At 72.5% G+C, this 57,333-nt stretch carries 49 protein-coding genes (1 of these 49 only partly in view); 20 read left to right on the top strand and 29 right to left on the bottom strand.

Annotated features, from left to right (window positions below):
* The 5 genes from ACFOVU_RS03390 to ACFOVU_RS03370 all read right to left on the bottom strand — a co-directional run.
* Window positions 1-4,804, bottom strand: partial view of an NAD-glutamate dehydrogenase gene (locus ACFOVU_RS03390; RefSeq protein WP_378529783.1) — the 5' portion only. It extends 110 nt beyond the left edge of the window; the window shows 4,804 of its 4,914 coding nt (coding positions 1-4,804); the start codon lies at window positions 4,802-4,804; the stop codon falls past the left edge of the window.
* 423 nt (window positions 4,805-5,227) lie between these two features.
* Window positions 5,228-5,932: an HAD family hydrolase gene (locus ACFOVU_RS03385; protein WP_378529965.1), complete on the bottom strand. Its 705-nt coding sequence runs from the start codon at window positions 5,930-5,932 to the stop codon at window positions 5,228-5,230.
* Between the two features lie 85 nt (window positions 5,933-6,017).
* Window positions 6,018-7,646: an L-glutamate gamma-semialdehyde dehydrogenase gene (gene pruA, locus ACFOVU_RS03380; protein ID WP_378529782.1), complete on the bottom strand. Its 1,629-nt coding sequence runs from the start codon at window positions 7,644-7,646 to the stop codon at window positions 6,018-6,020.
* A gap of 244 nt (window positions 7,647-7,890) precedes the next feature.
* Window positions 7,891-8,358 (bottom strand): DUF6912 family protein, encoded by a 468-nt coding sequence (locus ACFOVU_RS03375; protein WP_378529781.1) that lies wholly within the window; start codon window positions 8,356-8,358, stop codon window positions 7,891-7,893.
* An 83-nt stretch (window positions 8,359-8,441) separates the two neighbouring features.
* Window positions 8,442-9,110, bottom strand: coding sequence for an HAD family hydrolase (locus ACFOVU_RS03370; protein WP_378529780.1), 669 nt, complete (start codon window positions 9,108-9,110; stop codon window positions 8,442-8,444).
* Window positions 9,111-9,296: 186 nt separating this feature from the next.
* On the opposite strand from ACFOVU_RS03370, the gene ACFOVU_RS03365 reads away from it, so the two are divergent.
* On the top strand, window positions 9,297-10,496 hold the full coding sequence (locus ACFOVU_RS03365; protein ID WP_378529779.1) for an acyl-CoA dehydrogenase family protein: 1,200 nt from the start codon (window positions 9,297-9,299) through the stop codon (window positions 10,494-10,496).
* Between the two features lie 34 nt (window positions 10,497-10,530).
* The gene (locus tag ACFOVU_RS03360; protein WP_378529778.1) at window positions 10,531-10,923 is read left to right on the top strand and encodes an NUDIX hydrolase; all 393 of its coding nucleotides are present in this window, start codon (window positions 10,531-10,533) and stop codon (window positions 10,921-10,923) included.
* Between the two features lie 18 nt (window positions 10,924-10,941).
* On the opposite strand, the gene ACFOVU_RS03355 is transcribed toward ACFOVU_RS03360, so the two are convergent.
* From ACFOVU_RS03355 to ACFOVU_RS03325, 7 genes are all read right to left on the bottom strand, one after another.
* A complete protein-coding gene (locus ACFOVU_RS03355) occupies window positions 10,942-12,600 on the bottom strand; it encodes a glycoside hydrolase family 3 protein (protein WP_378529777.1) in 1,659 nt (552 codons plus the stop codon).
* A gap of 121 nt (window positions 12,601-12,721) precedes the next feature.
* Entirely contained in the window at window positions 12,722-14,404 is a 1,683-nt protein-coding gene (gene ptsP / locus ACFOVU_RS03350; protein WP_378529776.1) for a phosphoenolpyruvate--protein phosphotransferase, read from the bottom strand.
* Window positions 14,405-14,445: 41 nt separating this feature from the next.
* Entirely contained in the window at window positions 14,446-14,703 is a 258-nt protein-coding gene (locus ACFOVU_RS03345) for an HPr family phosphocarrier protein (protein ID WP_378529775.1), read from the bottom strand.
* 54 nt (window positions 14,704-14,757) lie between these two features.
* Window positions 14,758-15,420 (bottom strand): HAD family hydrolase, encoded by a 663-nt coding sequence (locus ACFOVU_RS03340; protein ID WP_378529774.1) that lies wholly within the window; start codon window positions 15,418-15,420, stop codon window positions 14,758-14,760.
* Window positions 15,417-15,872, bottom strand: coding sequence for a PTS sugar transporter subunit IIA (locus ACFOVU_RS03335; RefSeq protein WP_378529773.1), 456 nt, complete (start codon window positions 15,870-15,872; stop codon window positions 15,417-15,419). The genes ACFOVU_RS03340 and ACFOVU_RS03335 overlap by 4 nt, the downstream gene beginning before the upstream one ends.
* A 26-nt stretch (window positions 15,873-15,898) precedes the next feature.
* Window positions 15,899-16,141 carry a glucose PTS transporter subunit EIIB gene (locus ACFOVU_RS03330; protein ID WP_378529772.1) on the bottom strand — a complete coding sequence of 81 codons (243 nt, stop codon included), beginning with the start codon at window positions 16,139-16,141 and terminating at the stop codon, window positions 15,899-15,901.
* A gap of 59 nt (window positions 16,142-16,200) precedes the next feature.
* Complete coding sequence (locus ACFOVU_RS03325) at window positions 16,201-17,244, bottom strand: SIS domain-containing protein (protein WP_378529771.1); 1,044 nt, start codon at window positions 17,242-17,244, stop codon at window positions 16,201-16,203.
* Window positions 17,245-17,436: 192 nt separating this feature from the next.
* On the opposite strand from ACFOVU_RS03325, the gene ACFOVU_RS03320 reads away from it, so the two are divergent.
* Together ACFOVU_RS03320 and ACFOVU_RS03315 are read left to right on the top strand one after the other, a co-directional pair.
* Window positions 17,437-18,177: a GntR family transcriptional regulator gene (locus ACFOVU_RS03320; RefSeq protein ID WP_378529964.1), complete on the top strand. Its 741-nt coding sequence runs from the start codon at window positions 17,437-17,439 to the stop codon at window positions 18,175-18,177.
* A gap of 92 nt (window positions 18,178-18,269) precedes the next feature.
* Window positions 18,270-19,685 (top strand): PTS transporter subunit EIIC, encoded by a 1,416-nt coding sequence (locus tag ACFOVU_RS03315; protein ID WP_378529770.1) that lies wholly within the window; start codon window positions 18,270-18,272, stop codon window positions 19,683-19,685.
* A 525-nt stretch (window positions 19,686-20,210) separates the two neighbouring features.
* On the opposite strand, the gene secA is transcribed toward ACFOVU_RS03315, so the two are convergent.
* Window positions 20,211-23,120: a preprotein translocase subunit SecA gene (gene secA / locus ACFOVU_RS03310; RefSeq protein WP_378529769.1), complete on the bottom strand. Its 2,910-nt coding sequence runs from the start codon at window positions 23,118-23,120 to the stop codon at window positions 20,211-20,213.
* Window positions 23,121-23,347: 227 nt separating this feature from the next.
* Here secA and ACFOVU_RS03305 point away from each other — a divergent pair, with 227 nt between their 5' ends.
* Window positions 23,348-23,761, top strand: coding sequence for a hypothetical protein (locus tag ACFOVU_RS03305; protein ID WP_378529768.1), 414 nt, complete (start codon window positions 23,348-23,350; stop codon window positions 23,759-23,761).
* A gap of 39 nt (window positions 23,762-23,800) precedes the next feature.
* On the opposite strand, the gene hpf is transcribed toward ACFOVU_RS03305, so the two are convergent.
* The 5 genes from hpf to mtrA form a co-directional block, all read right to left on the bottom strand.
* Window positions 23,801-24,472 (bottom strand): ribosome hibernation-promoting factor, HPF/YfiA family, encoded by a 672-nt coding sequence (gene hpf / locus ACFOVU_RS03300; protein WP_378529767.1) that lies wholly within the window; start codon window positions 24,470-24,472, stop codon window positions 23,801-23,803.
* Between the two features lie 679 nt (window positions 24,473-25,151).
* Window positions 25,152-25,658 carry a ComF family protein gene (locus ACFOVU_RS03295; protein ID WP_378529766.1) on the bottom strand — a complete coding sequence of 169 codons (507 nt, stop codon included), beginning with the start codon at window positions 25,656-25,658 and terminating at the stop codon, window positions 25,152-25,154.
* A gap of 378 nt (window positions 25,659-26,036) precedes the next feature.
* Window positions 26,037-27,911, bottom strand: a complete 1,875-nt coding sequence (locus ACFOVU_RS03290; protein ID WP_378529963.1) for an LpqB family beta-propeller domain-containing protein — start codon at window positions 27,909-27,911, stop codon at window positions 26,037-26,039.
* Window positions 27,912-27,913: 2 nt separating this feature from the next.
* Window positions 27,914-29,659, bottom strand: a complete 1,746-nt coding sequence (mtrB, locus tag ACFOVU_RS03285; protein ID WP_378529962.1) for an MtrAB system histidine kinase MtrB — start codon at window positions 29,657-29,659, stop codon at window positions 27,914-27,916.
* Window positions 29,659-30,336 carry an MtrAB system response regulator MtrA gene (gene mtrA, locus ACFOVU_RS03280; protein ID WP_378529765.1) on the bottom strand — a complete coding sequence of 226 codons (678 nt, stop codon included), beginning with the start codon at window positions 30,334-30,336 and terminating at the stop codon, window positions 29,659-29,661. The genes mtrB and mtrA overlap by 1 nt, the downstream gene beginning before the upstream one ends.
* A gap of 459 nt (window positions 30,337-30,795) precedes the next feature.
* Between mtrA and ACFOVU_RS03275 the strand changes: the two genes are divergently transcribed.
* The 7 genes from ACFOVU_RS03275 (at window position 30,796) to ACFOVU_RS03245 (ending at window position 39,317) form a co-directional block, all read left to right on the top strand.
* On the top strand, window positions 30,796-32,304 hold the full coding sequence (locus ACFOVU_RS03275; protein WP_378529764.1) for a hypothetical protein: 1,509 nt from the start codon (window positions 30,796-30,798) through the stop codon (window positions 32,302-32,304).
* Entirely contained in the window at window positions 32,301-32,912 is a 612-nt protein-coding gene (locus ACFOVU_RS03270) for a DUF4129 domain-containing protein (protein WP_378529763.1), read from the top strand. The genes ACFOVU_RS03275 and ACFOVU_RS03270 overlap by 4 nt, the downstream gene beginning before the upstream one ends.
* Window positions 32,912-34,135, top strand: coding sequence for a DUF4350 domain-containing protein (locus tag ACFOVU_RS03265; protein ID WP_378529762.1), 1,224 nt, complete (start codon window positions 32,912-32,914; stop codon window positions 34,133-34,135). Before ACFOVU_RS03270 ends, ACFOVU_RS03265 begins: the two co-directional genes overlap by 1 nt.
* A gap of 103 nt (window positions 34,136-34,238) precedes the next feature.
* A complete protein-coding gene (locus ACFOVU_RS03260; RefSeq protein WP_378529761.1) occupies window positions 34,239-35,219 on the top strand; it encodes an AAA family ATPase in 981 nt (326 codons plus the stop codon).
* 79 nt (window positions 35,220-35,298) lie between these two features.
* Window positions 35,299-36,600: a DUF58 domain-containing protein gene (locus ACFOVU_RS03255; RefSeq protein ID WP_378529760.1), complete on the top strand. Its 1,302-nt coding sequence runs from the start codon at window positions 35,299-35,301 to the stop codon at window positions 36,598-36,600.
* Window positions 36,601-36,866: 266 nt separating this feature from the next.
* On the top strand, window positions 36,867-38,021 hold the full coding sequence (locus ACFOVU_RS03250; RefSeq protein ID WP_378529759.1) for an SPFH domain-containing protein: 1,155 nt from the start codon (window positions 36,867-36,869) through the stop codon (window positions 38,019-38,021).
* 201 nt (window positions 38,022-38,222) lie between these two features.
* Complete coding sequence (locus ACFOVU_RS03245) at window positions 38,223-39,317, top strand: hypothetical protein (RefSeq protein WP_378529758.1); 1,095 nt, start codon at window positions 38,223-38,225, stop codon at window positions 39,315-39,317.
* Between the two features lie 47 nt (window positions 39,318-39,364).
* Here ACFOVU_RS03245 and ACFOVU_RS03240 read toward each other — a convergent pair whose 3' ends face one another.
* Both ACFOVU_RS03240 and ACFOVU_RS03235 read right to left on the bottom strand, forming a co-directional pair.
* The gene (locus tag ACFOVU_RS03240) at window positions 39,365-39,544 is read right to left on the bottom strand and encodes a DUF397 domain-containing protein (RefSeq protein ID WP_378529757.1); all 180 of its coding nucleotides are present in this window, start codon (window positions 39,542-39,544) and stop codon (window positions 39,365-39,367) included.
* Complete coding sequence (locus tag ACFOVU_RS03235) at window positions 39,541-40,356, bottom strand: helix-turn-helix domain-containing protein (protein WP_378529756.1); 816 nt, start codon at window positions 40,354-40,356, stop codon at window positions 39,541-39,543. The genes ACFOVU_RS03240 and ACFOVU_RS03235 overlap by 4 nt, the downstream gene beginning before the upstream one ends.
* Before the next feature lie 414 nt (window positions 40,357-40,770).
* Between ACFOVU_RS03235 and ACFOVU_RS03230 the strand changes: the two genes are divergently transcribed.
* The 4 genes from ACFOVU_RS03230 to ACFOVU_RS03215 all read left to right on the top strand — a co-directional run bounded on the left by ACFOVU_RS03230 (window position 40,771) and on the right by ACFOVU_RS03215 (window position 44,679).
* Window positions 40,771-41,199, top strand: coding sequence for an ATP-binding protein (locus ACFOVU_RS03230; RefSeq protein WP_378529755.1), 429 nt, complete (start codon window positions 40,771-40,773; stop codon window positions 41,197-41,199).
* A gap of 489 nt (window positions 41,200-41,688) precedes the next feature.
* Window positions 41,689-43,071: a hypothetical protein gene (locus ACFOVU_RS03225; RefSeq protein WP_378529754.1), complete on the top strand. Its 1,383-nt coding sequence runs from the start codon at window positions 41,689-41,691 to the stop codon at window positions 43,069-43,071.
* A 58-nt stretch (window positions 43,072-43,129) separates the two neighbouring features.
* Complete coding sequence (locus ACFOVU_RS03220; RefSeq protein WP_378529753.1) at window positions 43,130-43,540, top strand: hypothetical protein; 411 nt, start codon at window positions 43,130-43,132, stop codon at window positions 43,538-43,540.
* Window positions 43,541-43,629: 89 nt separating this feature from the next.
* Complete coding sequence (locus ACFOVU_RS03215) at window positions 43,630-44,679, top strand: methyltransferase (RefSeq protein ID WP_378529752.1); 1,050 nt, start codon at window positions 43,630-43,632, stop codon at window positions 44,677-44,679.
* Window positions 44,680-44,759: 80 nt separating this feature from the next.
* On the opposite strand, the gene ACFOVU_RS03210 is transcribed toward ACFOVU_RS03215, so the two are convergent.
* From ACFOVU_RS03210 to ACFOVU_RS03200, 3 genes are read right to left on the bottom strand one after another with little or no spacing between them, the layout of a single operon-like run.
* Entirely contained in the window at window positions 44,760-45,380 is a 621-nt protein-coding gene (locus tag ACFOVU_RS03210; RefSeq protein WP_378529751.1) for a GyrI-like domain-containing protein, read from the bottom strand.
* Window positions 45,377-45,748 carry a hypothetical protein gene (locus ACFOVU_RS03205; protein WP_378529750.1) on the bottom strand — a complete coding sequence of 124 codons (372 nt, stop codon included), beginning with the start codon at window positions 45,746-45,748 and terminating at the stop codon, window positions 45,377-45,379. Before ACFOVU_RS03205 ends, ACFOVU_RS03210 begins: the two co-directional genes overlap by 4 nt.
* A 32-nt stretch (window positions 45,749-45,780) precedes the next feature.
* Window positions 45,781-46,002, bottom strand: coding sequence for a hypothetical protein (locus ACFOVU_RS03200; protein ID WP_378529749.1), 222 nt, complete (start codon window positions 46,000-46,002; stop codon window positions 45,781-45,783).
* A 23-nt stretch (window positions 46,003-46,025) separates the two neighbouring features.
* Here ACFOVU_RS03200 and ACFOVU_RS03195 point away from each other — a divergent pair, with 23 nt between their 5' ends.
* A complete protein-coding gene (locus tag ACFOVU_RS03195; protein WP_378529748.1) occupies window positions 46,026-46,886 on the top strand; it encodes an alpha/beta fold hydrolase in 861 nt (286 codons plus the stop codon).
* A 12-nt stretch (window positions 46,887-46,898) separates the two neighbouring features.
* On the opposite strand, the gene ACFOVU_RS03190 is transcribed toward ACFOVU_RS03195, so the two are convergent.
* Entirely contained in the window at window positions 46,899-47,894 is a 996-nt protein-coding gene (locus tag ACFOVU_RS03190) for a stage II sporulation protein M (protein WP_378529747.1), read from the bottom strand.
* Between the two features lie 78 nt (window positions 47,895-47,972).
* Between ACFOVU_RS03190 and ACFOVU_RS03185 the strand changes: the two genes are divergently transcribed.
* Window positions 47,973-48,788: an RDD family protein gene (locus ACFOVU_RS03185; RefSeq protein WP_378529746.1), complete on the top strand. Its 816-nt coding sequence runs from the start codon at window positions 47,973-47,975 to the stop codon at window positions 48,786-48,788.
* 42 nt (window positions 48,789-48,830) lie between these two features.
* On the opposite strand, the gene ahcY (ACFOVU_RS03180) is transcribed toward ACFOVU_RS03185, so the two are convergent.
* Together ahcY (ACFOVU_RS03180) and ahcY (ACFOVU_RS03175) are read right to left on the bottom strand one after the other, a co-directional pair.
* A complete protein-coding gene (gene ahcY / locus ACFOVU_RS03180; RefSeq protein ID WP_378529745.1) occupies window positions 48,831-50,093 on the bottom strand; it encodes an adenosylhomocysteinase in 1,263 nt (420 codons plus the stop codon).
* A gap of 19 nt (window positions 50,094-50,112) precedes the next feature.
* Window positions 50,113-51,549: an adenosylhomocysteinase gene (gene ahcY / locus ACFOVU_RS03175; protein WP_378529744.1), complete on the bottom strand. Its 1,437-nt coding sequence runs from the start codon at window positions 51,547-51,549 to the stop codon at window positions 50,113-50,115.
* A gap of 137 nt (window positions 51,550-51,686) precedes the next feature.
* Here ahcY (ACFOVU_RS03175) and ACFOVU_RS03170 point away from each other — a divergent pair, with 137 nt between their 5' ends.
* Entirely contained in the window at window positions 51,687-52,094 is a 408-nt protein-coding gene (locus ACFOVU_RS03170; RefSeq protein ID WP_378529743.1) for a MerR family DNA-binding transcriptional regulator, read from the top strand.
* Window positions 52,095-52,121: 27 nt separating this feature from the next.
* On the opposite strand, the gene ACFOVU_RS03165 is transcribed toward ACFOVU_RS03170, so the two are convergent.
* Window positions 52,122-54,191: an acyltransferase family protein gene (locus ACFOVU_RS03165; protein WP_378529742.1), complete on the bottom strand. Its 2,070-nt coding sequence runs from the start codon at window positions 54,189-54,191 to the stop codon at window positions 52,122-52,124.
* A 412-nt stretch (window positions 54,192-54,603) separates the two neighbouring features.
* On the opposite strand from ACFOVU_RS03165, the gene ACFOVU_RS03160 reads away from it, so the two are divergent.
* Window positions 54,604-55,806 carry a hypothetical protein gene (locus ACFOVU_RS03160; protein WP_378529741.1) on the top strand — a complete coding sequence of 401 codons (1,203 nt, stop codon included), beginning with the start codon at window positions 54,604-54,606 and terminating at the stop codon, window positions 55,804-55,806.
* Between the two features lie 6 nt (window positions 55,807-55,812).
* Here ACFOVU_RS03160 and ACFOVU_RS03155 read toward each other — a convergent pair whose 3' ends face one another.
* Together ACFOVU_RS03155 and ACFOVU_RS03150 are read right to left on the bottom strand one after the other, a co-directional pair.
* Window positions 55,813-57,114, bottom strand: a complete 1,302-nt coding sequence (locus ACFOVU_RS03155) for a serine/threonine-protein kinase (RefSeq protein ID WP_378529740.1) — start codon at window positions 57,112-57,114, stop codon at window positions 55,813-55,815.
* 32 nt (window positions 57,115-57,146) lie between these two features.
* A partial coding sequence (locus tag ACFOVU_RS03150) for an SIS domain-containing protein (RefSeq protein WP_378529739.1) occupies window positions 57,147-57,333 on the bottom strand: 187 nt, incomplete at its 5' end.

Here is a 57,333-nt window from a genome sequence, read left to right as displayed (position 1 = left end):
CCACGGCGACCTTGTTCTGCTCCACCCAGTGGCTTCGCAGGTCGTCGGGGGACTCGCCGGGGTCGCCCGACTCCAGGACGTTGGCCGTGAGGTCGGCGTGGGCCTCGTAGAGGTCGTCGCGCACCGCCGAGCGCGCCATGGTCTCCCAGCGGTCGGCGCGCGGCAGCGCGATGATGCGCTCCCGCAGCCGGGTGATCTGCAACTGGTCGGCGAGGTCGAAGTAGACCTCGGCGACCTCGCGCAGCGGGCGGTCGGTGCGGTGCGCCACCTCGACCAGGTCGAACGTGGAGTAGGCGGGCACCATCCCGGCCACCCGCTCGGCCAGCTCGTCGGGGACCCCGCCGCTGGCGAACCGGTGGCGCCGGTCGCCGAAGGCCGACAGGTCGCGCCCCTGGAGCAGGTCGGGCAGCTGCGGCACGATCCCGGCGACACCGTCGGCGAAGAACGCGATCTCGTCGCTCAGCGAGAACGGCGACTTGCGGCTGCGCAGCAGCCAGCGCGCGCCCCGCTCGGTGAGCTTGCGGGCCTCCAGCAGCATCGACAGCTGGGTGTCGACCTCGATCCGGTGGTCGAGGGCCTCGACCGCGTTCCAGAACTCGCGCAGGCCGAAGACCTCCTGCACCACCAGGTAGGCACGGGCGATGTCGGCGGAGGTCGCGCCCAGCTCCTCGTTCATGCGGAACACGAAGGTCGAGCCCGACCGGTTCACCATGTCGTTCACCACCTGGTTGGTGATGATCTCGCGGGCCAGCGGGTGCGAGGGCATGACGTCGGCGAACCGCTCGCGCAGCGCCGTGGGGAAGTACTCGGTCAGCGTGTCGCGCAGGTAGGGGTCGGACGGCAGGTCGGACTCGGCGATCGCGTCCTTGAGGCTGATCTTGGTGTAGGCGATCAGGGTGCCGAACTCCGGGCCGGTGAGCCCCTGGCCGGCCGCGCGCCGCGTGGCGATGGCCTTGTCGTCGGGCAGGAACTCCAGCTTGCGCTTGATCCGGCCCGTGCGCTCCAGGCGCCGCAGGTAGCGGGCGTGGACGTGCAGCATGGACTCGGCCTGCTTGCGCGCCGCCGCCAGCACGACGTTCTGCGCGTAGTTGTCGTCGAGCACGAGCTCGCCGACCTCGTCGGTCATGCCCATGAACAGCTCGTCGCGCTCGGCCTTGCTGAGCTTGCCCTCGCGGACCTCGCGGTCGAGCATGATCTTGATGTTGACCTCGTGGTCGGAGGTGTCGACGCCGGCGGAGTTGTCGATGAAGTCGGAGTTGACCCGCCCCCCATTGAGCGAGAACTCGATGCGCGCCGCCTGGGTCAGCCCGAGGTTGCCGCCCTCGCCGACCACCTTGCACCGCAGCTCGGTGGCGTCGACGCGGACCGGGTCGTTGGCCTTGTCGCCGGCGTCGGAGTGGGTCTCGGTCGAGGCCTTGACGTAGGTGCCGATGCCGCCGTTCCACAGCAGGTCCACGGGTGCCTTGAGGATGCACTGGATCAGCTCGAACGGGGTCAGCGCCGGGATGCCCTCGGCGATGCCCAGCGCGGCGCGGACCTGCGGGGTGATGGGGATGGACTTCGCGGTGCGCGGGTGCACCCCGCCGCCGGCGGACAGCAGCGAGGTGTCGTAGTCGGCCCAGGAGCTGCGGGGCAGCGCGAACATCCGCTCGCGCTCGGCGAAGGTCCGCTCGGGGTCGGGGTCGGGGTCGAGGAAGACGTGGCGGTGGTCGAACGCGGCCACGAGCCGGATGTGGCGGGACAGCAGCATGCCGTTGCCGAACACGTCGCCCGACATGTCGCCGACGCCGACGACCGTGAAGTCGTCGTTCTGCACGTCCACGCCCATCTCGCGGAAGTGGTAGCGCACGGACTCCCAGGCGCCGCGGGCCGTGATGCCCATGGCCTTGTGGTCGTAGCCCACCGAGCCGCCGGAGGCGAAGGCGTCGCCCAGCCAGAACCCGCGCTCCAGGGAGATGTCGTTGGCGATGTCGGAGAAGGTGGCGGTGCCCTTGTCGGCGGCGACGACCAGGTAGGAGTCGTCGGCGTCGTAGCGCACGACGTCGTCGGGGTGCTGGACCTCGCCGCCGACGAGGTTGTCGGTGACGTCGAGCAGGCCGCTGACGAAGTGCTTGTAGCAGGCCACGACCTCGGCCATGACGGCGTCGCGGTCGCCGCCGGCGGGCAGCCGCTTGCAGACGAACCCGCCCTTGGCGCCACTGGGGACGATGACGGAGTTCTTCACCATCTGCGCCTTGACCAGGCCCAGGATCTCGGTGCGGAAGTCCTCGAAGCGGTCGGACCAGCGCAGGCCGCCGCGCGCCACCGAGCCGAAGCGCAGGTGCACGCCCTCGAGGCGCGGGGAGTACACGAAGATCTCGAACCGGGGCCGCGGCGCGGGCAGGTCGGGGATGCTCTGCGGGTCGAGCTTGTAGACCAGGTAGGGCTTCTGGTCGCCGTCGGGACCGGTCTGGAAGTGGTTGGTGCGCAGCGTGGCCTCGATCATCGCGAGGAACGCGCGCAGGATGCGGTCGTGGTCGAGGCTGGCCACGGAGTCGAGTTCGCCGCGGACCTCCTCGGCGATGGCCTCGGTGCGCTCTTCGCGCCCGGCGCCGTGGCGGGGGTCGAGCCGCGACTCGAACAGCCGCACCAGCAGGTTGGCGATGTGCACGTTGGCGACCAGCACATCGGCGATGTAGGCGGGGCTGAAGGTGCTGCCGGTCTGGCGCAGGTACTTGGCGTAGGCGCGCAGGATGGTGAGCTGGCGCCAGTCCAGCCCGGCGCGCACGACCAGCGCGTTGAAGTCGTCGGACTCCCCCCGGCCCTGCCACAGGGCGGTGAAGGTGTCCTCGAACAGGTACTTGAGCCGGTTGGGCGCCAGCTCCACGCCGCCCTGGACGGGCGCCAGGCCGAAGTCGTAGATCCAGGCGCGGTCGGTGGTGGTGCGCTTGCCGGTGCCGGGCGCGGTGATGCCGTAGGGGCGCTCGTCGACGACCTCGACGCCCATGTGCTCCAGCAGCGGCAGCACGCGCGACAGCGAGACGGGGTCGCCGGAGCGGTAGACCTTGAAGCGCCACAGCGAGGGGTCGTCGGTGTCGGGGCGGTAGAGGTTGACGGTGAGCTCGTCGTCGCCGAGCGCGTCGAGCCGGGAGATGTCGTCGACCGCGGTGGCGGCGTCGGTGTCGACCTTGTAGCCCTCGGGGAGGGCGGCGCCGTAGGAGTTGAGCAGCTCGGTGGCGCGGTCGGCGCCGAAGCGGCGGGACAGCTCGGCGCTGAGGTCGTCGTCCCAGGAGCGGGTGGCCTCGACGACCTTGGCCTCGAGGTCGGCGTGGTCGAACTCGGCCAGCGCACGGCCGCGCCCGGCGCGCACGACCAGGTACAGGCGGGCGAACGGGGCGGAGCCGATCATGACGCTGTGGTCCATGGTCGCGCCGTGGAACGCCTCGGCCAGCACCTGCTGGATGTCCAGGCGGACCTGCGTGGTGTAGCGGTCGCGCGGCATGTAGACCAGGCAGGACATGTAGCGGCCGTAGGGGTCGCGGCGCACGAACAGCTTCGTGCCGCGGCGCTCGCGCAGCCGCAGCACGCCCAGGACGATGTCGTAGAGCTCGTCCACGGGGGTCTGGAGCAGCTCCTCGCGCGGGAAGCCCTCGAGGATCTCGACGAGGTCGCGGCCGTCGTAGCTGTCGGCGTCGAACCCGGCCAGCCGCAGGACCTCGGCCTCCTTGCGCGCAAGGATCGGGATCTGGGCGATGCTCGTGGTCACGGCCTCGTGGGTGTAGAGGCCGAGGAAGCGGTACTCGCCGACGATGGCGCCCGTTGCGGGGTCGAACTTCTTGACGCCGATGTAGTCGAGGTACCGGTCCTTGTGGACGGTGGCGCGCGAATTGGCCTTGGTGAGCACCAGGACGTGCGGTTCGCGGGCCTTCTCCCTGGCCTCGGCCGGCAGGGCGAAGCCCTCGACGGAGGAGGAGTCCAGCCGCAGCAGGCCGAGGCCGGTGCCCACCCGGGCGCTCAGCGACAGCCGCTCGGCGCCGTGCTCGTCCTCGTCGCTGACCAGGGCGTACTCGCGGAAGCCGAGGAAGGTGAAGTGGCGGTCGGCGGCCCAGCGCAGGAACTCGACGCTCTCGGCGATCTCCTGGGGGTCGACGCCGCCGGCGGCGAGGGCGTCGGCCGAGGCCGTGATGCCCTCGGCGAGCACGAGCGCCTGGTGGCGCATCTTCGCGGAGTCCTCGTCGACCGACCGGACATCGGCGAGGACCCGGTCGAGGTCCTCTTCGAGCTGCTTGAGCAGGGTGGAGTCGGTCTGCCGGTCGATCTCGATGTGCATCCACGACTCCTCCAGGGGCAGCAGGCCCTGTTCGGCGGAGTCGCCGGGGGTCTCGGGCTCGATCGCCCGCAGGCCGCCCATGAGGTCGCGGGCGACCCGGAGCTGGGGGTGGATGACGAGGTGGACGCCGATGTCGCGGCGGGCCAGCTCCATGGTGACGGAGGTGACGAGGAAGGGGGCGTCGTCGGTGACGATCTCGATGACCGAGTGCGTGGCGTCCCAGTCGGAGTCGTCCTCGGAGGGGGTGGTCGCGCGCACGCGCGCCCGGCCCTGCGGCCGGTTCAGGCCCAGCTCCAGGTGGGAGAGCGCGGGGCCGCAGATCTGGGCGGGGGTCCGCTCCTTCAGCTCCTCGGGGGCGACGTGCCGGTAGTAGAGCCGGAGGAACCTGCCGATCTCCTCGATGTCATCGCGGCCCGCGGCCTCGGGTTCGGCGGACCATTGCGCGAACGCGTCGCGCAGCAATTGATCGTGCACGGCGTCAGACTGCCCGGACATGATCGATCTCACTCCCTTGTGAGTCGCCGTGGCCGGCCGGCCCCACGGGGGAGCGCGGCCGGAGACGTCGAGTGATATGACGTGTGATCTGTGAAGTTTTGTGACGGCCTGTGGCCGGAGCCGCACGGAAAGGGCGCACGAAACCCCCTGACCGGCGGCAGGACCTGTGCGCACAGGTCATGGCTTGACCGGCCGAACGTCATTGTCCGGACCTTGCCTGTGCCAAACGTACCGTGTTTCACAGGATCCAACGCTCAGCAACACTGACCAACACCGTTAACAGTACGTTTCCACTGTTAGGAGCCCATTGCGGGCCGCGTCCATGGCACCTGAACGCTACGCCGGAGCCCCCGGCGGCTTCAATGTGCCTTACGGCATACCCCGGATGGCCATGGGCGGATGCACCGGCGACCGCGCGGAGGGTCAGCTCGCGCTGGGGGCGCCGGTGGCGTGGCGGACCGCCGACACCAGCCGCTCGGTGTCGGTGAGGTCGGTCAGGACGTACCGGGCGCCGGCGGCGCGCAGCTGGGACTCCGTGGCCGCCCCGCTCAGCAGCGCGACGGGTGTGGCGTGCCCGATGAGCGCGGCTTCGACGTCGCGGACGGAGTCGGTGATGTAGACGGTCTCGGACTCCGGGAACGCCGCCTTGTGCGCCTCGGCCGCCCGCATGCGGGTGAACTGGATCAGGCTGGCCTTGGGGTAGTGCTCGGAGCCGAACCCGCCGATGCTCAGGTCGAGGTGGGTGTCGAGGCCGAAAGCGGCCAGCTTGGCCAGGGCATTGGGCATGATCGTGCCGGTGACCACCGTCTGCACGGTGTCGTCGAGGCCCGCGACCGCGGCCACCGCCTCGAAGGCGCCGGGCATGGCCCGCCCGCGCGCCACGAGCTGGTCGCGGCGCCGCGAGAACGCCTCGCCGAGGGCCTCGATGAAGTCGGGGAGCGGCTCCTCCCCGGGCCCCAGGCGGACGTCGTTGCGCGCCAGGAACTCGAAGAAGACCTCGGAATCGGTGCGCCCACCGGTGGACGCCAGGTAGACCAGCGGCTCACCCGTGACCCGCTCGAACGCCTCGGCATAGGCCGCGCGCGTCACCTGGGCGACGTCAACGAGGGTGAGGTCGATATTCCACAACACCAGCCGGCTGATGGGAGGCTCCTTGGGGGGACGGATGCGCGGTCTTCGCCCCTATATCTTGCCCCACCCCCGGCGGGCCCGCTCACCCCATGTAGGGGTAGCGGTGGTCGGTGGGCGGGACGAAGTTCTCCTTGACGATGCGCGGGCTGGCCCAGCGCATGATGTTGAAGAGCGATCCGGCCTTGTCGTTGGTGCCGCTGGCGCGGGCGCCGCCGAACGGCTGCTGGCCCACGACCGACCCGGTGGGCTTGTCGTTGATGTAGAAGTTCCCGGCCGAGAACCGCAGGGCGGCGTCGGCCCGCTCGATCGCGCCGCGGTCGCGGGCGATCACGGCCCCGGTCAGGGCGTAGGGGGCGACGTCGGCCATCTGGGCGAGCACACGGTCGTAGTCGGCGTCGTCGTAGACGTGGACGGGCAGGATGGGGCCGAAGTACTCGGTCCGGAACACGTCGTCCTCGGGGTCGGTGCACTCCAGCACCGTGGGCCGGACGAAGTAGCCGACCTCGTCGTCGGCGGTGCCGCCCGCCAGGACCGTGATGGAGTCGGTGGCCGCGGCCCGCTCCAGGGCGGCGGTGTTCTTGGCGTAGGCCCGTTCGTCGATGAGGGCGCCCATGAACGTCGACAGGTCGCCGGTGACGTCGCCGACGGTCAGCGACCCGACCTCCGCGAGCAGGTCGTCGCGCACCGCGGACCAGGCGCTGCGCGGGATGTAGGCCCGCGACACCGCCGAGCACTTCTGGCCCTGGTACTCGAAGGCGCCCCGGATCAGGGCGGTGCGCAGCACATCGGGGTCGGCCGAGGCGTGGGCGACGATGAAGTCCTTGCCGCCGGTCTCCCCCACCACCCGCGGATAGGAGCGGTAGTCGCGGATGTTCTCGCCGATCGTCCGCCACAGGTGCTGGAAGGTGCGCACCGACCCGGTGAAGTGCAGGCCGGCCAGGTCGGGCTGGTTGAGGGCGACCTCCGACACCGCTCTGCCGTCGCCGGTGACCATGTTGATGACCCCGGGCGGCAGCCCCGCCTCCTCCAGCACGCGCATCAGGTGCCAGGCGGCGTAGGTCTGGGTGGGCGAGGGCTTCCAGACAACGACGTTGCCCATGAGCGCGGGCGCCGTCGGCAGGTTCCCGGCGATGGCCGTGAAGTTGAACGGGGTGATGGCCAGGACGAACCCTTCGAGCGGGCGCAGGTCCTGCCGGTTCCACACGCCCCGGGGCGACAGCGGCTGCTCCTCCAGCAGGCGGCGGGCGAAGGAGACGTTGAACCGCCAGAAGTCGATCAGCTCGCAGGCGGCGTCGATCTCGGCCTGGTGCACCGATTTGGACTGGCCGAGCATGGTGGCCGCGTTCACGCGGGCCCGCCAGGGGCCGGCGAGCAGGTCGGCGGCGCGCAGCAGGACCGCGGCGCGCTCGTCGAAGGGCATCGCCCGCCAGGCGGGGGCCGCGGCGCGGGCGGCGTCGATCGCGTCGTGGACGTCGCGGGAGGTGGCGTCGGCCATGTGGCCCAGCGCCCGGTGGCGGTCGTGCGGGCGCACCGCCGTGATGGGCTCGCCCACGCCCATGCGCTGCTCGCCGCCGATGGTCTGGGTGATCTCCAATTCGCGGCCGTCCTGCCGGGCGATCTCGGCCTCGATCTCCGCCCGCTCCGGGCTGCCCGGGGCGTAGGTGAGCTGCGGCTCGTTCACGGGGTGGGGCACCTGGGTCACGGCGTCCATCGCTGCGCCTCCCGGCTCGGTCATCACGGTGTCCGCGGCGCCGCCGGCCCGGCCGGAGCGCGTCCGGCGGGCCTCCCGGCCGCGGGCCACGGCACGGGGCCGGAGGCCCCGCGGCAGCGGGGGCGGCCTGTCGCCCCCTATAGGACCGGCATCCCCCGATGGCGGGGCCGGTAACCGTCCGCACCCCGTCCGACCTGCATCGTGACCGTGTGACCGCAGCCCCGGGGCCGGGAGCGGCGCGGGTTCAGCGGGCGTCCTGCGGCTCCAGCAGGTAGGGCAGCTCCTGGGTGGCGTACCACAGCAGCTCATGGTCGTCCTCGTGGCCGGCGCCGGGGTCGGCGAGGGCGGCGGCGATGTCGTCGGCCGCGTCGGGGTCGTCGACGTGGATCGAGGCCACCCGCTTGAGGGGCACGGTCCCCGTCACGGTCACCGGTCCCGGGCCCGTTGCGGCGCCGGGCGCGGTCTCGACGGCGGCCTCGGGCATCTCTGCGGCGATCACGGCGCGCCGCCGCGGCGCGCCGGGGTCGCCGGCCACCAGGCGCAGCGAGGCGTCGGCCGCGGCCCGCAGGGCCTGGTACTCCAGTTCCTCGTCGTCGGCGCCCGCGGCCGGTGCCCCGCTCACCGCGTAGGCGGTCAGCGGGGCGCCCCGGACCTCGCCGTCGGCGAGGACCGCTGCGAGGGCGGGGAAGGTGCTGGGCAGGAAGATGCGCATCGTTGACTCGTCATTCCGGGCCGGTGGTGGGATCCACGCCGAGTGTGCCCTACCGGGGCCGGTGGCCGCGCCCCGGCCCGCTGTCAGGACGGCAGCGCGTGGAGTTCGACCCCGCAGGTCTCGGCCAGGCGCTCCCGGGTCTCGCCGGGGTCGCTGTGCAGGATGCCGGTCATGCCCAGGTCCACCGCGGCCTGCACGTTGTGCTCGATGTCGTCGATGAAGACGCAATCCTCGGGGGCGAGCCCGGCGGTGTCGCAGGCGTGCCGGAAGATCGCGGGGTCGGGCTTGCGCATTCCGACCTCGCCGGAGATCACGACCGCGTCGAAGGCGGCCGTGAACAGGTCGCGGGGGTAGGAGTTGCCCCAGGAGTTGGAGAGCAGGCAGGTGCGCACCCCTTGGCCGCGGGCGCGGCGCAGCGCCTCGTACATCTCCTCGATCGGCAGGAACCCGGAGAACATGCGGTCGATCAGGCCTTCGGCGGCGACCGATCCCCCGTCGACCCGCCGCAGCAGCCCGGCCAGCATGCGCTCGAAGTCCGCGGTCTGGATCTCGCCGCGCTCCAGGGCGTGAACGGGGTTCTCCGCGGCGGCGGCCGTGCCCCCGTGCTCCGGGGCGATCCAGGCCTGCATGACCGACCGGTAGTGCTCGACGTCGATGCGTTCCACGGCCAGCCACTCGGTGATGATCCCGGGCAGCGGCGGGGTCAGGACCCCGCCCCAATCGGTGATGATGCCGCGGCACGTGCCGGCCATTCGCGATCGCCTCCAGTCGCGTCGGTACGTCTCTCCGGTCCTCCGCCGCTGGTCCAGGGGCTTTTTGGGCCGGAGATGGATACTTCCCGCCCGGGGGCGGTCCCAACCCCCGCGTGATCGTGCCGCGGTCGATTCCCCTCCCCCGCCGCCGGTACCGACCGGTCGGTCGGGTGCCATACTCGGCCCATGGACTTCGCACTCAGCCCCCTGGCACAGGGCCGCCTGGCCGAACTGCACGAGTTCATGGACGCCCACGTCTACCCCGCCGAGCCCGTCTACCAGCGGTGGCGCGCCGAGGCCGGCCACGGCAGCCACGACGTCCCGCCCGTGGTCGAGGACCTCAAGGCCGAGGCGCGCCGGCGCGGCCTGTGGAACCTGTTCCTGCCCGACGTGGGCGGCCTCAGCGTGAGCGACTACGCCCCGCTGGCCGAGCTCACCGGCCGCTCCCCGGTGCTCGCCCCGCAGGCGCTGAACTGCTCGGCGCCCGACACGGGCAACATGGAGGTGCTGCACATGTTCGGCACCCCCGAGCAGCGCAGCCGGTGGCTGGAACCGCTGCTGGACGGCCGGATCCGCTCGTCCTTCGCCATGACCGAGCCCGATGTGGCGTCGTCGGACGCCGCGAACATCGCCACCTCGATCGTCCGCGACGGCGGCGACTATGTGATCAACGGCCGCAAGTGGTGGATCAGCGGCGCCGCCGACCCCCGTTGCGCGGTCTTCATCGTCATGGGCCGGACCGATCCCGACGCGCCGCCCCACCGGCGGCAGTCGATGATCCTGGTGCCCCGCGACACCCCGGGCGTGGAGGTCGTGCGGGCGCTGCCGGTCTTCGGCTACCAGGACCAGGAGGGCCACTGCGAGGTGCGGTTCACCGACGTCCGGGTGCCGGCCGGCTCGCTCATCGCGGGTGAGGGCGACGGGTACATGATCGCGCAGGCCCGGCTGGGCCCGGGGCGGGTGCACCACTGCATGCGCGCCATCGGCATGGCCGAGCGCGCCCTGGAGCTGATGGTGCGCCGCGCCGCGGAGCGGGTGGCGTTCGGCGGCCCGCTGTCCGGCCAGGGCGTGGTGCAGCAGCAGATCGCGGAGTCGCGGCTGGCCATCGAGCAGGCCCGGCTGCTGGTGCTCAAAACAGCGTGGCTGATCGACACGCACGGCGCGAAGGCGGCGCGCACCGAGATCGCCGCCATTAAGGTCGCCGCGCCGCGCGCGGCGGTCGAGGTCATCGACCGCGCCATCCAGGTGCACGGCGGGGCCGGGGTGAGCGACGACGTCCCGCTGGCGCTGATGTACGCCCACGCCCGCGCGATGCGCATCTTCGACGGCCCCGACGAGGTCCACCTGCGCTCCCTGGCCCGCAGGGAGATCGCCCGCCACGCATGAGCCGCCACGGGACGCGTGCGCTAGGCTTCCGGCCGTGATCGACAAGGTGGCGTGGGTACGCGTGGAGAACGGCCGGATCCTCAGCACGCGGTCCCGCGGCAAGGACGTCTACTACATCCCCGGCGGCAAGCGCGAGAGCGGGGAGAGCGACGTCCAGACCCTGCTGCGCGAGGTCGAGGAGGAATTGGCCGTATCCATTCTCCCTGCGACCGTGGCCTTCCTCGGCACCTACGAGGCACAGGCCCACGGCCATCCGGACGGCGTGGTGGTGCGGATGAGCTGCTACACCGGCGACTACCGGGGCGACCTCGCAGCCGACAGCGAGATCGAGGAGGTCGTGTGGCTATCGCACGCCGACCGCGGGCGCGTCTCGCCGGTCGATCAGGTGATCTTCGACGACCTCAACGCGTCGGGGCTCCTGATGTGAGCCAGGGGTCCGGGCCGGCTAGTACCCCAGCCCGTCGCCGATGCCCAGGCCGGTGCCGGGGATGTCCACGGGCAGGCGGCCTTCGGGGGTGATCTCGCCGGCGATGGCGCGGGCCGCCGCTGTGCGGGAGACCGTCACGGCCGAGTAGGTCGCGAGGTAGCCGTCGACCTCGCCCAGCTCGGCGAGGTCGTAGGGGGCGCCCTGGCCGACGACCACGACCGGTGTGCCCGAGCCGCGGACCGCGTTCACGGCGGCGGCGCCCTGGCCGCCGCCGGTGCCGACCACGGCCAGGTCGGCGCCCTGCGCCGACCCCGCCAGGGGGTGGCCCAGCTCCTCCAGCGCCGCGCCGATCTCCTCGGCGCCCTCCCCGCTGACGTGCACCGTGGCGCCGTCCGCCAGAGGCAGCACCCCGCCCTCGTTGCGCAGCAGGGTCACCGAGGCGTCGGCCACCTGCTGGGCGGCCGCGGCGTGCTCTTCGGCGTCCACCGCGTCCTCCGCCGCCGCGGGGTCGGCGGGCTCGGCGTCGTAGAGCCCCCGCTCGACCTTGAGCGCGAGGATGCGGCGGACCGAGTCGTCCAGGCGGTCCTCGCTGATGGTGCCGTCGGCCACCGCCTCGCGCACAGCGGACACGGCGCCCGCGGCATCCGGCGGCATGAGGAGCTGGTCGGCGCCGGCCAGGACCGCCCGCACCGCCACCTCGCCGTCGCCGTGGGTCTGGCGGACGCCCTCCATGTTCAGCGCGTCGGTGGTGACCAGGCCGTCGTAGCCCAGCTCGTCGCGGAGGATGCCGTCGATCACGGTCCCGGACAGGGTGGCGGGCTCGCCGGAGTCGTCCAGCGCCGGGACGACCAGGTGCGCGGTCATGATGGCGTCGACCCCGGCCTCGACCGCTTCGCGGAAGGGCGGCAGGTCCTCCTGCTCCCACTCCTCGCGGGTCTTGTCCACGACGGGCAGGCCGGTGTGGGAGTCGGTGTCGGTGTCGCCGTGGCCGGGGAAGTGCTTGACGACCGACACCACGCCGCCTTCGGCGAACGCCGCCGCCTCGGCCACCGCCATCTCCCCGACCGGCCCGGGGTCGGAGCCGAAGGAGCGGATGCCGATCACCGGGTTGTCGGGGTCGGTGTTGACGTCGGCGACGGGCGCGTAGTCCAGGTTGATGCCGAGGGCGGTCAGGGTCGACGCGGTCGTGCCGGCCAGGGTCGCGGCCATCTCGGGGTCGCGGGTGGCGCCCACCGCCATGGCGTCGGGCAGGTGCGCGCCCACCGGCAGGCGGGCGACCATGCCCTGCTCCTGGTCGATGCCGAGGAACAGCGGGGTGCCCGCCCCTTCGGCGGCGGCCAGCTCTTGGAGTCCGTTGGACAGCTCCGCGATCTGCCCGGCGCCGGTGAGGTTCTCGGGGAAGTAGATGAGGCCGCCGGGGCGGTGCTCGGCGATGAGTTCGGCGTTCTCCTCGGGTGTGGTGCCCTGGGCGGTGAGCACGAAGAGCTGGCCGACCTTCTCCTCGACGGTCATGTCGGCCATCAGCTCGGCGGCGGCCTCCGCGGCGGCCTGCCCGGGGTCTTCCGACGGCGATGGCGAGGGGGATTCGGACCCGCCGCCCCCTCCCCCGGTGCATCCGGCGGCGCCGGCGAGGAGGATCCCCGTGCAGATCAGAGCGGTCAGGCGGCGTTGCGGCATGAGGGGGCTTCCGGGACGGGGGCGGTGGTGGACGCGGGCCGGAGCGGGCGGCACCGCGCCCACGATAGCCGCGGGCGGCCGGTGCGCGGCACGCCGGGAAGGCCCGGCGTGCCGCACAACGTCACAGCCCCAGGTCCGCCAGCCCGGGCAGCGCCTCTCTGGCGGCGCGCTTGGCGTCGCCGGGGCCGCGCGCCGCCAGGGCGGCGTCGGACGCGGCGCGGCACTGGTCCAGCGTGGTGCGCGCCAGCGCGGCGCGCACGAGCGGCAGCGCGGTGGCCCCCATGGAGAGCGATGTCACGCCCAGGCCGGTGAGCACGCAGGCCAGCACGGGGTCGGCGGCGGCCTCGCCGCACACCCCGCACGGGCGGCCGGCGCCGGAGGCGTGCCGGGCCGCCAGGGCGACCAGGTCCAGCACGCCCGGCTGCCAGGGGTCCTGGAACCGGCTGAGCCCGCCGATCTCGCGGTCGGCGGCGCAGGTGTACTGGGTGAGGTCGTTGGTGCCGATGCTGAAGAAGGCCGCCGACTCGGCGAGGTGGCGGGCGCGCAGCGCCGCGGCCGGGACCTCGATCATGATGCCCGCTGAGGCGATCCCGGCCTCGGCCGCACGTGCGGCGAACCACTCGGAGTCCTCGGCGTCCGTGACCATCGGCGCCATGACCTGGAGGTCGGCCTCGGTGTCGCGGGCGGCCTCGGCCAGCGCATCGAGCTGGGACCGCAGCATCTCGGGGTAGCGGCGCATCATCCGCAGCCCGCGCTCGCCCAGGGCCGGGTTGGGCTCGGCGCCGGGCGGCGGCAGGAACGCCAGGGGCTTGTCGGCGCCGGAGTCCAGGGTGCGCACGACCACCTTGGCGCCGGGGAACGCCTCGAGCACCGCCCGGTAGGAGGCGACCTGCTCGTCGTGGCCCGGTGCGTCGGCACGGTCCAGGAACAGGAACTCCGTGCGGTAGAGCCCGACGCCCTCGGCGCCGTTCTGGAGGGCGGCGGGGAGGTCGTCGGGGCCGCCGATGTTGGCGAGCAGGGGGATCTCGTGGCCGTCGGCCGTGCGGCCGGGGCCGGCGCTGTCGGCCGCGGCGGCGGCGCGGGCGGCGGCAGCGGCCTGGGCGGCCTCGACCGCGGCGGGCCCGGGGTCGACCAGGACGGCACCGCTCGCGCCGTCGACGAGCAGGGGGGTTCCGTCGGGGATGTCGTCGGCGGCGGCGCAGGCCACCACCGCCGGAAGGCCGAGGGCGCGGGCGAGGATGGCGGTGTGGCTGGTGGGGCCGCCTTCACGGGTGATGAAGGCGACCACCCGGGCGGGGTCGAGGAGGGCGGTGTCGGCGGGGGCGAGGTCGGTGGCGACCAGGACGTAGGGGGTGTCGGACTCGGGGAGGCCGGGCACGGGGACGCCCAGCAGCCGCGCGACGATGCGGTCGCGGACGTCGTCGAGGTCGGCCACCCGCGCGGCCAGGTACTCGCCGGCGTTGGCGAGCATCTGCCGGTAGACGGCCATGGCCTCGGAGACGGCGCGGGCGGCGGAGGCGCCCTCGCCGATGCGCTTCTTGATGTCGTCGGCCAGCGCGGGGTCGCGGGCCATCAGCGCTTGGGCGCCGAGGACCTCGCGCGCCTGCCCGCCGGCGCGCTCGCCGCGCAGGGCGAGGTCCTGGGCGGTCTCCTCCATGGCCGACGCGGCCCGCCGGATCTCGGCGTCGGCGTCACCGCCGTGGCGCTCGCCCGGCGGCGGGTCGGGCACCGAGCGCGTCAGGCGCAGTGCCGGACCGTAGCCGGCGCCGGAACTGACCCCGACGCCGCTCAGTTTGTCTCCCATGCTCTCTCCCACTGGCTGTCTCCCATCGGCGGTGGCGTCCGTCAACCGTCGTTCACGATCCCGGTCAGGCGGTCCAGGACCGCTTCGGCATCGTCTCCGTCGGCGCTGATGACGATTTCGTCGCCGTGGCGCACGTCCAGCCCCATCACCGCGAGGATGCTCTTGGCGGGGACCGGTTCGCCGTCGCCCTTGGCGATCGTCACCGTTGCGCCCGCCGCGGATGCGGCCTCGACGAACAGGGCCGCGGGGCGGGCGTGCAGCCCGACCTCGGCTCCGACGGTGATCCGGCGTTGCGCCACGGGACGCACCTCATCTCTCATGTTGGTTCCGGCCCCCGGGTGGTCCCGGGGGTGTCACCGGCCGCGCAGGGCGAGCCTGGGCCAGTCGACCTCGGTCAGGTGGTCCACGACGAGGTCCGCCCCGCTCAGCTTGGCCTTGTCGTGCGTGGTGGTGATGGCGACGACACGCATGCCCGCGGCTTTTCCGGCCTCGATCCCGGCGGGGGTGTCCTCGAACACCACGATGTGCTCGGGGGCGATCCCCAGCAGGTCGGCCCCCGCCAGGTACCCCTGGGGGTGCGGCTTGCCGTGGACGACGTCGCCGGCCGTGACGAGCCCCTTGAACAGCGCGTCGACGCCCAGGCGGGTCAGCGACAGCTCGGCCCAGGCGCGGCCCGCCGAGGTGACCAGGCCGAACGGGGTCCCCTCGGCGTGCAGGCGGCGCAGGAACGTCGCGGACTCGGGCAGGTCCAGGACCGGCGGCAGGTCGGGGTGGCGGCCGATCTCCTGGATCTCGGCGACCAGCACGTCCCAGGTGACGCCGGGGAACAGCGAGGGGTCCTCGGCCAGGACGTCGGCGCCGCGGCGGCCCATGAAGCGGTGCAGGACGGTGTCGTCGTGGGGGATGCCGTGGGCGTCCAGGAGCCGCGACCAGGTGGCCATGGACCGCGGTTCGCTGTTGATGAGCGTGCCGTCGAGGTCGAACAGGGCGGCGCGCGGGTGCACCTCGGCGGTCACGTGCCCACCGCCCAGGTGAACAGCGGGCCGCCCGCGGCGATGGGGCCCTCGGCGGCGCCGGTGACGGCCGCCGCGGCGGCGTCCAGGGCGATGACGGGCACGATCGGGGAGAGCCCGCCGGCTTCGACCGCTGCGGGGTCCCACCGGATGAGCGGGGTCCCCGCCTCGACCCGGTCGCCTTCGGCGGCGAGCTTCGTGAAGCCTGCGCCGTCGAGCTTCACGGTGTCGATGCCCAGGTGGACCAGGACGCCGTGGCCCTCCGGTGCGACGACGACGAACGCGTGGGCGTGCAGCTTCAGGATCGTCCCGCCGATGGGCGCGGCCGCCTCCATCGGCCCGCGGACGGGCTCGACGGCGGCGCCGGGTCCCACCATGGCCTGCGCGAAGACGGGGTCGGGCACCTGGGCCAGCCCCACGGCGGTGCCGGGGACGGGGGAGAGCACGGTGAGCATGGCGGGCCTCCTCGGGGCGGCGGGGGTCAGTCGAGCAGGTCGTTGATGTCGTCGGTGAGGGTGTCGGCCTCGGGGCCGACCACGACCTGGACGACGTTGCCCGAGATCAGCACGCCGTGAGCGCCGGCGGCCTTCAGCGCCGCCTCGTCGACCCTGCCGGCGTCGGTCACCTCGGTCCGCAGCCGGGTGATGCACGCCTCGATGTCCTCGATGTTGCCCGCGCCGCCCAGCCCGGCGACGATCGCGGCGGCCTTGTCGGCCATGTGCACAACCTCCAGTGGTAGTACGGGGGAATGTATGCCGAGCCTAGGCGGCGCGGAGGGCTTCCCTAGCCGGTCTGGGTGACCTTGCCCAGTCCGCGGGGGGAGTCGGGGTTGTAGCCGAGGCGCCGGGCGAGCCGCTCGGTGATCAGCTGCGCGGGGACGATCAGGCTGATGGGGGCCAGCCACTCGGGCACGTCGGGCGCCGGGACCGCGAGGTCGCAGGCGCCGGCCAGGGCGCTCCCGCCGCCGATGCCGTAGGCGGGCGCCCCGGCGGAGACCACGCGTTCGGCCAGGGCGACCGTGCCGGGCAGGGTCGGCCCGGAGTTGGCGGCGACGAGGATCGCCGGGGTCGCGGAGTCGACGACGGCGATGGGGCCGTGCAGCAGGTCGGCGTAGGAGAGGCCCATGGCGTGCAGGTAGCAGGCCTCCTTGAGCTTGAGGGCGGCCTCTAGGGCGGTGGAGAACGCCAGGCCGCGCCCGGACACCACCGCCCCCTTGACCCCGACGAGGCGTTCGACGATCGCGTCGACCGCGTCGGTGTGGCGGTCGAGCGCGTCGTCGATGGCGCCCGGCAGCCCGGCGAGCTCGCCGGGGTCGAGGCCGGCGCCCAGCCCCAGGGTCAGGACCGCCAGGGCGGCGAGCTGGGTGGTGTAGGTCTTGGTGGCGGGGACGGCGAACTCGTTGCCGGCGCGCGTGACCAGCGCCAGGTCGGCGGCCTCGGCCAGCGGCGAGCCCGCGCCGTTGGTGATGCCGACCGTGCGGGCGCCGCAGTCGGCGGCCCAGGCCATGGTGTCGACGATCTCCTCGGTGCGCCCCGACTGGGAGATGGCGACCGCGAGGACCCCGGAGAGGTCGACCCGGGCGCGGTAGGTGGTGGCGATCGAAGGGGAGGCGAGGGTGGCCAGCCGGCCGCCGTGCGCCTGGAGCAGGTAGCCGCCGTAGACGGCCGCGTTGTCGGAGGAGCCGCGGGCGATGAAGAGCACCTGGCGGGTCTCCCGGCCCAGGGCGGCGATCTCGGGGGCCAGCGGCAGCAGCGCGTCCAGGGTGTCGCGCAGCGCCGCCGGCTGCTCCCCGATCTCCGCGCGCATGACGCTCGTCGTGGTGGTCATGAGGACTCTTCCCCTCGGTGGTTGTACCGCGCCGCCGCAGCGTCCTGCCCGGTGAGACCCGGTGGAATCGCCTGGCGGGGGGTGGTCGACGGGCAGGCCGCCCGGACTGTTGACACGCCGCGTCGCCTGTGGTCTAGTCCGGCCTATACCAGTAATACCAGAATGTCCACCTACCGAACAGGCACGAGCACCATGGCGATCGACCCCGCGAGCCCCGTCCCGAAGTACGCGCAGCTTCGGGACCTGCTGCTCGACTGGATCGTGGAATCCGGCCTGTCGGTGGACGACCCGGTGCCCTCCGAACGCGAGCTCGGCACCACCTACGGCCTCTCGCGGATGACCGTCCGCCAGACCATCGACCTGCTGGTGGCCGAGGGCAAGCTCTACCGGGTCCCCGGGAAGGGCACGTTCGTGGCCCGCCCCAAGATAGAGATGGCGCTGGCCCTGGCGTCCTTCACCGAGGACATGCGCGCCCGCGGCTACGTCCCCGGCGCCCGCGACCTCACCCGCCGTATCGCCCCGGCCGGCGGGGGCACCGCGCGGATGATGGACATCGCGCCCGGCTCCCCCGTCCACTACATCGAGCGCCTGCGCACCGCCGACGGCGAGCCCATGGCCGTGGAGCGCTCGAACATCCCGCTGTCCATCGCCCCCCACCTGGACGCGTTCTCCCTGTCGGAACGCTCGCTGTACGCGATCCTCGAAGAGGAGTTCGGGATCATCCTCGACTCCGGCGAGCAGACCATCGAAGCCGGAATCTGCGAACCCGCCGATGCCAAGCTGCTCGGCCTGCCGCCGGGCAGCCCGGTCCTGTCCATGCAACGGCGCAGCTTCGCCAACGGGCGCTGCGTCGAGCTGGCACGCTCGACCTACCGGGCCGACCGCTACCAGCTCCACTCGCGCCTCGACCCCCACCTGCCGGGCGGCACCTGACCCTCCGCCCCGGCCGGACCGCACCCCCTGCGCACGCCCCACGTGCACCCGCATCCCACCCGCCTCGCACGACTTCATGAGAGGAACCAGCGGTGACCTCAGCAGCAACCGCTGACAACAGCGGCATACCCCCGGCGACCAAATCCCCCTCACGCGTTCTCGGCGTCCTCCAGCGCATCGGCCGCAGCCTGATGCTGCCCATCGCGGTCCTGCCCGCCGCCGCCATCCTGCTGCGGCTGGGCCAGGGCGACATGCTCGGCTCCAACGGCCCCGAACCGGGCGGCCTCGCCGACGTCGCCGGCATGGGCTGGCTGGTGCCGGTCGCCGGCGTCATCGGCACCGCCGGCGACGCCCTGTTCCAGGCCCTGCCGCTGCTGTTCGCGGTCGGGGTGGCCATCGGCTTCGCCAAGCGCTCGGACGGCTCGACCGCGCTGGCGGCCGTGGTCGGCTACGTGGTCTTCGACCGGGTCAGCAAGTACCTGTTCTTCGAACGCGGCGGCGAACTAGGCGAGGCCGTGACCACGGTCGACGCCGAGGGCGCGAACGTCGTCAACTGGGGGGTGAAGAACCCCACCGACGTGCTCGGCGGGATCCTGATCGGCATCGTCGCCGCGCTGCTGTGGCAGCGCTACCACCGCATCAAGCTGCCCACCTGGCTCGGCTTCTTCGGCGGGCGGCGGTTCGTGCCCATCATCACCGCGGTCGCCGCCCTGGTGCTGGCCGTGGCCTTCGGCTTCATCTGGCCCTTCGCCGGGGCCGGCATCAACTGGGTCGGCGAGCAGATCATGACGTCGGGCGCGGTCGGCGCGGGCGTGTACGGCGTGGTCAACCGGCTGCTGCTGCCGTTCGGCCTGCACCACATCGTCAACTCGGTGGTGTGGTTCGTGTTCGGCAGCTACACCGACCCCGCCACCGGCGTGGTGGCCAACGGCGAGATCAACCGCTACCTGGCGGGCGACCCCACCGCGGGCGGGTTCCTCTCCGGGTTCTTCCCGGTGCTCATGTTCGGCCTGCCCGCCGCCGCCCTGGCGATGTGGCGAGCCGCGCACCCCAGCCAGCGGGCCGCGGTCGGCGGCATCATGATCTCGGGCGCGCTCACCGCGTTCGTCACGGGCATCACCGAGCCCATCGAGTTCGCGTTCATCTTCATCGCCCCGGTGCTGTTCGCCGTGCACGTGGTGCTGACCGGCGTCTCCATGGCGCTGCTCAACCTGTTCGACGCCCACCTGGGCTTCGGGTTCTCCGCGGGCCTGATCGACCTCGTGCTCAACGCGGGCAAGTCCAACACCACGGGGCTGGGGCTGATCCTAGGCTTGGGCGTGGTGTACTTCGCGCTCTACTACGCCATCTTCTACTTCCTGATCACCAAGATGAACCTGCCGACACCGGGCCGCGAGCCCATCGAGGAGAAGCCCTCGGTGGCGGCGGCCGGCACCATCGCCTCGGGCGACCCCACCGCCCCCGAGACGAAGCAGGGCGGCGGCAGCGGCTCACCGCCGGCGTCCTGACCGCACCCTCGTGGCGCCCCGGCCGGCGATTCCGGCCGGGGCGCCGCCGTTATCCCGTGGCCGTTCCCGCGGCCAGTCCGGCAGAATCACGGCGTCACGTGCCGCGACGGGAGGAACAGGACACCATGGGATGACCGCGTCGAGAGCCGCCATCGGGCGGAAGGACCTGCGGGTCAAGATCAGCGTCCAGCACGTCCGCATGGGCGGCGACGAATACCGGGTGATCAGCCCGGCCCGCCCGCTGAAGAACGCGGCGCTCTACGCCACCGGCCGCGACTACGACATCTGCGTGGACCGGGCGGACGGCCGCCGGCTCGGCACGCTGCTCCTCCTCGCCGCGCGGTCCCCCCGGTCGCTGGTCCACCTCCCCACGCGGGCGGCCCCCATGGTCCCCGGGCTCGACGGGATACATGGGCGAGGTGAGCGTCCCGGGCCACGGTCGGCCGACCCTGCCCCGGGAACGGTGAAGGGGCCCCGCTCGCGCGGGGCCCCTTCACCGTGTCGGTGCTACCGGAACAGGCTCGGCTACGCCTTGTTCTTCGGGTCGCCGTGGCACTTCTTGTACTTCTTGCCCGAGCCGCAGGGGCACGGGGCGTTGCGGGCCGCGCCGGCGAACTCGTCGGACTCGGACTCCGTGCGCTTCTCGACCTCGCCGGACTCGCCGGGGGCGGAGTACTGGAGCCGCGAGGGACGGCCGGCGCCGAAGCCGGGCACCACGACGTCGGCCGCGGGCCCGCCATCGGCCTCGGCGTCGGCGGAATCGGCCGTGCCTTCGGCGTCGTCGGCCTTCTCGGCCTCGGCCTTCGCGGCGGCGGCCTCCTCGCCGGTGTCCTCGGGCGTGCCGGGCTCGGCCGGGCCGGTCTCGACCACCGCGGCGGTTGCGGCGGCGGTCGCCGCGGCACCCGCGGCCGTGATCCCCTGGCCCGCGGGCTTGCCGTTGACCTGGACCTCGACGTTGAAGAGGTAGCCGACGGACTCCTCCTTGATGGACTCCAGCATCTCCTGGAACATGTCGAAGCCCTCGCGCTGATACTCGATCAGCGGGTTGCGCTGCGCCATGGCCCGCAGGCCGATGCCCTGCTGGAGGTAGTCCATCTCGTAGAGGTGCTCACGCCACTTGCGGTCCATGACCTGGAGGATCACGCGGCGCTCGACCTCGCGCATGGCGTCGGAGCCGATCTCCTCCTCGCGGCGCTCGTAGGCCGCCGCGGCGTCCTCGCGGACGTGCTGGGACAGGATCTCGGGGGTGAGCGAGCCGAGGTCGCCGCCGATGTCGTCGATCAGCTCGTCGGCGGTGAAGCTGATCGGGTAGACCTGCTTGAACGCCTTCCACAGCTTGTCGAGGTCCCAGTCGGAGGAGTCGCCCTCGGCGGTGGCCAGCTTGACGTAGCCCTCAAGGACCTCGTCCATCATGCCGCTGACCTGGTCGCGCAGGTCGGCGCCTTCGAGGACCTTGCGGCGCTCGGCGTAGATCACCTTGCGCTGCCGGTTGAGGACTTCGTCGTACTTCAGGACGTTCTTGCGGATCTCGAAGTTCTGCTGCTCGACCTGGCCCTGCGCCGACTGGATGGCCTTGCTGACCACGCCGGACTCGATCGGCTGGTCGTCGGGGATGTTCAGCCGGTCGTAGATCAGCTCGACCCGGGCGCTGTTGAACAGCCGCATGAGGTCGTCTTCGAGCGACAGGTAGAACCGCGAGGTGCCGGGGTCGCCCTGGCGGCCCGAACGGCCGCGCAGCTGGTTGTCGATGCGGCGCGACTCGTGGCGCTCGGTGCCGAGCACGTAGAGGCCGCCGGCCTCGACCACCTGCTCGTGCTCGCTCTCGACCTCCTGCTTGGCCTTCTCCAGCGCCTCGGGCCAGGCGGCCTCGTACTCCTCGGGGGTCTCGAGCGGCTGGAGGCCGCGCCCCTGGAGCTCTTCGTCGGCCATGATCTCGGGGTTGCCGCCGAGCATGATGTCGGTACCGCGGCCGGCCATGTTGGTGGCGACGGTGACCGCGCCGAGCTTGCCCGCGCGCGCGATGATCGACGCCTCACGGGCGTGGTTCTTCGCGTTCAGCACCTCGTGGGCGATGCCGCGCCGCTTGAGCATCTTCGACAGCAGCTCGGACTTCTCGACGCTCGTGGTGCCGACCAGCACCGGCTGGCCTTCCTCGTTGCGCTCGGCGATGTCGTCGACGACCGCCTCGAACTTGGCCTCTTCACCCTTGTAGACGATGTCCTTCTCGTCGCCGCGGATCATGGGCTTGTTCGTGGGGATCGGCACGACGCCGATCTTGTAGGTCTGGCTGAACTCCGCGGCCTCGGTGGCGGCCGTACCGGTCATGCCGGCCAGCTTGTCGTAGAGGCGGAAGTAGTTCTGGAGGGTGACCTTGGCGAGGGTCTGGTTCTCGTCCTTGATCCGCACGCGCTCCTTGGCCTCGATGGCCTGGTGCATGCCCTCGTTGTAGCGGCGGCCCCGCAGGACGCGGCCGGTGAACTCGTCGACGATGAGCACCTCGCCGTCTTTGACGATGTACTCCTTGTCGCGCCGGTAGAGCTCCTTGGCCTTCAGCGAGTTGTTCAGGAAGCTGATCAGCGGGGTGTTGACGGACTCGTAGAGGTTGTCGATCCCCAGCCAGTCCTCGACCTTGGCGACGCCGCTCTCGGTGATCCCGACCGTGCGGTTCTTCTCCTCGACCTCATAGTCGGTCTCGCGCTTGAGGCGGGGGGCGATCTTGGCGAATTCCGCGTACCACCGCGAGTTCTGCTCGGCGGGGCCGCTGATGATCAGCGGAGTTCTGGCCTCGTCGATGAGGATGGAGTCGACTTCGTCGACGATGGCGAAGGCGTGCTCGCGCTGCACGGTCTCGGCGAGCGAGAGCGCCATGTTGTCGCGCAGGTAGTCGAAGCCGAATTCGTTGTTGGTGCCGTGGGTGATGTCGGCCTGGTAGGCGGCCCGGCGGTCGGCCTTGGACATGTCGGGCGAGATGATGCCGACCTCGAGGCCCAGGAACTGGTAGATGCGGCCCATGTTCTCGGCGTCGCGCCGGACCAGGTAGTCGTTCACGGTGATCACGTGAACGCCCTTGCCGGCCAGCGCGTTGAGGTAGACCGCGAGGGTGGCGGTGAGGGTCTTGCCCTCACCGGTCTTCATCTCGGCGATGTTGCCGAAGTGGAGGGCCGCACCGCCCATGAGCTGGACGTCGAAGTGCCGCTGGCCCAGCGTGCGCTTTGCGGCCTCGCGCACCGTGGCGAAGGCCTCGGGCAGCAGGTCGTCCAGAGACTCGCCGTCCTTGTGCCGCTCGCGGTATTCATCGGTGAGTTCGCGCAGCTCGGCGTCGCTGAGGTCGACGAAGTCGTCCTCGATCGAATTGGTCTGGTCCTTGAGCTTTTTGAGCTTGCGCAGGATCTTGCCTTCGCCCGCGCGGAGGACCTTGTCGAGTATGCCTGGCACTTCCTATGCGCTCCTCGCAGTACTGGGCCCGCGTCCGGAGGCGGGACGGATCCTTGACCCCCAGCTTTCCATCGTAGGCGAGCCTATTGCCTCACTGGCCCCCCGCGCCTCTCCGCGCGATCCGCTTGTGGACACGTCGCGAAGGAGCGCGGGTTCAACCCCCCGGTCTCGGGTAATGGCGGTCGAGACGTACAAATGTAGCCGTCCGGTATCGGGGGGTGCCGATCATGGCCGACGCCGACCGCAACGATCCGAACACCTTCATCCGCGGATACCAGGCCGAGGGAGGGACGTGGGCGCCCACCACGACCCACCGCGGCCGGGCGAGGTCGTGGGTGGCCGTGGCCCTGCTGATCGCCGGGTTCACGCTCGCGGGGGTCTCGCTGGTCCTCGGCCCCGCCTGGTGGCTGCTGATCACCGGTGCCGTGCTGATGGTGCTCGGCGCGATCGTGAGCCTCGCGACCGACATCTTCACCGACGTGGTGCTGGACGACCCCCGCCACGAGACCGAGGAGAAGCACTCGACCCCGCTCCACCGGATCAAGCGCCACCACCGGACGGTCCGCGCCGAGGAGCAGGAGAACGAGGCCGCGGAAGCAACGGAGACGGCCGAGCGGGAAACACGGGCCGAAGGCCGGTGAGCCGGCCTTCGGCACCGCGGGGGCCGCGTGCGGCGGTGGTCAGTCGACCAGGCGGAGGACACCGTAGTTGAAGCCTCGGCGCCGGTAGACGACGCTGGGGGAATCGCGTTCTTCGTCGTGGAACAGGTAGAAGTCGTGACCCACGAGTTCCATCTCCATCAGGGCCTGGTCGATGGTCATCGGCTTGGCCGAGTGGAACTTCTCGCGCACGACCAGCGGCGCCGTGCCCTGCGTGGCGAGTTCGACGAACTCGTCGGCGAAGCGGCCGTCGACCTCGGTGCCGTCGAACTCGGCGAGGTCGTCGGCGGCCGGTGACGGCGCCGGCGGCGGCGGTGCCACGGGCCCCATGCCGTTGCCGCCGAGGCCGGCGGTGGCCACCGCCACGGACACGGGGGCGCGGCTGCCCTTGCCCGGCTTGCGGCGGTCGGCGGCCTTGCGCAGTCGCGCCTCGATACGGTCCAGCGCCTGGTCAAGTGCGTTGTAGCGGTCGTCCGAGGATGCCTCGCTGCGGACGACGGGGCCGCTGGAGTGGATGGTCAGTTCGACCCGCTCGCGCTGGTCGGCGAGCCTGGGGTTGCGCTCCTTGGACACCTCCACGTCGATGACCATGCCCGAGCGCTCCCACTTGGCGAGCTTCCCGAGCTTGTTCTCGACGTGCTGCCGGAACTTGCTGCTGACACCTGTGCGTCGACCCTTGACGATGATGTCCACAAGACCCCCTTCATCGTGCCGCCGCCTTGCGGCCGCGGCCGGCTCTCAATCCGCCCTGCGCCGTCGGCGCCGGGCTGCGTTCGGCGCTTCTCCTCTCGTCGGCCGCGACCGGGGGTGCGGCCCGTGTGGGAGTTGGGAGAGGTGTATACCCGCGTGGCCACCTGCCACGCCTACAAAAACCACAGGCCGGCGCCCTGGTTCGGGCATGCCGGCCTGCTCAATGGATGGACATGTCACCCGCCCGGCCGACCTGGTCTTCGTCCCCACATCCGCCTGCTGAGGGTCTCGCCGCGCTTTTGTGCGACTACTGCCCTTCTCCCGGCCGGGAGGGACATCGGATCCCTCCGCGGGGCAGGGCTTACCTCTAAGCCGCACCGTGATCGGTCGACGAAAAGTCGCCTTACGTGGGCCGTTTCGCCTGCGGCTGGCATCGGCTTGCCGAACTGGCGCCCCCTCAACAGGGGCGCGACCTCCGGCGCAACCACGGACCCGGGCGGGTGCCATGTCCTGAACGCTAACCCGAGAAGCGGCGGATGTCAGGTGCCGATCCACCGGGCATCCCGTGGAAAGCGCCCGTTTGCCCCCACACATCACCGGAGGTGGAAGAAACCGGACCGCTGCGTAAAACTTTCTTGACGGTCCGCCGTCGAACGGGGGCTTCCTCCGGTCACCGTTGAGGTTACCGGCGTTCGGCGAGTACAGCGGCGCCGACCACGTCTTTCCCCGCCGCGCGGAGGGCCCGGGCGGCCTCGGCGAGGGTGGCGCCCGTGGTCAGGATGTCGTCGACGACCACCACGGGCTCGCGGATCGCGGCGGCGTTGCGCGGGTGGGCCTCCAGCGCCCCGGCGAGGTTGGCCCGGCGGTGCTCGCGTCCCAGCCCCACCTGGTCGGCCACGCGCCGCCGGTGGCGCAGGGCGGGCACGACGCGCGGCGGATGCGCGGAGCCGGGCCCGGCACGCGCGGCCGCGCACGCGAGCAGCAGCACGGGGTCGTATCCGCGCCGGCGCCGCGCCCCGGGGCGCGGCGCCACCGGGACCAGCACGAAGCCGGGGTGGGCCGCCCCGGCCTGGGCGACCGCGCGAGCCAGGCGGGCACCCAGGGGCGCCGCGAGGGCGCGCGCGTGCCGCTCCTTGAAGGCGAGCAGCAGGGAGCGGTCGCGCCCCGCGTAGGGCCCGGCCGCCCACACCGGCGGACACCCGGGGCGCGACCGGCACCGCCGCGGCGGCCCAGGGAGGTCCCGCGCGCACGCGGGGCAGAGCACGCTCCCCGGTGCCGAACATCCGGCACAGGATTCGCCCAGGATGAGATCGGCCAGCGCGGAACAGGCCCGGGTCAGCGATCGAACGCTCGCGCCGACCGCGGAGGAGACGGCGGCGGAGGAGGCACGGACGGACGAGGCGGTGGCGGCGACGGCCGAAACGACCGCGGCGAGCAGTTTTCCCATGAACCCAGCGTGACCGTCCGCGCCACCCCCCGCCATCCCGATTCCCAGGCTGTGGACAACCCGGACCGGCACCCGCCACGTGGTGTTCCGGGCACCGGGCGCGTCGAGGCGCCCCCCAGGTCAGCCCGGGTAGACCGGGTTGGTGCCGTCGGCGGCGCGCTGCCAGCTGATGCGGTCGTTGGTCATCCAGATCTGGTCGTCCTCGGAGCTGGAGAGCAGAGGACGGCCCGGGGCGGCCGAGATCGCGGCCATGTCGGCGCCCGAGGGGGCGCCCGCGCTGGTGGTCTCGGTGCTGCCGTCGAGCGATACCAGGAACCCCTGGTCGGCGTCGCGGTCCTTGCGCCCGAGGGCGACGAGCTGGTCGCCGCCGCGCCAGGCGACGTCGGAGACGTCGCGCAGCTCACGGGCCAGCGGCAGGAAGCCGCCCGCCGCCGCTGTGCCGTCGTCGCGGTGCACGATGCGCCCGACCATCAGCCGCCCGCCGTCGTCGGCGGAGTCGCGGCCCACGATCGCCAGCCGGGTGCCGTCGCGCGATACCCGCACCTGGCTGACCAGCGTGCCGCTCAGCTCGGGTACCTCGACCTCCACCGGGTCGGTGCCGCCGTGCAGCAGCCACAGCCGGGTGCCCAGGCGCGGTTCGGCCGGGGCGGACGGGCTCGGGGCGGGGCCGGGGTCGTCGCCGGCGCGCTCGGTGTCCTCCTCGACGGCCTCGGCGTCGTCCTCGCGCGCCGCGGCGGCGTCCTCGGAGACGTCCTCGGCCACCCACAGGTCGCCGTAGGCGTCCCAGGACACGGACGTGTACTCGCCGCCGGAGAGCACCGGCACGTACTCGCCGCCCTCCTCGGTCCGGCCCACGACCACCTCCTCGCGCCCGGCCCGGATGCCGGCCACATGCCGCTCGTCCAGGGCGACCGCGTGCTGCTCCAGCGGGGTGTCGCCGACACCGGGGGCGCCCTCGACCCGCCGCTCCTGCGGCTGGGAGTCCTGCTGCCCGGGGGTCAGCGCCCACAGCTGGGAGTCGCGGACGAAGTAGGCGTCGAGGTCGTTGCCGACGCCCGCGGGGTCGACGGTGTCCCACTCGCCGCCGGTGATCAGGTCGTCGCCATCGGTGCCGGGCAGCTCGACCTCCTCGCCGTCGATGCGCACGGACAGCTCCTCGACCTCTGGGAGCTGCTTGAGCGTCCACACGAGCTGGGCGCCCATGCCGAACCGGTTCTCCGTGCCGCCGGGCGCGGCGGAGAGTTCGACCGTGACGCGGCCGGAGTCGTAGGCGACGTCGGCGCTGGTGTGGTCGCCGAAGGCGGAGTCCACGGCCGGGTCCAGCCAATTGGTCGGCCCGCCGACCAGCATCTTCACCAGCCGGGTGGCGAGGTTGTCGCTGCCGACCGGCAGGAAGACGGGGTCGGGCACCAGGCTGGAGCGGTCGGCGTTGAAGTAGTAGAGGTTCAGCGGCCGGTAGGCGAGTTCGACGTCGCGGCGGCTGAGGATCAGCGTGTCGGGCAGGTCGATGATCCGCCACTCGCCGTCGCCGTTGCGGGCGAGCCGGTAGGTGGCTTCGATCATCTGCCCGGCACCGGCGGGCACGTACTGCCCGCTGCCGTCGATGGCGGCCACCCGGCTGCTGCGCAGCCGGACGGTGGCGGACTCGCCGTCGGCGGCGGTCTCGGCGTCGACCGCGACGGCGTCCATGTCTTCGTAGACGAGCACGTCGCCATCGGGCGCCCAGTCGGCCTGGCGTCCGGGGCTGAGGTACTCGCGGGCGGTCCCGTGATTGTCGGTGAAGCTGCCCATGCCCTTGAGGAACCCGCGGACCAGGCCCTCTTCGCCTACACCGGGCTGGGGGCCGGCGGGCAGCATGCGCACGTAGCTGCCGTAGGGGTCGGTGGTGTCGCCGCTGCCCGAGCCCTGGGTGACGGCGCCGCCGCTGGGCACCGTGGCGCAGGCGGACAGCGTGAGGGCGAGCAGCGCCGCGGAGGGCGCGACCGCTCTGGACATGCTCACAAAGCCTCCCCGGCCTGCGGCCGTGCGATGTCGGGGCCGCCGATGACGGCGGAGAACCCCGGCCGCGAACGGCCGATGGCCATCTCGGGCGGGGCGAGCGGCAGCGGCGACCCGCGCAGCTCCTTGCCCGCCTTGCGCGGCAGCGACAGCCGGAACTGCGAGCCCTTGCCGGGCATGCCCCACGCCTGGAGCCACCCGCCGTGCAGCAGCGCGTCCTCCTTGGCGATCGACAGCCCCAGCCCCGTGCCGCCGGTGGTGCGGGCGCGCGCGGGGTCGGCGCGCCAGAACCGGTCGAAGCACAGGTGCTCCTCGCCCTCCTTGAGGCCGACGCCGAAGTCGCGCACGGCCACCGCGACGGCGTCGCGGTCGCCCGCTGCGGTCACGATGACGTCTTTGCCCTCGCTGTGCTCGATCGCGTTGACGACCAGGTTGCGCAGGATGCGGCTGATCCGGCGGGAGTCGTACTCGGCCACGCAGGGGTCGGCGGGCAGCCGCAGCACGACCTTGATCCCGCGCTTCTCGGCGATCTGCTCGGCGTCGCCGACCGCCTTCATGACGGCGTCGCGGATGTCGCCGGACTCCAGTGCGAGGGTGGCCGCGCCCGCGTCGTGCCGGCTGATCTCCAGCAGGTCGGCGAGGAGCTCCTCGAACCGCTCCAGCTGGCTCTGGAGCAGCTCCACAGAGCGGCCCATGGTTGGTTCGAGGTCGTCGCGGTCCTCGTAGAGCAGGTCGCCGGCCATGCGGATGGTGGTCAGCGGGGTGCGCAGCTCGTGGGAGACGTCGGAGACGAACTGGCGCTGCACCTTGGACAGCTCCTCCAGCTCGTGGATCTTCTCCTGGAGGTTGCCGGCCATGTCGTTGAACGACATGGCGAGGCGGGCGAGGTCGTCCTCGCCGCGGACCTTCATGCGCTCGGCGAGGTCACCCGATGCCAGCCGCTCGGCCGACCCCGCGGCCAGCCGCACGGGGATGACCACCTGGCGGGTGACGATGTAGGCGACGACGACGAGCAGGATCACCAGCGCCGATCCCACGAACACGACGGTGTTCTGCACCAGGTCGAGCATCTGCTGCTCGTGGTCGAGCGGGAACAGGTAGTACAGCTCGTAGGCGTGCGACATGCGCGCGCCCACGGCGAGGCCGGGCTCGCGGGTGTCGCCGCGGATGATCTCGGTGTAGGTGACGTACTGCTGCTCGAGTTCGAGGCTCGCGCCGACGTCGTCGCGCAGCCGCCGGGGCACGCTGGCCTCGTCGACGGTGGCGTAGCCGCTGAGGCCGCCGACATCGGGCAGGATGACCACCTCGTACAGGCCGGTGGTCCCGCTGCTGTTGCTCAGCTCCTCGGTGATCTGGGCGAGCCGGCCGTCGGGGTCGGACGCCTGGTCGCCGTCCTGGAGGGCGTTGACCGCCGCGGTGAGGCCGGCCTTGTGGTCGTTGAGCGCGGCGGTGCGCTTGGCTTCGAGCAGCCCGGTGAGCACCTGCTGGACGAGGAAGAACCCCAGGACGGCGGTGACCAGCGCGGAGATGAGCAGCGTGGTGGTGACCACCCGCAGCTGGAGCGAGCGCCGCCAGCGGGAGTGCACGCCGCGCACGAGTCCGCGGGCGGCGCGCTGGGCCGCGAGGTAGCCGCGCAGCAGCTGGCCGAGCGCGTTCTGCCAGCGCGATGCGGCGGCGCCCTCGCCATCGCCAGGGTTCGCCGCGCTCGCGCCGCCGTCGGGCGCTGCCGCCGTGCCGGTACCGATCAGGCGGTACCGGCCTTGTAGCCGACCCCCCGCACGGTCACGACGACCTCAGGGTGCTCGGGGTCCTTCTCGATCTTGGCCCGTAGCCGCTGCACGTGCACGTTGACCAGGCGGGTGTCGGCGGCGTGCCGGTAGCCCCAGACCTGCTCCAGCAGGACCTCGCGGGTGAAGACCTGCCGCGGCTTGCGGGCCAGCGCCACCAGGAGGTCGAACTCCAGCGGGGTGAGGCTGATCGGCTCGCCTTCGCGGCGCACCGAGTGCCCGGCGACGTCGATGGTGATGTCGCCGATCTGGAGCACCTCGGGCGCGGGCTCCTCGGTGCGGCGCAGCCGCACGCGGACCCGGGCCACGAGCTCCTTGGGCTTGAACGGCTTGACGATGTAGTCGTCGGCGCCGGACTCAAGGCCCAGGACGACGTCGACGGTGTCGCTCTTGGCGGTGAGCATCACGATCGGCACGCCGGACTCGGCGCGGATCTGGCGACAGACGTCGATGCCGTCGGCCCCGGGCAGCATGAGGTCGAGCAGCACGAGGTCGGGCTTGGTCTCGCGGAATGCTTCGAGCGCTTTGTCGCCGTCGTGCACGAATGAGGGCTCGAAGCCTTCGCCTCTGAGGACGATGCCCAACATTTCGGCGAGAGCGAGGTCGTCGTCGACGACCAGTACGCGTCCCTTCATCGATGTATCCGGCGCGGGTCCGCCCCCGTGACGGGTGGCTGCTGCGCGCCTGCTCCTTTCCGGACACTCAAGCGGCGAAAACTTCGATCTGTTCTCCGGGGTCCCGCCAGGGAACCGTCCTCCCGGCCCAACCTTGCCATCATTTGCCGTGGGGAGTTCATCGTTCGTTCGGCCGCCCCCCGTGTGAGCCACCGGACCGCCGCGGCGGCGGAGCCGTCCTCCCTGGCCAGGTCCCCTGGGACAGACTGCCGCCTGGGTCGTCGCCCGTCCAGAGCAGATTGATCACTCTGTGCACGCGACGCGGTCGGTCGATATCCGAAAGCATACAAAAGGAACGTACGCAATCGGTGGCCTGATACGGGACCAAATGCGGGCGCAGGACCGCAACGCCCGCCAGTAGGTTGATCTCGAATAGCGTGGGATCCGAACGGGCCCGAGCAGACGCACCACGGAGGAGCGATGACGCAGGACGACGGCCAGGCACGGCGCGACCCGGACCGGTCGCCGGAGCCGGAGCCGGGCGCGGGCGGCGACCCCGCCCCCGGCCCAGCGCCGTCGTCGTGGGCGGCCCCCGGCGGCGGGGCGCCGGAGCCCCCGGCGTCATCCCCGGGGTGGGTCGCGCCCGGTGGAGCGGCCGGCGGCCCTGGCCACGACCAGGGCCAGGGGTACGGGCCGGGCCCGGATTTCGGACAGCAGGGATACCCGCCGGCGGAGGGACAGGCACCGGCCCAAGGCACGGGTCCGGCGTTCGCGCCGCCCCTTCCGCCCCCGGGCTACGCGCCTCCCGGAGCGGGCGGGCCTGCGGGCTACGCGCCCCCCGGCCACGGCCCCCACCCCGGCTACGGGCAGTACGGCCAGCCCCCCTACGGCGCCCCGCCGGGCTATGGGCCCCCGGCGGCCCCGCGCCCGGGGATCGTCGCCCTGCGCCCGCTCGCCCTCGGCGACATCTTCAACGGCGCCTTCGGCTACATCCGCAACAACCCCAAGGTCACCCTGGGGATGACCGCGATCATCGTGGCCCTGGCCAGCCTGCTGCCCGCCATCGGCGCGGGGTCCTTCATCAGCGACTACACGGTGTGGCTGGAGGAGTCCCCCCTCGACGAAGTCGACTTCCCCATGTCGCCCTTCACCCTGGTCGCGCAGTTCGGCGGGGCCATCCTCAGCTTCGTGGGGACCGCGGTCCTCACCGGCCTCCTCGCCGCCGTGGTCGGCCTCGCCGTGCTCGGCCGCAGGCTCTCCGCCGGCGAGGCGTGGGCCGCCGTGCGGCCCCGGCTGGGCGCGGTCCTCGGCGTCGCCCTCCTGCTGCTCCTGCTCGGTGTGGCCTCGTTCGCCCTCCTCTTCGGCGTGGTCGCCGGCGCGGTCGGCCTGGGCGTGGCCGGGGTGGACATCTGGATCTGCATCGTCGCGGGCCTCCTCGGCGTCCTCGCCTGGGCCGCCGTCAACGTCTGGATCTACGTCCGGACCAGCCTCGCCATGCCCGTCACGGTCCTCGAACGCGTCGGCCCCGGAGGCTCGCTGGCCCGGTCCTGGCGGCTCACCCGGCGCGGCTGGTGGCGCGTGTTCGGGATCCTGCTGCTGTCCTCGTTCCTCGGCAACATGGTGGCGAGCGTGCTCTCCGGCCCGTTCTCGGTCATCGCCGCGGTGGCCGGCGTCGTCGAGAACCGCTTCGTCGCCGACACCATCTATGCGGCGGCGATCTTCCTGGGGTCCATGGTCGCCGGGACGATCACCAACCCCTTCGTCACCGGCGTGACCACGCTGCTCTACGTCGACCTGCGCATGCGCCGCGAGGGGCTGGACCTCCGGCTCCAGGCCGCGGCGCAGTCCGGCGCCGACGCCGGGCCCGAGATCTACCTTCCCGAGCCGCCGGCGCCCGCCGGGCCGCCGCCCGGGCCCGGGTATCCCCAGCAGGCCGGATACCCGCAGCCGCCCGGGCCCGCCGGCGCCGTCCCCGGGGCGCCGGTGTGACGGGCCGCGACGAAGGGGCCCGCCTGGCCCGCGAGGAGCTGCGCGACCCCATCTACGGCGAGTCCGAGCCCGGCCTGCTCGACCGGCTCTACGCCTGGGCCATGGAGCGGCTCCAGGACCTCATCCGCCTCGCCGACCAGTCCGTCCCCGGCGGCTGGTGGGTCCTCGGCCCCATCCTCGTCCTGCTCGCGCTACTGCTGATCGCCCTGGTCGTCTATATGCGGCCCGCCCGGCGCACGCGGTTCACCGGCGCCGTCATCGACGCCGGGGCCGCCCGCACCGCCGACGACCACCGCGCGGCCGCCGACCGGCACGCCGCAGCGGGCGAGTACGGGCCCGCGGTGCGCGAGCGCCTGCGCGCCATCACCCGCGACCTGGAGGACCGCACCATCGTCGCCCCGCGTCCCGGGCGGACCGCGACCGAACTGGCCGCCGAGGCGTCGGCGGCGCTGCCCGCCGGGCGCGAGGGGCTGGCGGCCGCCGCCCGCGCGTTCAACGACATCGCCTACGGCCAGCGCCCCGCCACCGCCGACGACGACCGGCTCCTGCGCGACCTCGACCGGCTGCTGCGCGACAGCAGCCCCGTGCACACGGCGGTGGGCCCCTGATGGCCGCCTCCGCCCCCGCTGTCCCGGCGCCCGCGCCCCCGGGCGGTACCGCCCCCGCCTCGCCGCGCCCTGCCGACCTGTGGCGGCGCGCCCGCGGGCCCGTTGCCGCCTTCCTGGGCCTGGCGGCCGTTGCCGTAGTGGTCTCGATCGGCGCCCAGCGCCCGCCCGAGGGGGTCCTCGAACCCGAAGGCCCCAACCCCGAGGGCGCGCGCGCCCTGGTCCAGGTGCTGGAGGGCGAGGGCGCCGAGGTCACCGTCGCCCGCGACGCCGCGACCGCCGCCGGCGCCCTCACCGACGACTCCGTCCTCGTCGTGGCGCTCTCCCACCGGCTCAGCGCCGGCCAGCTCGACGACCTCGCCCAGGCCCCCGGCGACCGGCTGCTCGTCCAGCCCACCGGCCCGGCCCTGGACGCGCTGGCCCCCGGTGTCGAGGTGGCCGCCCGCGCCGACGCCGACGCGTTCGCCCCCCGCTGCGACCTGCCCGCCGCGCGCGCCGCCGGCCCCGCCGACCTCGGCGGCGAGCTGTACACGGCGCCCGGCGGCACCGGCTGCTACCCGGGCACCGACGACGGCGACCTCGGCGGCGGGGACGGCAGGGGCGGCGACGCGCTGGTCCGGGTCACCAACGACTCCGGCGCCACGACGACGGTGATCGGCACCCCGAACCCGCTGACCAACCAGTACCTCGCCGACGAGGGCAACGCGGCCCTCGCCCTGAACCTCGTCGACGGCCGCGACGTCGTCTGGCTGCTCCCCGATGTCGCCGTCCCCGAGGGGCAGGCGACCCTGGTTGAGCTGCTGCCGCTGTCGCTGCGCTACGCGGTGCTGCCGCTGGGCGCCGCCCTGCTGCTGCTCGCCCTCTGGCAGGGCCGGCGGCTGGGCCCGCTGGTCACCGAGCGGCTGCCGGTCGTGGTCCGCGCCTCGGAGACCACGGAAGGGCGGGCCGGGCTCTACGCCGCCCACCGCGCCCGCGACCGGGCCGGCGCCGCCCTGCGCGACGGCCTGATCGGCCGGGTGCGGCCGGCGCTGGGCCTGGGCCCCGACGCCGCGCCCGACACGGTCGTCGACGCGGTGGCCCGGCGCACGGGCGGCGACCCCGCGGCGCTGCGCGCCCTGCTGTACGGTCCGCGCGAGGGCACCGGTGCCGATGCCTACACTGCGGACGACGACGGGCTGGTGCGGCTCGCCGACGACCTCGACCGCCTTGAGGGCCGCCTGCGGTGAGGGCACGGGCGCCGGGCCGCCCCGGCCGCCAACGGGTCCCCGCATCCCCGCAGCCCCCACCACGAACCAGCACAACGGAGAACGCGAAAGAGGTAGTGCCGACGTGACCGCCTTCACCGAGCAGGGGCCCGCCCCGGAGCAGGCCCGAGCCGCGCTGACCGCGCTGCGCGACGAGGTCGCCAAGGCCGTCGTCGGCCAGCACGAGACCGTCACCGGGCTGGTCGTGGCGCTGCTGTGCCGCGGCCACGTCCTGATGGAGGGGGTGCCCGGCGTCGCCAAGACGCTGCTCGTCCGGGCCGTCTCCGCCGCTCTGGCCCTGGACCACAAGCGGGTGCAGTTCACCCCGGACCTGATGCCCGGCGACGTCACCGGGTCGATGGTCTACGACGCCCGCACCGCGCGGTTCGAGTTCCACGAGGGCCCGGTCTTCACCAACCTGTTCCTGGCCGACGAGATCAACCGCACCCCGCCCAAGACGCAGGCGGCGCTGCTGGAGGCCATGGAGGAGCGGCAGGTGACCGTCGACGGCCGGCCCACGGCGCTGCCCGACCCGTTCGTGGTGGCCGCCACGCAGAACCCCGTGGAGTACGAGGGCACCTACCCGCTGCCCGAGGCCCAGCTCGACCGGTTCCTGCTCAAACTGGTCGTCCCGCTGCCCGAGCGCCAGGACGAGGTCGGCATGCTGTCGCGGCACGCGGCCGGGTTCGACCCTGGGGACCTCGCCGCCGCCGGGGTCCGCCCGGTGGCGGGCGCCGAGGACCTGCGCGCGGCCCGTGAGGCCGTGGGCGCCACCCGGGTGGCGCCCGAGGTGCTGGGCTACATCGTGGACATCTGCCGGGCCACCCGCCACTCGCCGTCGCTCCAGCTGGGGGCGTCGCCGCGCGGCGCGACCGCGCTGCTGCGCACCAGCCGCGCGTGGGCGTGGCTGTCGGGGCGCGACTACGTCACCCCCGACGACGTGAAGGCGCTGGCCAAGGCGACACTGCGGCACCGCATCGCGCTCCGCCCGGAGGCGGAGCTGGAGGGGGCCAGCACCGACGGCGTCCTGGACGGCGTGCTCGCCTCGGTGGCGGTCCCGCGCTGACCCCATCCGGGACAGGGCGGGCCGCGGGCCCGATCCGCACACTCGACAGGACCAGGAAGACCAGGACGGACGGCAGGGCATGGCGATCACGGGCCGGGCGGTACTCGCGGCGTTCGCGGGCATGCTGGTGGTGCTGCTCTCCGGGTCGGCGGCCACAGCGGTGGCGTGGACCGTGCTCGCGGTCCTCGCGGCGGCGATCCTGACCGACGCCGCACTCGCGCCCAGCCCGCGCCGGGTCACCCTGGAGCGCGAGGGCGACACCTCGATCCGGCTCGGTGAGACCGCCCGCGTGGCGCTGTTCGTCGGCAACCCGGGGCGGCGCGCGCTGCGCGGCCTGGTGCGCGACGCGTGGGCCCCCAGCGCCGACGCCCTGCCGCGCGCCCACACCGTCGCCGTCCCCGCCGGGGAGCGCCGCCGCCTGGAGACCGCGCTGACCCCGCAGCGGCGGGGCGACCAGCACGCCGCCGCGGTGACCGTGCGCAGCCTGGGCCCGCTGGGGCTGGCCGCGCGCCAGTGCACCCACACGGTGCCGTGGAGCGTCCGGGCGCTGCCGCCGTTCCACAGCCGCCGCCACCTGCCCGGCAAGCTCTCGCGGCTGCGCGAGCTCGACGGTCAGCACAGCGCCCTGGTGCGCGGGCAGGGCAGCGAGTTCGACTCGCTGCGCGAGTACGTGCCGGGCGACGACGTCCGCTCGATCGACTGGCGGGCCACCGCGCGCCGCGAGGGCGTGGTGGTGCGCACCTGGCGACCCGAGCGCGACCGCCGCATCCTGCTGGTGCTCGACACCGGGCGCACGTCGGCGGGGCGGGTCGGCGACACCCCGCGGCTCGACCACGCCATGGACGCCGCGCTGCTGCTGGCGGCGCTGGCCGCCAAGGCCGGGGACCGGGTGGACCTGCTGGCCTACGACCGCCGGGTGCGCGCACAGGTGCGCACGCACGGGCGGGGCAGCCGCATCCCGGCGCTGGTGCAGGCGATGGCGCCGCTGGAGGCGGAGCTGGTGGAGTCCGATCCGGCGGGGCTGGTGTCGACCATCCTGGGCGGGCACAGCCGCAGCCGACAGCTCGTGGTGCTGTTCACCGACCTCAACGCCACCGCCATGGAGGCCGGCCTGCTCCCGCTGCTGCCCGCGCTGACCGCCCGCCACCTGCTGATGGTGGCGGCCGTGGGCGACCCCCGCGTCACCGAGATGGCGGCCGAGCGGGGCAGCGCCCGCGGCGTGTACGCCGCCGCCGCGGCCGAACGCACCCTCGGCGAGCGCCGCCGGATCACGGCGGAGCTGCGGCGCCACGGCGTCGAGGTCGTCGACGCCGACCCCGAGCACATCGCCCCGGCTCTGGCCGACGCCTACATCGCGCTCAAGGCCCAGGGGCGGCTCTAGCGCGGTCGTGGCCGCGGCGCTTCGGGATCCGCGGCCGGCTCCGGACATAACGGGGCGCCACACGCTCCGGCGTGTCCGAATGCGGACACAGCGCGCCGTACGCGAGCATTGCCGGGTTTCGATTCGACATACACCCTGATGGGGGCGGAACCGCGTCGGCGCCTCCCCGGTCGAAGCCAAGGTGACCCGGTGCGGACGCCGACCGCACGGGCACCCGCGGAGGGCGGGTGCCGGGTCACCCGGAGGGGCGAGCGTAGGGAGCGCGTGTGGGACTGTTCGATGCGATCCGCGATGAATTCATCGACATCGTCGAATGGCTGGACGACAGCCGCGACACCATCGTCTGGCGGTTCCCCCGCCACGACAACGAGATCAAAATGGGCGCCAAGCTCGTCGTGCGCGAGTCGCAGATGGCCGTCTTCGTCAACGAGGGCACCATCGCCGACGTCTTCCCGCCCGGCACCTACACCCTGGCCACCCAGAACCTGCCGGTCCTGTCCACGCTGAAGGGGTGGAAGTACGGCTTCGACTCGCCGTTCAAGGCCGAGGTCTACTTCGTCTCCAGCCGCCAGTTCACCGACATGAAGTGGGGCACCCAGAACCCCGTCCTCGTGCGCGACCCCGAATTCGGGATGGTGCGGCTGCGCGCCTTCGGCGGCTACGCCGCCCGGGTGGTCGACCCGGCGAGCCTGATCCGCGAGCTGGCGGGCACCGACCCGCAGTTCCGCACCGAAGAGGTTGAGGAGTACCTGCGCCAGCAGATCGTGGGCCGGCTCGGCAGCGCCCTGGGAACGGCCGCGGGCACCACCCCCGTTCTCGACCTCGCCGCCAACCAGCACGTGATCGGCGAGCGCCTGGCCAACGTGCTCAGCGCCGACCTCGCCGACGTCGGCATCCAGATCCCCCGCTTCATCATCGAGAACGTCTCCCTGCCGCCCGAGGTGGAGGAGGCCATCGACAAGCGCTCGCAGATGGCGATCGTCGGCGACCTCGACCAGTACGGGCGGTTCCAGACCGCCAACGCGATCGAGGACGCCGCGCAGAACCCGGGCGGCGGCGCCGGCGAGGGGCTGGGGCTGGGCATGGGGTTCGCCGCCGGCCAGCAGATGGCCGCCAACCTCGGCGCCCAGGCAGGGGGCCAGCCACCACAGGGGCGGCACGCGGGGCCGCCTCAGGCGCCGCAGGGGCAGGCGGCGGGGCCTCCCCCGCTGCCGCAGCAGACGCAGTGGTACCTCGGAGCGGGCGGGCAGCGGCTCGGCCCGTTCGACGAGGCCTCGCTGCCCCACCGGGTCGGTGAGGGGACGCTGACCCCCGAGACGCTGGTGTGGCGGACCGGGATGGAGCAGTGGGCGCCCGCCCGCGAGGTGCCCGAGATCGCCCGCCTCTTCGGCGAGGTCCCGCCGCCGCTGCCGCCCTCGTAGCCGTCCCCCGTCCAGGGCCGTCGTCCGAGGGTTCGCGTTCCCCGGGCGGATCGGCCCTCATCACCTGTCGCAGCGGGCCCGGCCGCGCCCTCGTCCACCGGGCCCGCACCGCGACGGCCGGCGCCCCCACGGCCGCCCGTTGCGCTCCGCATGGATTCGGCGTGCCGTTTCCCACCCGTTCGGTTTTTCCGTGAGGCCACCATGTCCCAGTCCCACCCTCCTGCGGGTCCCCCCGCGGCGTCCCGCCCTTCGCTGCCCTGCGCCGGCTGCGGGGCGCACCTCCAGTACGCGCCCGGCACGTCGAGCCTGAGCTGCCCCTACTGCGGCCACCGGCAGGAGCTGCGCCCGGCCGCCCGCAAGGTCCGTGAGCACTCCTTCGAGAAGGTGATCTCCAAGCCGCGCCGCCCCGCCCAGGAGCTGGCCGCGCACCACTTCAACTGCCACCGCTGCGGGGCGCACGTGCAGGGCGGCGCGCTCTCGCGGGTGTGCCAGTTCTGCTCCGCCCCGCTGGTCGCCGACACCTCCAACGATCCGCAGGTCGTGCCGGAGGCGATCCTCGCCTTCGGCCTCGACCGCAATGGGGCGCGCGCCTCGCTGCGCAAGTGGACGGGGGCGCGCTGGTTCGCCCCGGGCGGCCTCAAGAAGGTGGCCGACGCGGAGTCGATGCGGAGCACGTTCCTGCCGCACTGGACGTTCGACGCCGCGACCGCGTCGAAGTACAAGGGGCAGAGGGGCCGCTACTACTACACGACCGAGCACCGGAACGGGAAGAGGCAGCGCGTGCGCAAGACGCGCTGGTCCGGTGTGCGGGGGCAGGTGTCGCGGCGGTTCGACGACGTCCTGGTCACCGGCATCGACCGGGGCCCGGTGGACGCCGCCCGCCTGCACGCGCTCCAGCCGTGGCCACTGAAGTCGGCGGCGGCCTTCCAGCCCGACTACCTCACGGGCCACGAGACCCTGCGCTACGACGTCGAGCCCGAGTACGGGTTCGAGAAGGCGAAGTCGGTGATGGCGTCGGTCATCGAGCGCGACTGCCGCCGCGACATCGGCGGCGACGTCCAGCGGGTGGAGGCGGTCGACACCCGGTACGACAAGGTGACGTGCAAGCTGATGCTGCTACCTGTGTGGACGGGCAGCTACGTGTACCACGGGAAGTCGTACCAGGTCCTCGTCAACGGCTGCTCAGGAGAGATCCAGGGCGACCGCCCCTACAGCGTCCCCAAGATCGTGGCGGCGTCGGTGGCGGCGCTCATCCTGGCCTCGGTGATCCTGTACTTCATGTTCCTCTACGCCTGATGGTCGGATCCGGCCTCCGCCCGAGAGGGGCGGAGGCCGGCCAGGCGTTACAGGAAGTCGATGTCAGCGAGGAGGGCCCGCCATTCGACGGCTGGGAAGGCCAGAGTCGCGAGATTCGGGTGCTGGGTGTCACGCACAAGGGTGGTGCGGCCCTCGGCAACCTCGACACAGTTGTTGTTGTTGCCACCGCTGTAGCTTGACTTGTGCCACCCGCAGCTCGTCGTCATCCCAACTCTCCCTGAACTTTCCGGACCAGGTCATAGCTTGCCTTAGTCGAAAGAGCCTCCGCCTGGATCACTCCGAACATCATGACACATTCGCGAATCTGGTCGGCATCGTCCAGGATCAGATCATCCAGCATGTGCTCTACGGACACGGCGACCGGTCGATCCGAGAAGACGAACACCCGGAATGGTCCTGAAAGACCAGGCGGCAACAGCAAATCCTGGGGCATCACCTGAAGCCGGATTATGCCATCGTCAGCCAGTCGAAGCAGATGTTCGAGCTGTTCCTTTGCAATCGATACATCCCCAAGAACACGGCGGATCACGGTCTCGTCCAACACGATCGACAGCAGCGGCCGATCCGGAGATTTGAGGATCTCCTGCCTCTTCATCCTCAATTCGACCATGCCATCGAGCGTGGTCGAATCTACCCACGGACGCATGGCCTGGAAGATCGCCCGAGCGTAGCGAGGGGTCTGCGCCAATCCCGGAACGAGCGTTCCGTGGAACTCCCGCAACTCACGCGCCGTGCGTTCAAGGTCGATGCCGCCCTGGATGCCCTCGGGGTACATTCCGTGGCTGTTGTTGTCCCGCGTCCACAATCTCTGGAAGACGCCTGACGTCTTGAAGAGGGCATCCAATTCCTTGCAGTGGTCAAGCTGCGGCGTCCGCGTCCCCTTCTCCCAATAGGAGACGAGCGACGACGACACTCTGACCTCGGCAGCGACGCGGTCTTGGGACAGACTCGCCGCACGCCGACGTTTCCGCAGCTCAGATCCGATCTTCTGCCATAGAGGGTTGACTTGACGAGCCATGGTTCCTCCACAAATTCTGACCGTCCCTCAAATCACACCACATGATGATGACCCCTCGCCATCGAAACTGAATATTCCTAACTCTTCTGTGGATCCACTGGCACGGAGTCCTATTGGCGGATCATCGTTGTCCCAAGCTGCTCAGCAGCGAAACGAGGAACGATCTCGTGGGCCCTGTGGCGCCCTCAACCACTTGACGGCGCACGAACATGTGACCAGGTCGACCACACCCGCGAACTACGCAAGTGGTCCTGGTCGGCGTAGGGCGCCGACCAGGACCGCAGCCCTCAACCTGTCGAGACCAGGGAGGACCACATCCATGAAGACTAACGGCATGAAATCCCCTTCGGGCGTTTTCCAGCGACCCCGGTCGCGCCGAATTCGTCCGTATCTGTTCCGATTCGAGGGGCGGTGATGGCAGTGGAATACGAGCGCCGGTTCCCCGGATGGTCCGACCAGATTCGGAAGGTGCGGGAATGGACGGATGACGTCCTCTCCGCCCACGAGGGCTTCGAGATCCCCGACGACACGATCGCCTCCGCCGTTCTCCTCGTCTCAGAGGCGACGACGAACGCGATCCGCTACACGGCGAGCGGCCGCGGGGGCGTCTTCAAGGTCACGTTGAAGATCGACACCCACCGCATCACCATCGAGGTCGACGACGAAGGATGTCCCGCCGGCGGGACACTGCCTTTCATTCGCCCCCTCACCCCCATGGCGCAGCACGGGCGCGGCATCACCCTCATCGACTACATTGCCGACACCTGGGGCCCGCTCCCCCACCCCCGCACGGGAGTCGGCTTCACCCTCACCTGCCGCCCCGCCGGGACCTCCGTGGCCTGACCGGAACTCCGGCACACCTACCACGCGCGATCCTGCCTTCGGAGGGGGAAGCAGGAACCGCGCCTCCCCGCCGGACCGCCCTCGGCCCCGACCCCGCCCTGGACGGTCCGGCACCATGCGAACAGGCGGTGAGGTCTTGAGCAATGGGATCCGACGGGACATACACCCCAAAGCGAACGGAAGGTGACGAGGGCCCAATTCGCTTGGGCCCTTCCCTTGCCGCTCTTTTCGCCATTCACCACATGTGAGCTGGGACGATCGCCGGAAAGCGATTGCTGAAAGCCTCGTAGACCACACCGCGCGGGCCCACTCCGGGCCCAGAACCACCGTCACCCGTGGGCCTACTCGCCGTTCTGACCTGCACGTACTGTCGAACCGTTTGCACGGGCGGCAGAACCCGCGGGTTCAGGGGATCAGGGGGAAGCGGTGGGCCTCGGCGACCGGATTCCGCGCGGCGAGCGCGGGGCCTCGGCCACGGAATTCGCAGCGGTGATCCTACTCATCGCCGCCATTATCGGCGCACTACTCCTCACATCCATTCCGCAGCGGATATCCGACTACATCGACTACGCCATCTGCAAGGTCACGACGCAGGGCGACTGCCCTCCCCCCGGCGGCGATCAGGCCGACACCCCGCGCGACGAGGACTTCGTCCCGCCCCGCTGCGAGGTCTACCAGCTCCAGGAACGCGCCGGGTACTCCATGTACATCGGCATCTTCAAATTCGGCGACGAATACGCGTTCATGGAACAGCAGATGGCCGACGGCACCTACCGGCTCACCCTGATGCCGCACAACTTCGAACTCGGCGTCGAGGGCAAGGCGTTCCAGGTCAGGGGCGAGGGCGGCGACAACGTCCAGCTCGGCGCCGAGGCCAAGATCGGCGCCTACCTCAGGGCCGGGGTCGGCGACACCTGGATCTTCGACGACCGCGAGCAGGCCATGTCCTTCAAGGACGACATCATCGAGAACCAGCAGGCCATGGAGTCGATGTCCCGCAACCCGGGCATGGGCCTCTACTACTGGCTCAACCCGCCCCCCGAGATCCCCGACCCGGGCATCACCACCGCGACCCTGCGCCTGGAGGCGGGCGCCAACGCGGAGACCGGAGCGGGTGTGAAGACCTCCCAGGGCGAGCAGTACTTCGACGTCGGCACCGGCATCAACGGCAAGTTCCGGCTGGGCGGGCAGGTCGCCGTCCGCACCGACCGTCGCGACCCCGACAACGTGCTCACCGGTACCGCCTACCAGTTCGACGGGCAACTGGGCGTCGGCACGGAGATCGCCGGTGCCGGGTCCGAGAACCTGACGAACTGGACGGGCGGGATGCGGGTCATGCGCGACTCCGAGGGGCGCCCGGTCGAGATCGTCTACACCACCACGGTCGAGGACACCCTGATCAGCAAGGACCGCCTCGGCGGGCGCGGGCGCACCGGCAAGGGCGGCCTGAAGGGCAGGGACGGCGACACCACACTCCAGGAGACCCGCACCACCATCACCCTGGACACCCCCGAAGAGCAGGCGATCGCCGAGGAGTACCTGCGCGAGGAGGGGGCGACCGGGATTCCGGCGCTGGCCTTCAGCCAGCTCTTCGACGACGGCGAGTCCCTGCTCAACGAGCCGCCGCCGGGGGCGAGCGACTTCGAGCGGCTGATGTACGAGCAGGCGACGGTCGCCAACACCACCCAGGTGCGGACGATAGACTCCGACACCTTCGGCGGACGGGTGGCCCTCGGCCTGGGCCTGGGGGCCAAGGTCACCGTCGAGTCCTCCGAGGCGGACACGGTGGAGGCCGAGTACCTCGGCGCCCCGCGCCCCGGCGGCACCCGCGGGTTCGTGGAGTTCCCGGCGTGCGTGTCCCAGCGCGAGTGACGCGGGGACAGGGGCGCACGGGGATCCGGGAGCGAGGAGACGGAAGGGTGGAGGAGCCATGAGGCGCGCCGGATGGGTCGCGGCCATCGTCGCCGGGAGCTGGGTGGTGACGCTCGCGGGCTACCTGCTGACGGGGATGGCCGCCGGCGACCTGGCGCCGCGCATCCCGGGAGAAGAGCCGCCGTCGGCCGGTGCCGTCCAGACCGCCGGGGTCGTCGCCCTGCTGGGCATGGTCGCGGTCGTCGCGGCGGCGGTCTGGCTGGGCGCGCTGCTCGCCCGCGACTCGGCGGGAATGGAACGCCGGGGCGCAGCCGTCACCGCGGCGACCGGCCCACTGGCCGCGGTGGCGGTCACCCTCCTCCTCTCCGCCATCCTGGCGGTCCCCGCCGGCACCATCGCCGTCCATGCCGGATGCGCGATCGCCGCGACGGGCGCGGCCCTCTACGCGACTCTGCGCCGCAAGCGCTAGGTCCCGGGCGTTCCGATTTGCCTGTGCCGTTACGGCATGGTGTCGACTGTTGCCTCGCCGACGCGTCCGCAATCGGAGGAGAGCACCAGATGACACTGTTCGAGCACCGTTTCGTCGCGGCCGGTTCAGCGGAACCGCCGGGGGACGACACCGGACGGATGATCCAGATGATGACGGGGTACTGGGTCACCCAGGTCGTCCGGACCGCGGCCGAGCTGCGCCTCGCCGACCACCTGTACCCGGACGGCGCCACCGCCGCCCAGGTCGCCGAGGCCGAGTCGCTGGACGCCGGTCATACGTTCCGCTTTCTGCGCGCGTGCGCCTCCCTCGGCCTGGTCGGCTCGACGGACGGGAGACGGTTCACCGCCACGTCCCTCCTCGACACCCTGCGCACCGACAACCCCGGCTCCCTGCGCGACCTGGCGCTATGGGGCGGCGCCGAATCGCACTGGCTGCCGTGGGGACGGCTGGCCGATACGATCCGGGCCGGCTCCACCCAGGCGGAGGCCGCTCTCGGCGCGCCGTTCTTCGACTGGCTCTCCGGTGAGCCCGGCGAGGCCGAGGTGTTCACCGGCGCCATGACCGCGATGACACGGAACCTGGCCCACCATCTGGTCGACGTGATCGACCTCAAGGGCGCCACGACCGCCGTGGACGTCGGCGGCGCCGGCGGGAACCTCGTCCAGACCCTCATGCAGAAGCATCCAAGTCTCGCCGGGATCGTGCTGGACCTCCCGCACGTCGGCGTCGATGCCGACGCCTCCGCCGCGCACCTGGGCGTCGCGGACCGGTTCACCTTCGTCGGCGGCGACTTCTTCGACAAGGTGCCGTCCGGGGATGTGCACCTGCTGAAGTTCGTCCTGCACGACTGGGACGACGACGCCTGCGTGCGCATCCTGCGCAACTGCCGGGAATCGCTCGAACCCGGCGGCCGCGTCCTGGTGATGGAGCTGCTCGTCGGGGAGGTCGGCACGCCGGGGCTGGCACCGATGATGGACCTGAACATGATGGCGCTGCTGACCGGGCGGGAGCGCAGCGCCGACGAGTTCGCCGCCCTGTTCGAGCGCGCGGGCCTGAAGCTCGCCGACGTGACACCGTCCGCGTCGGCCGTCTCCGTGCTGGAGGCCACGCCCGTCTAGAACCCTCCCCGGGGCCCCGCCGGGTCGTCCGCGGTCGGAGCGGCGACCCGGCGGGGCAGCTCTGCACAGCGGGAGTCCCGTCAGTTCGCCGGCCGGACGGGCTGCCGGAGGACGGTCCTGAGCTTGGCGGGATCGGCGCGACGGGGGTCGCCGAGGTAGATCTCGTGGTGGTGCCCGGACATCCGCAGGCCGTTGGCCGCGAGGTACTCGTGGTGGAGCCGGGCGAGGGCGGGGCCTTCGTCGTCGTAGGGTCCGATGTGCAGGAGCTGGGCGCAGGTGCCCTCGTTCAGCGTCTCGCAGCGGACCTCGGCGATCGTGGGCAGGCCCTTCTTCGCCAGTGCGGTCCGCTTCGCCTCCTCGACGCGGTCGTCGGTGATCCAGCCGGGCAGGCTGATGAGCATCCGCCAGTGCCAGGCGCCCTTCTCGCGGGTGAGGAACACCTCCGGGTCGTCGGCCCACCACAGCCCTTCGAGCGGTCCGACGACGAAGTCCCTGCCGAGGTCCTTCTTACCGGCGAACTTGGCGGTGTAGGCGACGGCGTAGAGCGCCTGGACCGCGCGGGCGTAGTCGGCGCTGGTGTTGGGGTCGCCGTGGCCGTCGACGGCGATGAACCGCTGCGCGGGCACGTCGACCAGCGCCCAGTCGGTGTTCCTCGGCGAGTAGAGCCGCTTGAGGTCGCGCTTGATGTCATAGCGGGTCATGGCCGCCCGCCCTCCCGGCCGGCCACTTCCCACGGCTCGGGGCGCCTGAGGGCGGTGCACTCGGTCATGCCCATCCGCCGGGCCGCCTCGCGGCGTTCGCGCACCTCGGGCCACGATTTCGGCCGGTAGCCCGGGCCGCCGCAGCCGCAGGAGTGGAAGGTGATCCCGGCCCGCAGCGTGGCCTCAAGGGCCCGCCACGCCCGGGTGTCGCGCCGCGGCGGCACCGCCAGGTCGGGGCCGGCGTCGATCATCGGCGTCCGGCACTGGGGGCACCGGTGCCCGGACGCACCGTGCTCCGCCTGCTTGAACGCCACCCGGCAGGTGAGGCACACGAAGTGGCACTTGTAGGAGATCGCGTACCGGCACATGCCCGCAGGCTAGACCAGGGCCGCGCACCGCGTCACCCGGAATCCGCCCCTGGCCGTTCCTCGATGGGGAACAGGATCGGGCTCAGCAGGTGCAGGCGGCGGTCCGGCGCGGGCTCGTTGTCCATCCGGGACGCGATCACCGCGCGCATCTCCGCCACCAGCTCGGAGAGTTCGTCCCGGCTGAGCCACAGCGGGATCTGGAGGTAGCCCGCCGACGACGCACGACCGCCCCGCCACGACGGCCGGGGCGGCACCGCCCCTGGGGCGGTACTACGAGGTGGGCGGCCGGCGCCTGCTGCTGCACCGGTCCGGCGACGGGAGCCCGTCGGTGGTGTTCCTGCCAGGAGGCGGCACGGCCGGCCTCGACTACTGGAACGTCCAGGCGCTGGCCGCCGAGTTCACCACGAGTGTCGTCTACGACCGCGCCGGAACGGGGTGGAGCGACCGAGTGGAGTTGCCGCGCACCTCGGCCGAGGTGACCGACGAGCTGCGCGAGGTCCTGCGGGCCGCCGGTGTGCCCGCCCCCTACCTGCTGGTGGGCCACTCCCTCGGCGGCCTCTACGCCCGCCACTACTCGGTGCGCTTCCCCGGCGAGGTCTCCGGCCTGGTCCTGCTGGATCCGGCGCACGAGGACTACAACGCCCACATGCCCCGGGAACTGGTCGAGCAGTGGGAGTCGTGGGACCCCGATCAGGAGCTGCCGGACGAACTGCCCGGGGAACTGGTCCGGATGTATCGCGGCCTGTTCGCGCAGGAGATCGGCGACTGGCCCGAGGGGATCCGGGAGCCGCTCATCGACCGCCACGTGGGCCCGGACTGGCTGCGGGTCGGCGCCCAGGAGGCGCAGAACGTCGAGGCGCTCTATGACGAGATGCGCCACGCGGGACCGATGCCCGATGTCCCGCTGATCATCCTCGCCTCCACCGGCATCGACGACTTCAAGAAGGCCGTGTCTGCGGGCACACCCGAATCGCTCCTCCGCGAGGAGATCGACGGGAAGCTGCGGCTCTACACGCACCTCGCAGCATCGGTCCCCCACGGCGAGAACCGCCCCGTCGACGGCGCCGGGCACGTCACCCTGCACTGGCGCCGCCCCGACGCCGTTGTGCAGGCGATCCGCGACCTTCTCGGAAGGTGACGGCCGCCCCGGCTACCCCGCCACCGGGGCCGTCTGGGGGCGGGTGGTGATGTCGCCGGTCTCGCCCTCGCGGTGGGCGCGACGGCCGAGGGTGTAGACGTAGGTGAGGAACAGGACCTCGGCCACGACCCCGATGCCGATCCGCAGCCAGGTGGTGTGGACCCAGCCGGTCACGAACCCCTCGATCAGGCCCGATATGAACAGGACCAGCACCAGGCCGAGCGCCACCCCGATGGCGGGGCGGGCCTCCTCACCGAGGGCCTGGAGGCGGGGGCGGGGGCCGGGTGCGATGAGGGTCCAGCCGAGCTTGAGGCCGACCCCGGCGGCCGCGAACACCGCGGTCAGCTCCAGCAGGCCGTGCGGCAGGATCAGCCCGAGGAAGACGTCGCCCTTGCCGTGGGCGAACATCAGGCCGCCGGCCGCCCCCAGGTTGGCGCCGTTCATCGCCAGGACGTAGACGGCCGGCAGGCAGAGGAACACCCCGAACACGAGCGCCTGGGCCGCGGCCCAGGCGTTGTTGGTCCACACCTGCGCGGCGAACGACGCCCCCGGATGCTCGACGTAGTAGTTGGCGAAGTCGTTCTCGACGTAGGCGCGGATGGAATCGGGGGTCCCCATGGCGCTCTGCACCGCCGGGTCGGTCGCGATCCAGACGCCGATGGCGGTGGAGAACGCCACCGTCCCCAGCGACGCCGTGATCCACCACCGGCGCAGCCGGTAGAGGACGGCCGGGAACGAGCGGGTGAAGAAGGTCAGGATGTCGCGCCAGGCGGGCTCGTGGGCGCCGGTGACCGCGGCGCGGGCCCGCGCCACCAGCCCGGACAGCCACCCCGTGAGAACGGGGTCCTGCCCGGAGGAGCGGACCACGGACAGGTGGGTGGACACGCGCTGGTACAGCTCGACGAGCTCGTCGGTCTCGGCCCCCGTGAGCCTGCCGCGCCGGCGCACGAGCCGCTCCAGGCGGTCCCAGTCGGGTCGGTGCGCGGCGGCGAAGACGTCGAGTTCCACGCCTCGGACTCTACCCGGGCACCGCCCGGCGGGTGACAGACTGGAATCGGACGACATTGATCGGGAGGCGGGAGAACGGTGGCGATTCCCGGCGGTACGGAAGGGTTCGGACAGGCGTCCCTGGTGACGGGCGACGCCGTGGTGCTCGACCTGCGCCCGGCGGGGTTCGCCACGCGGATGGTGGCCTTCTTCGTCGACGCGCTGGTGCAGGTGTCCGCCATGGTCCTGTCGTTCGTCCTGGTCTCGCGCGTCGGCGCGGGCCTGGACGCCGCGGCCACCGCGGCGATCTCGCTCACCATGACGGTGCTGGTCCTCGTCGGCTATCCCACCGCCTTCGAGACGCTGTCGCGGGGCCGCTCGCTGGGCAAGCTGGCGCTGGGCCTGCGGGTGGTCGGCGTCGACGGCTCTCCCGTGCGGTTCCGCCAAGCGCTGGCGCGGTCGCTGGCCGCGGTGATCGAGATCTGGGGGTTCACCGTCGTCGCCCTCGTGTCCTCGCTGATCGACCGCGACGGCCGGCGGATCGGCGACTTCATGGCCGCCACCCTGGTGGTGCAGGAGCGCGCCGGTTCGCGGCGCGATGAGACCATCGAGATGCCGCCGCGGATGGCCGCGTGGGCGCAGAGCGCCGAGCTGTCCCGGCTCAGCCCCGAGACCGCGGCGACGGCCCGCCAGTACCTGCTGCGCTATGACGAGCTCGCCGACGGTGCCCGCCACGACATGGGGATGCGCATCGCCGACCTCGTGGCGCAGTCGGTGAGCCCGCCCCCGCCGCCCGGGGTGTCGCCGCCGGAGTACCTGTCGGCGGTGCTGGCCGAGCGCCGCCGCCGCGAGGAGGCCAAGATGGCCCGCCGGGCGCCGATACCGGCCGCTCAGGAGGGCCCGCGGTCCGGCTGAGGCCGGCCTCGCAGGCGCCTTCCGGCGATCCCGCTCGCCGTCTCAGGCCCGCCAGGAGTTCAGGTAGTCCTCCTGGTCGGTGGTGAGCCGGTCGATCCCCACGCCCAGCGCCTCCAGTTCGAGCCGGGCGACCTCGGTGTCGATCTCCCGGGGCACCTCGTGCACGCCGGGGCCGAGGTCCGCGTGGCGCTCGGCGATCCAGGCGACCGTGAGCGCCTGCACGGAGAAGGACATGTCCATGACCGCGGCGGGGTGCCCCTCGGCGGCGCCGAGGTTGACCAGGCGCCCCTCTGCGAGCAGGACGATGCGCCGTCCGTCGGCGAGCACGTACTCGTCGGCCTGCGGCCGGACCTCGCGGCGGACCTCCACCGCCAGCGCCTCCAGGGCGGGCAAGTCGATCTCGACGTCGAAGTGCCCGGAGTTGGCGAGCACCGCGCCGTCCTTGAGCGACGCCAGGTGCCCGGCGCGCACGACGTCGCGGTTGCCGGTGACCGTGACGAGGATGTCGCCGATGGGCGCGGCCTCGTCCATGGGCAGCACCGTGTAGCCCTGCATGACGGCGTCGAGCGCCTTGACCGGGTCGACCTCGGTGACGATGACCCGGGCGCCCATGCCCCGGGCGCGCTCGGCCAGGCCGCGGCCGCAGTAGCCGAACCCGGCCACGACCATGGTCCGCCCGGCGAGCATGGTGTTGGTGGCCCGCATGATGCCGTCGATCGTGGACTGCCCGGTGCCGTAGCGGTTGTCGAACATCCGCTTGGTGGCGGTGTCGTTGACGGCGACCATGGGCACCTTGAGCGCGCCGTCGGCGCTCATGCGGCGCAGCCGGATGACCCCGGTGGTGGTCTGCTCGCAGCCGCCGATGGTGTCGGCGAGCAGGTCGGGCCGCTCCAGGTGGGCGAGGTTGACGAGGTCGCAGCCGTCGTCGAGGAGGATGTGCGGGCGCTGATCCAGGACCGCGGCGAGGTTGCGGTCGTAGGTGGCGGGGTCCATGCCGGCGCGGGCGAAGACCGCGACTCCGTACTCGGAGACGAGGGCCGCGGCGGTGTCGTCCTGGGTCGACACCGGGTTGGAGGCGGCGAGGGCGATCTCGGCGCCGCCCGCGCGCAGTGCGCGCAGGATGTTCGCGGTCTCGGCGGTGACGTGCATGCACGCGGCGATGCGCAGGCCCGTGAGTGGGCGTTCGGCGGCGAAGCGGTCGTGCACGCGGCGCAGCGCGGGCATGGCGCGCTCGGCCCACTCCACGCGGCGGACCCCGGCCTGCGCGAGGCCGAGGTCCGCGACGTCGTACGGCGGCAGTGCCATCGGGCGGGTTCCGCGGGCCCTAGTAGCGGTAGTGGTCGGGCTTGTAGGGGCCGGCCACGTCGACGCCGATGTAGGCGGCCTGCTCCTTGGTCAGCTCGGTGAGCCTGACCCCGAGCGCGTCGAGGTGCAGCCGGGCGACCTTCTCGTCGAGGATCTTGGGCAGGACGTAGACGCCGGTGGGGTACTCGGCGGTCTTGGTGAACAGCTCGATCTGCGCGATGACCTGGTTGGTGAAGCTGTTGGACATCACGAAGCTGGGGTGGCCGGTGGCGTTGCCCAGGTTGAGCAGGCGACCCTCGGACAGCACCAGGATGGTGTGGCCGTCGGGGAAGCGCCACTCGTGCACCTGCGGCTTGATCTCGGTCTTGACGATGCCCGGGATCTTGGCGAGGCCCGCCATGTCGATCTCGTTGTCGAAGTGGCCGACGTTGCCGACGATCGCCTGGTGCTTCATCCGCGACATGTCATCGGCGGTGATGATGTTGAAGTTGCCGGTGGTGGTGATGAAGATGTCGCCGGTGTCGACGACGTCGTCGAGCCGCACCACCTGGAAGCCGTCCATGGCGGCCTGGAGGGCGTTGATGGGGTCGATCTCGGTGACGACGACCCGCGCGCCCTGGCCGCGCAGGGCCTCGGCCGAGCCCTTGCCGACGTCGCCGTAGCCGCAGATGACCGCGACCTTGCCGCCGATGAGGACGTCGGTGGCGCGCATGATGCCGTCGGGCAGCGAGTGGCGGATGCCGTACTTGTTGTCGAACTTGCTCTTGGTGACGGAGTCGTTGACGTTGATGGCGGGGAACGCCAGCTTGCCGTCGCGGTGCATCTCGTAGAGGCGGTGCACGCCGGTGGTGGTCTCCTCGGTCACGCCCTTGATGCGGGCCGCGATCTGGGTCCACTTGCCGGGGTCGGCGGCGAAGCTCGCCCCCAGGAGCTTGAGGACGACCTCGAACTCCTCGCTGTCGGCGGTGGAGGGGTCGGGGACCGCCCCCGCCTTCTCGTACTCGGCGCCCTTGTGCACGAGCAGGGTGGCGTCGCCGCCGTCGTCGAGGATCATGTTCGGGCCTTCACCGCCCGGCCAGGTGAGCGCCTGCTCGGTGCACCACCAGTACTCCTCCAGGGTCTCGCCCTTCCAGGCGTAGACCGGGACGCCCTGGGGGTCCTCGGGGGTGCCCTCGGGGCCGACGACGACCGCCGCGGCCGCGTGGTCCTGAGTGGAGAAGATGTTGCAGCTGACCCAGCGGACCTCGGCGCCGAGGGCGACCAGGGTCTCGATGAGGACGGCCGTCTGCACGGTCATGTGCAGCGAGCCCATGATCTTGGCGCCCTTGAGCGGCTGCGTGGCCCCGAACTCGCGGCGGGTCGCCATGAGTCCCGGCATCTCGTGCTCGGCGAGCCGGATCTCCTTGCGTCCGAACTCGGCCAGTGACAGGTCGGCGACTTTGAAGTCGAAGGACATGCGTCTGTTCTCCTCCTGGGTGGATGCGCCCCGAGTCTACGGGCGGGGTATCGCCCGCGGCACCGCGATCGGACCGAAATTGACGGTGCTTTGTCAGATTCCGGCGCCGCTGTCGTTTTCTCCGGTAGGGTCCGGGCATGGCCGATGGCGTGCGCTCCCCGTCCCCCACTCCCCCGCGGAGCCCCATCTCCGCCGCCGCCGAGCGGCTGGGGACCAGTCCGCGGATGCTGCGCTACCGCGAGGCGCTGGGGCTGCTGCCGCCCACAAAGGAGCAGCCCACCGGCCGGGGCCACCGCCACCGGCGGTTCTCAGAGGCCGACCTGCGCACGGTGGCGGCCGGGCTGGAGCTGGAGCGCGCCTACGACATCACCCCGGCGGCGCTGGCGTTCGCCCTGCGCATGCTGGCCGAGCCCGAGACCCTCAGCCGCGTCCGCGCCTACGGCGAGCGGCTGGGCCGCCTGGCGCCGCCCCCGGCCCGCGCCATGGACTTCGAGAAGCAGAAGGCGCTGCGCCTGCTCCAGCAGCGCGAACGCGGGCGCCGGTAGGCGGACCGGGCGCCCCGGGCGCCCGGGTCACCAGCCGGTCGATGCGCGGATGCGCTCCTCCAGTGCCGGGGCGAGGGTGCGCATATAGGTGGTGGTGAAGTGGCTGCCGTCCCAGTAGACCAGCACGTTGCCGACCACCGCCGGGCACTGCTCGTCCGGGCATACCAGGTCGTTGAGGTCGAGCAGGGAGACGTTGGCGGGCACGCCCGCCAGCCCCTCCAGCGGGGAGGTCGCGGCCATCGACTCCGCGCGCGTGCCCGAGCACTCGGCGGCGCCCTTGGTGGCCACGCACTCGGCGGTGTCGAAGCCCAGCCGCGGGGTGTCGCGGACCGCGATCACGTCGATCCCCATGTCGCCCAGTTCCCGCCAGCGGTCGAGGTAGCCGTCGACCACGACCTCCCCGCCGAACCCGGCCTCGGTGTCGATGCTGCTGCTGGTGGCGGTGGTGAACACCGCGTCGGGGCGCAACTCCTCCAGCTCGGCCATGACCCCGTCGTTCCAGTCGGCGCAGGCGGTGTAGGGGTTGCCCTTGTAGGTCTGCTCCAGGTCGGTGAACAGGCAGGCGCCCTTGATGATGTTGACGATCCGCCAGTCGGCGGACTCCGCGATCCGCTCCAGCGCCGGGTACCAGTGCGCCGCGTGCGAGCCGCCCACCAGCGCGATCGTGCGCTCGGGGGTGTCGGAGCCGAAGGTGCAGGTGAGCACTTCGGAGGAGTCGATGCCCTGGTTGCAGCCGTCGGCGTAGGTGGAGGGGACGTCGTCGGCCGCCTCCGCCGGCTGCGGGGCGACGGGCAGCTCGCGGGCGGCCGCGCCGGTGGCGCCGTCGGCGAGGACGGCGGCCCCGGGGTAGTTCGCGGGGTCGGCGATGAACGCCTCGCGCTCGCGCTGGTCGGCGTCCAGCTTCGCCGTCCACGCCCCGGCGCCCATGAGCACCGGCAGCAGGAACGCCAGCCCCACGGCGAGCGACCGCACGGGCGTGCCGCGGCCGCGGGCGAGCAGGTCGGCGCCGCCGTCGGTGAGCCGGGTCGTGGCGGCGGCCAGCACCAGGGACAGGGCGAGGATGTAGCCGCCGCCGAGGAGGCTGGGCGTGGTGCGGTCGGTGACCGCCAGGTAGCAGACGAGCACCGGCCAGTGCCACAGGTACAGCGCGTAGGAGATGTCCCCGATGTAGTGCAAGGGCTTCCAGGAGAGCAGCCGGTCGGCGCCGATGGGCGACCCGGTGGTGCCCGCGACGATCACCAGCGCGGCGGCGAGGGTCGGCCACAGCGCGATGTAGCCGGGGAACATGGTGGAGACCTGGAGCAGGAGGCCGCAGGAGACCAGCGCGGCCAGCCCCGCCCAGCCCAGCAGGGTGCGCAGCACCCGCGGCAGGCGCAGGTAGGGCAGGGCCAGCGCCAGGATCCCGCCGAGGGCGAATTCCCACAGCCGGGTGCCGGTGTCGAAGTAGGCCCACTGCTGCTGGGTCGCCGTGGTGACCACCGAGTACCCCAGCGACACGGTGAACACCGCCGCCAGCCCGCCCAGCGCCACCCGGCGCACCGGCCACCCTCGGCGTGCCGCGACCCACGCGACCGCGGCCATCAGCACCACCCAGACCAGGTAGAACTGGCCCTGGATGGACAGCGACCACACATGCTGCACCGGGCTGGACTCGGTGTCCTGCGCCAGGTAGTCGACCGAGTCGAGGGCCAGCCGCCAGTTCTCGAAGTAGAGGGCCGAGGCGATGACCTCGGCGATGGTGTCGCGCCAGCGGTCGGCCGGCAGGAACAGGTAGGTGGCGACGAGGACGGCGCCCAGGACGACCGCCAGGCCGGGGAGGAGCCGCTTGGCCAGCCGGGTCAGGAACGCGACCGCGTCGACCCGGCCGCGCCGCTCCACCATGCGCACCAGGGAGCCGGTGATGAGGAACCCGGTCAGCATCAGGAAGACGTCGACGCCGCCCGAGACCCGGCCGAGCCAGATGTGGTAGACGGCCACGAGCAGCACGGCGACCGCCCGCAGCCCCTGGATCTCGGGGCGGTGGCCCGGCGCGGCGGAGCCCGGGGACGCCGGGGAGGGGCCGGGGGGCCTCGCCGTCGCGGCAGGGGCTGCGGTCATGGCGGACTCCACGGAGGCGGCCACCTCACTTCCGGGCTTTTCGAACGGGGCGCGGCGCGCGCGGTGCGGGCCGCGGAGCGGGAACGGCGAACCGCCGCACGGCACACATGAGGGCACGGGGAACGGCACCGCGGCCATCGCCGGGCCATGCTCCCCCACCAGCGTTACGGGAAGGGGTACCGGGGTTGAACCCTGGGACACGCCCTCGGGGACCAGGGGCTCGCGGCCGCATCCGCCGCAGCGGGACCGCACGGCCCCGGCGGCCGCCGGCCCGGGACCCCTGTCAGACTATGTCACCTGCGCAAACGCGCGCCGGCCCTATGGGCCCGCGCTTCCGCGGATTTCCGGCAATCCGCAATGGAGCGGGCCGAGCCGGGTTTTATCCGCACTCCCGCTGGACACGGTGATGACCGTGGACATCCGACACGGTGGTGATCTCGCCCTGGACCGTTTTCCCGATTCCGTGCGGAGGCGGCTCGCCGACCTCGGCCGGCTGCGGGAGGTGGCGATCGCGCGGCGCCGGCATCAGGCCGCGGACCGGCTCGACGAAGCGCGCGACGAGCTGCTGCGGCGCCACGTCCGGGAACTGCACCTCGCCGCCGGGCACGGCGCCGAGCCCGCGGGCGGCTGGGCCGACACCGCCACCCTCGTCGCCGTCGCCGCCGAGGTGCGCGACGGGCAGCGGCTCTCGCCCGAGTACCTGGACGACCTGGCCGGCCGGCTGCCCGACCTCGACCCGCCCCTCCCCCGCCCCGAGGGCTTCGGCGAGGTCCTGGCCGCTGCGGCGGCCGTGGAGACCCACCCCGTCATCCGCGCCGCGCACGCCTTCACCACCTGTATCGAGGGGCTGCGCGGCGCCGAGCACACCTCGGCCCCCCAGCACCCGCTGCCCGCCGGGCCCGAGCCCCGCCTGCGCCCGCTGCCGTGGGCCCTGGCGTCGCTGTCGCTCATGCGCTCGGGCTACCCGCCGCCGGCGCTCGACCACCGGCTGGCCGAGCCGCAGCGGGCGGCCGAGGCGTTCGGGCCCGCCGAGGACCCGCTGACACAGGCGGTGCACATGTTCGCCGAACTGGAGTCCGCGGCGCTGCGCTGCGAGCTCAGCCGCCCCGCGCGCCCCACTGATGTGCGGCCCGGCCCGTTGTCGCTGGCCACCGCCCTGCACCGGCGGATCCTGGACCACCTGCGCAACCGGTGCGACTCCCTGAGCATGGTCCTGCGCGAACTGGAGCCGGGGGCGCGCGCCGAGGTCACCGCGGGCACGACCGGCGGCGGCTCCGCGCGCGAGCACTGCGACTCCGCGGCCGCCCGCGCGCTGTTCACCCCGGGGCCGGGCTGCTGGTGGTCCTCGGCGCACCTGGACCTGACCGGCGGGGTACTGCGGCTGCTGGTGAGCGTGCACGACGTGGGCACGCCGCCCACCGGCGTGCTCGCGGTGACCGCCGACGCGTGGCTGACGACCGGCACCGGAGCGGCCGACGTGCTCGACCCGGCGTGCACCGACTGCGTGACGCTCATCCCCACCGACTGCGCCGACGAGCGCTGGCCGCAGGTGGAGGCGTTCGTCGACGAGGCGGTGACCCGCACCATCGGCCACCTGACCAGCGCGCTGGCCTGATGCGGGTCAGCTGCTCAAGGAGACCAGGACGAGCAGCAGCAGCAGGATGATGATGGCGATCAGCACCGCCGGGACCAGCCAGCCCTGGGCGAGCAGCGGGTCCTCCTGGACCGGCGGCTTGGCGGGCCGCATCGGCTGGGGCCGCTGCGGGACACCGGGGCCGCCGTACATCGAGTTGGGCCCCATGGTGGCCGGCCCCATGGTGTTGGGGCCCGCCACGGGCGGGCGCGGGCCCATGCCGGGGTGGCCCCCGGTGGGCGCGGGGCCGGGCCGCGGCGGCTGCGGGGCCATCGGGGGTTGCGGCGGGAACGCGCCCTGCTGCGGGCCTGTGGGCGGGCGGTTCATCGCTCCGCCCGGGCCGTAGGGGTAGGGGGCCTGAGGGCCGCTCGGGGCCGGGGGCCCGTAGTGCGGGGCCTGCGGGCCGCTGGGGGCGCCCGCCTCGGCGATCCGCTCGCCCTGGCGCACGGCCTCGGCGGTGGAGGGGCCGGTGGAGGTGTCGTCGTGGCCGAGCAGCCGCAGCAGCAGCGACTGCGCCGTGGGGCGCCGCGAGGGGTCCTTGTCCAGGCACTGCTGCACGATGGTCAGCAGCGGCCCCGACATCCCCTCGAGGTTGGGCGGCGCGCTCACGACGCGGTGCACGACCGCGGGCACGCTGTCGGAGCCGAAGGGGGTGTTGCCGGTGGACGCGTAGGCCATGACGCAGCCCCACGCGAAGATGTCGACCTTGTCGGTGATCCCCTGGCCCTCGATCTGCTCGGGGGCCATGTAGGAGGGGGTGCCGACGATCGAGTTGGTCATGGTGGCGGTGCCGTCGACCACGCGGGCGATGCCGAAGTCGATCACGCGGGGGCCGTCGGGCCCCAGCAGCACGTTGCCGGGCTTGAAGTCGCGGTGGACGATGCCCGCCTGGTGGATCGCCACCAGCGCGGTCGCGGTGGAGACCGCCAGCCGCTGGAGCGCGGCCCCCTTGTGCGGGCCGTTGGTGGCGACGGCCTCTTGCAGCGAGGGCCCGGGCACGTACTCGCTGACGACGTAGGGCGGGTCCTGGTCGAGGTTGGCCTCGTGGATCGCCGAGGTGCAGAACGACGCGACCTTCTGCGCCGCCCGGACCTCCTTCTCGAAGCGCTTGCGCAGGTCGTCGTCCTGCGACCACTGGTCGTTGAGGACCTTGATCGCGTATTCCTCGCCGTCGCTGTCACGACCGAGGTAGACGACGCCCTGGCCGCCCTTTCCCAGGCGTCCGACCACGCTGTAGTTGCCGAAAGCGGTGGGATCGCTCGGCGACAGCGACTCGGGACCGGGTGGCATCGATCTCCTCCAGAACGGGGTCGTGGGCGGGACTAGCGCACGACCAGGGTATGGGTAAGCGGCTCAACGCCATACGCGACGGCTAGGTACACAGTGACGTAATCCGTTAGAGCGATCAAACCGGCCAGGCGTTCCCATGAGTGCCCTTCCTCTGCCGCGGCCTCACTCACGGCGACACCGTGTGCCCGCGCGGTATCGGCGGCGGCCTCGGTGTCGGCG

The organism is Nocardiopsis sediminis, from assembly GCF_042650565.1.
Taxonomy (GTDB): domain Bacteria; phylum Actinomycetota; class Actinomycetes; order Streptosporangiales; family Streptosporangiaceae; genus Nocardiopsis_B; species Nocardiopsis_B sediminis.
Note: the sequence above shows the minus strand (reverse complement) of the source record. Positions and strands in the feature narration are given on the sequence as shown.

Coding starts and splice junctions, on each gene's coding strand:
- ACFOVU_RS03220 (WP_378529753.1), top strand. CDS start 43,130: ATGAGGCGCGCCGGATGGGTCGCGGCCATCGTCGCCGGGAGCTGGGTG.
- ACFOVU_RS03215 (WP_378529752.1), top strand. CDS start 43,630: ATGACACTGTTCGAGCACCGTTTCGTCGCGGCCGGTTCAGCGGAACCG.
- ACFOVU_RS03370 (WP_378529780.1), bottom strand. CDS start 9,110: ATGGCCGGCACGTGCCGCGGCATCATCACCGATTGGGGCGGGGTCCTG.
- ACFOVU_RS03245 (WP_378529758.1), top strand. CDS start 38,223: ATGTCCCAGTCCCACCCTCCTGCGGGTCCCCCCGCGGCGTCCCGCCCT.
- ACFOVU_RS03265 (WP_378529762.1), top strand. CDS start 32,912: ATGGCCGCCTCCGCCCCCGCTGTCCCGGCGCCCGCGCCCCCGGGCGGT.
- mtrA (WP_378529765.1), bottom strand. CDS start 30,336: ATGAAGGGACGCGTACTGGTCGTCGACGACGACCTCGCTCTCGCCGAA.
- ACFOVU_RS03205 (WP_378529750.1), bottom strand. CDS start 45,748: ATGTGCCGGTACGCGATCTCCTACAAGTGCCACTTCGTGTGCCTCACC.
- ACFOVU_RS03335 (WP_378529773.1), bottom strand. CDS start 15,872: ATGCTCACCGTGCTCTCCCCCGTCCCCGGCACCGCCGTGGGGCTGGCC.
- ACFOVU_RS03170 (WP_378529743.1), top strand. CDS start 51,687: ATGGCCGATGGCGTGCGCTCCCCGTCCCCCACTCCCCCGCGGAGCCCC.
- ACFOVU_RS03230 (WP_378529755.1), top strand. CDS start 40,771: ATGGCAGTGGAATACGAGCGCCGGTTCCCCGGATGGTCCGACCAGATT.
- ACFOVU_RS03375 (WP_378529781.1), bottom strand. CDS start 8,358: ATGCGCATCTTCCTGCCCAGCACCTTCCCCGCCCTCGCAGCGGTCCTC.
- ACFOVU_RS03305 (WP_378529768.1), top strand. CDS start 23,348: ATGGCCGACGCCGACCGCAACGATCCGAACACCTTCATCCGCGGATAC.
- ACFOVU_RS03155 (WP_378529740.1), bottom strand. CDS start 57,114: ATGCCACCCGGTCCCGAGTCGCTGTCGCCGAGCGATCCCACCGCTTTC.
- pruA (WP_378529782.1), bottom strand. CDS start 7,646: ATGGACGCCGTGACCCAGGTGCCCCACCCCGTGAACGAGCCGCAGCTC.
- ACFOVU_RS03290 (WP_378529963.1), bottom strand. CDS start 27,911: ATGTCCAGAGCGGTCGCGCCCTCCGCGGCGCTGCTCGCCCTCACGCTG.
- ACFOVU_RS03275 (WP_378529764.1), top strand. CDS start 30,796: ATGACGCAGGACGACGGCCAGGCACGGCGCGACCCGGACCGGTCGCCG.
- ACFOVU_RS03210 (WP_378529751.1), bottom strand. CDS start 45,380: ATGACCCGCTATGACATCAAGCGCGACCTCAAGCGGCTCTACTCGCCG.
- ACFOVU_RS03365 (WP_378529779.1), top strand. CDS start 9,297: ATGGACTTCGCACTCAGCCCCCTGGCACAGGGCCGCCTGGCCGAACTG.
- ACFOVU_RS03240 (WP_378529757.1), bottom strand. CDS start 39,544: ATGACGACGAGCTGCGGGTGGCACAAGTCAAGCTACAGCGGTGGCAAC.
- ACFOVU_RS03325 (WP_378529771.1), bottom strand. CDS start 17,244: ATGACCACCACGACGAGCGTCATGCGCGCGGAGATCGGGGAGCAGCCG.
- ACFOVU_RS03320 (WP_378529964.1), top strand. CDS start 17,437: ATGGCGATCGACCCCGCGAGCCCCGTCCCGAAGTACGCGCAGCTTCGG.
- ACFOVU_RS03355 (WP_378529777.1), bottom strand. CDS start 12,600: ATGCCGCAACGCCGCCTGACCGCTCTGATCTGCACGGGGATCCTCCTC.
- ahcY (WP_378529744.1), bottom strand. CDS start 51,549: ATGTCCTTCGACTTCAAAGTCGCCGACCTGTCACTGGCCGAGTTCGGA.
- ACFOVU_RS03255 (WP_378529760.1), top strand. CDS start 35,299: ATGGCGATCACGGGCCGGGCGGTACTCGCGGCGTTCGCGGGCATGCTG.
- ACFOVU_RS03235 (WP_378529756.1), bottom strand. CDS start 40,356: ATGGCTCGTCAAGTCAACCCTCTATGGCAGAAGATCGGATCTGAGCTG.
- ACFOVU_RS03165 (WP_378529742.1), bottom strand. CDS start 54,191: ATGACCGCAGCCCCTGCCGCGACGGCGAGGCCCCCCGGCCCCTCCCCG.
- ahcY (WP_378529745.1), bottom strand. CDS start 50,093: ATGGCACTGCCGCCGTACGACGTCGCGGACCTCGGCCTCGCGCAGGCC.
- ptsP (WP_378529776.1), bottom strand. CDS start 14,404: ATGGGAGACAAACTGAGCGGCGTCGGGGTCAGTTCCGGCGCCGGCTAC.